Below are 57671 nucleotides of genomic sequence, written 5' to 3' on the forward strand. Positions count from 1 at the left end.
CATCCGGGGGTAGGCGCGCAGCGCCGTGCGGCGAAGCCGCATGCATCGAGAGGAGGTGCAGCGAAGCAAACCGTAGGCGATGCCCCCGGATGGGCACCGTAGCGAGGGAACACTGAGCCTCAGCGAAGTGCCGTACGCCGGGGCAAAGCCTTTTGGGTTACCTTTTCGGCGTCTGGAAAAGGTGACTCGCTGTAAGAGCGAAACCGCCAGCGGCAGCACCCGCAGAAACGGATATACACCCAAAACCCCAAGAGCCTGGTCGGCCCAAAGGCCGCCAAGCCCCAATCAGCCCCCAAAAAAAACGCCAGCAAATGCCGGCGTTTCAGTGAGCGCTAAACGTATTACCAGTTGTAGGTCACGTCAGCAGTCATGGTGCGGCCTTCACCGTAGTAGCAGTCGAGGGTACCGTTGCACGCGGCAACGTATTTCTCGTCGGTGAGGTTTTGCAGGTTGGCTTGCAGTTTCACGCCTTTGACGTGCAGCGGCGATTTTTCCAGGTCGTAGGAGACCATGGCGTCATACACGGTGTAGGACGGAATCTGGAACGAGTCCGACTCGTAATCGGAACCGTAGCTGCTGCGCACGTAGCGGGCGCCCAGGCCCATGCCGAAACCGGCGAGGGCGGTGGAGATGTCGAAGTCGTAGTTGACCCACGCGGAGGCGGTCAGCGGTGGACGCATGGCCAGGGTGCGACCTTCGCGACCGTCGTTGTCTTTCTCCCACTTGGTCTGGTTACGCGACACCGCCGCCAGCACGCGCAGGTTGCGGGTGACGTTGACCTTGCCTTCCAGCTCGATACCGCGCGAACGCACGGAGCCGCTCTGGGTGCTGAAGCCCGGGTTGTTGAGGTCGGTGGTGAGCATGTTGTCCTGGTCGATCTGGTACGCCGACAGCTGAATGAAGCCGTCGATCGACTTCGGCTCGTACTTGACGCCGACTTCGTACTGCTTGCCGGTGGTCGGTTCGAAGGCGCTGCCGCTCATGTCGGTACCGGTTTGCGGCAGGAACGATTCGGCGTAGCTGACGTACGGTGTGATGCCGTTGTCGAACTCGTAGCCGAGGCCGGCACGCCCGGTGAACTTTTCGTCCTTCTGGTTGCTGTGGCCGCCGCTCAGCGGTTGCTTGTTGTCGGTTTCGGCGAAGTCATACCGACCGCCGAGGGTCAGGAACCACTGGTTCCAGCGCAGTTGATCCTGAGCGTACAGGCCGGTCTGGGTGATGGTGTTGTCCCACTTGTACGGCTGGCGGAAATTGATCTGGCTGCCATACACCGGGTTGTACAGGTCCAGACCTGGAGCGGTGCGGTCGTACAGGCCGAGGAATTTCGAATTGTAGTGGTAGTAGTCCACGCCCAGCAGCACGGTGTGCTCGACATCGGCGGTGTTGAACTTGGCCTGGGCGATGTTATCGATGCCGTAGACCTTGTTGTGCTGCGACCAGTCCACCGCATAACGGCTCTGGTAGCTGCCGTCGTTGAGGCCGGTGACCGGGTTGGTCGGGAACGCATAACCGTGCAGCGGCGCCACGTACTGGTCGTTGATGTCGGCGTAACGCGCGTTCTGCTTCAGGGTCCAGACGTCGTTGAGTTCGTGGGCAATCTCGTAACCGACCACGAACTGCTCGCGGTGGTACTTGTTCACGTCCGGCTCGCCGAGGAACAGGCTGCGGCTGATGCGCCCGGCCTGGCTGCGATGCACGGTGCCGTTGGCCGGCAGGCCCTGGGCTTCCGGTACGTCGTGGTCTTTCTGGTACTGACCGAACACGGTGATGGTGGTCTGATCGTTAGGCAGCCAGGTCAGGCTTGGCGCCAGCAGCATGCGGTTCTGGCTGGCGTAGTCGATGGCCGAGCCGCTGTCGTTGACCACGCCGGTCAGGCGATAGAGGAATTCGCCCTGATCATCGATCGGGCCGCCGAGGTCGAAGGCACCGTACTTGCGGTCATAGCTGCCGCCACCGAGCTTCACTTCGTGCAGCGGGGTCGCGGTCGGACGCTTGCTGACCATGTTGACGATACCGCCAGGCTGGTTCTGGCCGTACAGCACCGAGGCCGGGCCCTTGAGCACTTCGACGCGCTCCAGGGTGTACGGGTCGATCTGCAGCGAACCGCCGGTGCTGCCGCCGCCGTAAGGCATGTGCAGGCCGTCGAGGTACAGCGGAGTAGGGGAGAAGCCACGGGATGTCGGTTCGTCGAAGATCTTCACCCGGTCCGAGAAACCGCCGCCGGTCATGCCCGGCGTGTATTGCAGAGCTTCGGTGACGGTCTTCGAGCCGCGCATCTTGATTTCGTCTTGAGTGACGACGTTGATGGTCTGCGGGATTTCCTTGAGCGACGAATCGGTCTTCGAACCGGTGGCGCTGCGTTTGGCGACGATCCCGTCTACCGGGCCCCAGGCCGATTCTGCCGTGGCGGAAATGCTGGTCGGGGCCAGATCGAGGCTGGCGCCACCGCTGCTGCGCGAACGCAAGGCGACGTTGTTGCCCTCGACGCTGTAGGCGATGTTGGTGCCTTGCAGCAGTTGCGCGATGGCGGCGGTCGGTTCCAGGTTGCCACTGACCGTGCTGCTGCGCAGGCCGCTGACCTCATCCGGGCTGTAAAGCACTTGGAGGTTGGTCTGGCGACCGAATTCCTGCAGCGCGCTCCCCAGCGACTGTGCAGGAATATTGATCGCCACGGCAGCGGCCTGGGCCTGGCCGGCCATCGGTACGGTCAGGGCCATGGCGCAGAACGCTGGCAGGGTGCAACGGAAGGAGCGGCGGATCAGCAGAGCCTTGGCGAGCGGGTGGAGTCCGTGCGGTGCGGGCATTGTTCTTCTACTCTTCAAAGTGTTGACTGAGAACTATTTCTATTAACTGTTAGTAAGACGTTGAGCCTTCCGAAAACCGGAAAGCTCACTGCCATTTTTTTTACAAATTTTTCACAGTCAGGCGGGTTGCAGCTCAGTGACCACTTTGCCGGCGCTCATGCGCACCAGTTGGTCGGCGACATCGAAGTAACGATCGTCGTGGGAAATGACGATGATGGTCTTGCCCAGACGCTTCAGGTCCGGCAGCAGCTCGGTGTAGAAAATCCGCCGGAAGGTCGGGTCCTGATCGGCGGCCCACTCGTCAAACACCAGTACCGGACGTTCCTCCAGCCAGGCGTTGATCAGGGCCAGACGCTTGCGCTGGCCGGTGGACAGATCGGTGGTGGTGAACGAGCCGTCACGCACACTGACCTTGTGCGCAATTTCCAGACGCTCCAGGTATTGGTTGGCGTCTTCCGGGATATGGGTATCGCCCTGAACCACGTCGTCGAACAGGTAGTAGTCGGCGAAAATCGTGGTGAACAACTGGCGGTAATCGTCGCGGTTGCTGGCGTCGACGAGCTGCTGGTTGAGGCGGATTTCGCCTTGCTGTGGCGCGTACAGACCCAGCAGCAATTTGATCAGCGTGGTCTTGCCGCAGCCGTTTTCGCCGACGATGAAAATGATGTCGCCCTGTTCGATTTTCAGGTTCACCGGCCCCAGCCGGAACGGCTTGGCGCCTTCTACCGTCGGGAAGCTGTACGAGACATCGGTCAGTTCCAGGCTGTGCACCGGGGTCTTTTGATGGCCCTGATCGCTGAGCAACAGGTGCGGTTCGGGCGAGGAAAACTGCTCGGACAGATCGGCAATGCGGCGGAACGCAATCTGCGCGCGACTGACGATCGGCAAGGTGCCGATGATGTGTTCCAGCGGCCCTTTCATGTACAGCAGCACCAGCACGAAGCCGCTCATCACCGCTTTGTCGGCGCTCGGCCACAGCGATTGCAGGCCCAGCGCCAGGCCGATCACCACGAAGAACAGCATCGAACCCAAAGTCTTGGCGACCACGAAAATGTTTACCGAACGCACCTGCGTCGCGCAGATCTTGTCGGCCGTGCCTTCGATGCCCGAGACAAACATGCGATGCCGGCGCGGGCGGTGGATGCGCAGTTCCTTGGCGCCCTCGGCGACCGCGTGGTAGTGCTTCTGCAGCTCGTCTTCGTAGTCGCGGGCCTTGAGGAAACCCTGCATGCCGCGCCCGCGCGCGATGTACTGAATGACCGTGCCGATCAGGATCGCCACCGCCATCATCAGGAACATCGGCCACGACAGCATCGCCAGGTAGCCCATGCAACCGAGGGTCACGGTCAGGGAAATCGCCAGCGGCGCAAAGGCGAAAGCGAAGTCGCTGATGGTGTCGACGTCGTGGGTCAGCACCGGAATCAGCCGATGGCTGCGATAGCGCTCGATCTGCTCGATCGGCGCCGAGAGGACTTTCTCGCCGAGCTCTTTGCGCAATGTGGCGATGATGTGCTGGCCGACGAAATTGGTGCCGATGTCGGAAAAGATCGAGCTGGTCAGCGCCAGCAGGCACAGGCCGGCGAACACCGCGACCATGGTGCTGGTCAGTGCGCCCTCGGCGTGCAGCACATTGTTGATGGTCGCCAGCAACGCGGTGACGCTCAGGCCACCGACCATGCCGAGCAGGATCGACACGCTGACGATCAGTCGAAAGGGTTTGAGCAGGGCGAACAATTCATTGATCACCCCGCGTGTTGGTTTGCTCATGGAGGTTCCCTGCTTGAAGGAGCGGCGAACACCGGCACTGCGCGTGGGGTTCGCCTGGATGACGTAGAGGGCGGCGGGCGCGCCATGGAGGATCGCGCCCACCTGTAGAACGACTGGCGGGATGGCTAATTTAGCCGGGCGATGGCGTTACAGATCGCGGGCGACCCGGAAGCCGATCCAGTCGCCACGGGTGTCGGTGTAGGTGGCGTTGCGGTTGCCCGAGCGCGAAAACACCGGGGCCTCGCCCCAGTCGTTGCCCCGGATGCGCCGCACTTCGCACTTGCCGCTGAGCCAGGCACTGCCATCGCTTGGCGCGCCGACGTAGTTGTCGTTGTAGCAATCGGCGGTCCACTCATAAATATTGCCGTGCATGTCGTAGACGCCAAAGGCGTTGGCCGGAAAGCTGCCGGCCGGCGCGGTGAAGTTGTAGCCATCGGCGGCGCCGTAAGTGTTGGCGTGTTTGGCGATGCTGTATTCCTTGCCTTCGTCGAACGGGAAGGGGAACGGGCCCGTGCTGCCGGCGCGGGCGGCGTATTCGCGCAGCGATTCGCTGACCAGTCGATAGGGCTGGCCGGTCTTCTTCGACAGCCAGGCCACGTAAGCTTCGGCCTCCGGGAAATCCATGCACACCGCCGGGTGCTTGTCGGTGTACTGCTTGCGCGGGTCGCTGCCCTGATAATCCGGGATCCCCGCCTTGCACGCGCGACCGGGGCGCGTGTCGCCGTCGGGCATCTTGTAGCCGCTGTCCTTGAGGTAGGCGTCCCACTCGCCGCGCAGAATCTGGAAACGGCTGATCGCCAGCGGTTTGGCAAACGTCACCGGGTGCATCGGCCCTTCATCCGGTTCGCGGCCAACCTCATCCTCCGGCGTGCCCATGGTAAACGTGCCGGTGGGCAGCACGACCATTTCCGGGCAGTCCTTGCAGTCCTTGAACACCTTGCCCGGCGCAGGCGGGGTGGCGGCCTGCGCGGCACCCGGCAGCAGGCCGGCGGCGAGGGCGGTGAGCATCAGCGCCGGCAGCGCCTTCAAGGAAAATCGACGCAGTTCACTGTTCATTGCGAGTCTCGCTAAAAGGGAAAAAGGGAGCGTCCGGGTCAAAGGGCCTGATCGAGCACGGCCAGCAAACGGTCGATTTGCTCTTCGTCGTTGAGCAGACCTGGCGCGGTGCGGATCACCGGGCCGACGTCGCGGTGCACGGCATCGGCCACCACCCGCTTGGCCATCAGGTGCGCGGCGATCTTGTCGCTGTCCTTGCCCTTGACCCGGAAGAAGGTGAAACCGGCGGACAGCTCAGGGCTCAGCGGCGTGACCAGTTCGATCTGCGGACGTTGCTGCAGGCGTTGTTTCAGGTAGCTGTTGAGCGCGTGAATGCGCGCCTCGACCTCGGCCTTGCCCAGCTCAAGATGCAATTTGAACGCTTCGTCCAGCGCCCAGCGGTGTTCGAACGAGTGGTAGCCGCCAGGCGTCATGGTGGTGGAAAACGCCGTGGCTTCGGAGAACGTCGGAATGATCGGGGTCACGTACCTGACTTCGGCGAAGCGGCTGCAGACGATGCCGGTGCCGCGCGGGCCGAACATCCACTTGTGGGTGCCGGCGATGAAGAAGTCGCAGTTCATTTGCGCGAAGTTCAGGTTGTCTACGCCGAAGCCATGCACCCCGTCGACCACGTAAACGATGCGCTCGGCGTCGCTGCGCCCACGGTTGTGCCGGTCGACGATGGCGCCGATTTCACCGATGGGCAGTTTCATGCCGCTGCCCGAATGCACCCAGCACATGCCCAACACCCGGGTTTCGGGACGGATGGCGCTGTCGATGGCAGCAAGGATTTCTGCTTTGCTCGCGTTGTACGGATCCTTGAACAGGCGAATCTTGCGCACCCGGGTGCCGTCGCGTTCGGTGCGCAGGGCGAGGATGGTGTGGGTCGCGTAGTGCTCGTGTTCGGTGGTGAGGATTTCCTGATCGGGGCGCACGTGCACGCCGCCGTAGATCGTCGCCAGACCTTCGGTGGTGCTGCCGGTCAGGGCGATCTGTCTGGCGTCGGCTTGCAGATAGCGACCGGCCCAGACCCGCACGTTCTCTTCGCGCTGTTCGATCACGCCGTGGTCCCAATCCATGACCAGGCCGGGATTGTTGTCGAGGGCGGCGCGGTGCCGCTCAATCGCCTCGCGCACCGGTTTCGGGTGTGAGGTGATCAGAAAGTTGGAGAAGTGCAGATACGCCGGATCCTGATCGAACAGCTGCTGCAACTGCGCCCACTTGTTGCCAGTCACGGGCGCAGCGCTCGCGGCACCGGCGACATTCGGCAGGCTCGCGCCCAGTGGCAGCGCCGCCGCGAGAATCCCCGCCTGCTTCAAGAACTGACGACGATTGCTCATGGCTTGGCAGTTCCCGGCGCAGCGGCCAGTGCCGGTTTCGCGGCTTTCTCGACCTGATCCCAGACCCGCAGGAAGTTGCCGCCCCAGAGCTTGGCGATGTCCGCTTCGGAGTAACCGCGCGAGATCAGCTCGGCGGTGACGTTGCGAATTTCGCCGACGTTCTCGAAGCCTTTGACGCCGCCACCTTCGTTGAAGTCGGAGCTGATGCCGACATGGTCGATGCCGATCTTGCGCACCGCGTAATCGATGGCATCACCCAGATCCTTGAGACTGGCTTTCGGTTCCTCTTCGAGGATCGCGTACAGGCGACTGGCGTACTGGCCGAACTTCTGCTCCGACCACGCGGCAATGATCGGGTCGCCCGGCATCAACGCCATCGCCAGGTTCGGCAGCGGCGGCAGGTCGAAGTCCTTGCGCATCGCGTTGAGCTTGTCCTGGGTTTGCTGGGTGAGCGGACGCAGGTACTGCGAAAACGCAACGATCTGCACCACGCCGCCGCTGTTTTTGATCAGCTGCATTTCCTTGTCGCTGAGGTTGCGCGGAATATCGACCATCGCACGCGGCGCCGAATGCGAGGCCACCAAAGGCGTGCGGCTCAGTTGCGCGACTTGTTCGAGGGCCTTGGTCGACATTTGCGAGACGTCGATGATCACGCCCAGATCGTTGAGACGCTTGACCGCTTGCTTGCCCAGATCCGAGAGACCGTCGAGGGCGTCCGGCGAATCATTGAGAAATGGCAACGGTCGCGACGAATCCGCCCAGTCGTTGTTACCGATGTAGCTGAAGCCGAACATGCGCATGCCGCGCGCCGTCCACAGGTCCAGCAGGTTGAGGTCGTGGCCCAGCGGATAGGCGTTGAGCATGCTGATGAAAATCGCGAATTTGCCTTCGCCGTGCAAGCGCCGGAAGTCGTCGGGGGTGTAGGCGATGGCGACCTGATTGGGGTAATCGCGAACCATGCCGGAGATGATCTTGAAGCGGATCTCCTGCTGGTTGCGTGCCTCGTCGACGAAGCCGGGGGTCGGCTTGTGCGGGGCGTTCGGGCCGTTCCACATTTCCGGCCAGCCGAAGATGGTCAGCGCGGCGCCGGTCAGGCGTCCACGGCTGGCCTTGGCCAGGTCGAACTGGCCGTCGCCGTCCTTGTCGGCCTCGTGGCCGTCGGTGCCGAAATTTTGCGTCAGGCTGACATGGCTGTCGAAAGACAGCATGCGTTCGTGCAGCTCATCGGCCTGCTTCATGACTTTGGCCGGGTAGCCGAGGTCGTCCTTGAACCAGTGGTGCCACACGGCAAAGCCTGCGCCGGCACTGATCGCCAGGGCCAACGGCAGGCCGATGAATAGAGCCTTTTTCGAACGTGGTTTTGTCATTGCCATCTCAGTCAGGTTCGCCATCGAGGTGCAGGCGCGGGGGCCTTCGCTATCTGGGAAGAACGAGTGGTTGGCCGTGGAATTTAGGTTGCCAGGTTAAAAGATCGCAGCCTTCGGCAGCTCCTACATTGGAACGCGATCACTGTAGGAGCTGCCGAAGGCTGCGATCTTTTCAAACCCACATAAATTTACCCGCGCAACAAACGTTCTAGCTTGGATAAAGCCTGCTTCATGGCTGACACAGGTAGGGCAATGAAGATTTCTCGAAGATGGTTCATGGCGGGCCTGGCGCTGACCGGCGCTGCCGTGCCTGCGGCGTATTTCGGGCATCGTGAATGGACGAAGCCGGACCCGACGATCACCCCGGGCGAAGCGTCTTTCGACGTCGCGGACAGGGCCGGGCAGCGCTTGGCAAATGCGTTGCGTGGGGTGTGGGATATCCGTTTCGAAGGTGCCGATGCCGGTCTCGAAGGCTTGCCACCCAAGGGTCTGCAAGTGTTTCTCGACATCGGCCAGAAGGGGCGCGGGGTGTGCGGTTTTCTCGACACGCCCGAGCGCCTGCGTTCCGCTGAAACCCCGCGTTACCGGATTCTTGGCGACCTCGCGAAAGCCGATGCGGCGAAGTTGAGTTGGCGCCTGATCGGTGCCGACGGCCAGATCAGCTATGAGCTGGAGATGATCCTCGATGAGGTCTGGGCCGACTTCGGCAATGCCGGCAGTGGCACCCTCAGCGGCAAGGCCTTGCGCCTGGACCGGTCGCTGGCCTTGCCGGCGCAGGACAACCGCTTTGTCGCCGTCAAGCGGCTGTTTCCCGAAGCGCGCGAGCGCACGCCGCTCAACCCGACGTTGCTGGCGTGGTTGATCTCGCCCGAGCATCGCCTGTTTCACCAGTTGTGGCATGCGACCCGGGACAAGTGGCACAAGCTGCCCGAGGACAAACGCGAAGCCTTGCGCGGCATCGGCTGGCAGCCTGGCCCGCGCGACAAGGAGCGCGATGCCCGTGGCCCGCGCAAGGATCGCAATGGCTCGGGTGTGGACTTTTTCTTCATGCACCGGCACATGCTCGGGACGGCGCGGTCGATGCAGGATCTGCCGTCGTGGGAATTCTTCCCGCTGCCGCAGCCGGAGCTGATCCGCGACCGCGTCGGCTTCGCCCGCTATTTCGACAACCACGACGGCTCAGCCTTGCCACCCACCTGGACGGCGGCGGGCGATGACGAATTCAGCCAATGGGTCAGCGACATCAAGACCGCCGAAACCTACGAAAGCAACTTCCAGGTCTGGGAGTCGCAGTACCGCGACCCGGCGTATCTGGCCCGGCTCACCCTCGGCCAGTTTGGCTCCGAAGTCGAACTGGGCCTGCACGACTGGCTGCACATGCGCTGGGCCTCCGTGCCGCGCGATCCGTCCAACGGTCAGCCGGTGCCGTTTGCCCGCGATCCGGCGGACTTCGCGGCCCGCTGGTACAACGCCGAAAACGACTTCCTTGGCGATCCGTTTTCTTCCCACGTCAACCCGACGTTCTGGCATTTCCATGGCTGGATCGATGATCGCATCGAGGACTGGTTCCGCGCCCACGAGCGTTTCCACCCGGGCGAAGTCACGCGGCTGCAAGTCAATGGCGTGCCATGGTTTGCCCCGGGGCGCTGGGTGGAAGTCGATGACCCGTGGCTCGGGCCGATCACCCATGGTTGCAGTACCACGCCGGGATTGCAGGTGGGCAAGTCGGTGGAGATGGATCCGGAAACCATGAAGCTGGCGCTGCGCATCACCTTCATCACCGACGAGGAAAAACTCGCCGGCCTGTTCCGTCGCGTGCCGCAACGGCCATGGTATGCGCGCAATCTGAAGGCTAAAACCAGCCCGGCTTGAGGGCTGCGTCATCGATCATTCGCGAGCAGGCTCGCTCCCACAGGTTCAGGTGTCAGCCCGAGAGAGCGGCAACACCGTCAATCAATGTGGGAGCTGGCTTGCCAGCGATAGCATCGGGTCAGGCAACGTTGATGCCGGGAGTGCTGGCCTCATCGCTGGCAAGCCAGCTCCCACAGGGTTGTTGTGTTGATTCGATTACAGCGTCTGCCACCCCCCGCCAAGTGCCTTGTACAGCGCAATGCTCGCCTGCACTCGTGACAGCCGTAGTTGTGCATGCTGATCCTGGGCCGCGTACAGCGTGCGCTGGGTTTCCAACACGGTCAGCAAGTCTTCGGCGCCGGCCTGGTAGCGGCTCTGGGCGATGTCGAACGCGGTCTGCGCCTGATTCAGTTCATCGTTCTGCCACAGCCGCTGCTCATCCAGGCGACGAATGCTATTGAGCGCTTTTTCCACATCGGCGAACCCGTTGATGATCGCCCCGCGGTAGGTTTCCAGCAGCTCTTGCTGGCGCGCCGTGGCCTTGTCGCGCTCAGCGCCGAGGCGACCGTTATTGAAAATCGGTGCGACCAGTCCGGCGGTCAGGTTGTAGAAAGGGCTGCGAATCAAATCGTCGAACTGATTGGCGCCTGAGCCGAGTTGGGCGGTCAGGGTCAGTGCCGGCAACATGGCCGCGCGAGCGACTTTGACGTCAGCTTCGGCGGCGGCCAGTTGGGCTTCGGCGCGTGCGATGTCCGGACGCTGGGTGAGCAACTCGCTGGGGACGCCGGCGGCGATATCTGGCCATTGCAGGTGATCGAAGGACTCTGTCGCCGACAGTTGCTGCACCGGTCGGCCAAGCAGGGCGGCGAGGCTGATCAACGCGTCCTGGGCTTGCTGTTGCACGCGCGGCAATTGCCATTGCTGGGCGGCGACCAGGCTTTTCTGCTGGGCCAGTTCCAGTGCGGTGGCGGAGCCTGAATCAAACCGCGTCTGCACCAGTTTCAGTACGCTTTGTGCGTTGGCCAGATTGAGTTCGGCGATGCGACTCTGCTCGCGCAGCGACAAGGTTTGCGCATACGTACTGGCAACGCTGCTGAACACTGTCAGCTCGACCGTCGCCCGGTCGAATTCGCTGGCCTGCAGGGCGAACTGGGCACTGTCGCGCGACGCGCGTTTGCCGCCCCAGAAATCGATTTCGTAGGTGGCGCTCAGGTTGGTATCGAAATAGTCCACCGCCTTGTTGCTGCTGTTGGCATCGAGTTGGCTGTAGCCATTGCCGCGCAGCAGTTTCTGCCGATTGGCATTCAGGCCGGCCTTGACCTCCGGCAGCTGTGAGCCGCCAGCGATGACGGTACCCGCCTGCGCCTGACGCACGCGAGCAACGGCGGCCGCGAGGTCGAAACTGCCGACGCGCGCCTGTTCGATCAGGCGATCCAGTTCCGGGCTGCCAAATTGCGTCCACCATTGCGGGTTGTTGCGCGCAAGGCTGGCCGCCGGCGCCGATTGCCAGGCGGCGGGCGGCTGCACGCCGCTGTCGGGACGCTGGACGGGACTGCCGCAGGCACTGAGCAACAGGCACACGGTCAACAGGCTGAGGCGCGGTTTCATAGGTCGATCATTCACTGGTAAGGGCCGTGACCGGGTCGAGCCGGGCAGCTTTGCGGGCAGGCATGAAGCCGAAGACAACACCGGTGACCAGGGCGCAACCGAAGGCGCCGAGCACCGCCATCAACGAAAAAGCCACGGCCACTTCGCTGAGGATCAGCACGCCGCCGACGAGCAGCGCCAGGGCGATCCCGGCAAGGCCGCCGACCACCGAGAGCATCACCGCTTCGGTGAGGAACTGCCGGAGGATGTCGCGCTGGCGGGCGCCGGTGGCCATGCGAATGCCGATCTCGCGAGTCCGCTCACGCACGGTCATCAGCATGATGTTCATCACCCCGATCCCGCCGACCAGCAGCGAGATCGCGGCAATCGAGCCGAGCATCAGTGACAGGGTGTTCTGGGTGCGCGCCTCGGCCTGAATCATCGCGGCGTTGTTGGTCAGTTCGAAGTCCTTCTTGCCGTTGTGCAGGCGCAGCATCAGTTGCTCGATGGCCTGCTCGGTGTCCTTGACCTTGCGCGCGTCGGCGGCGGCGATGGCCACGTATTCCGGATTGCGCGTGCCGAACAGCCGGACGCTGGCCGCCGAATAGGGGATGGCGATGCGATTGTCGCTGTCGGAGTCGCCGGAACTGGCGCCTTTTTCCGCGAGCACGCCGACCACCTGGAACGGCACATTCTCGATCAGGATGAATTGGCCGATCGGGTTCGGCACATCCTTGAGCAGTTTGCTGCGGACCTTGTGGCCGATCACCGCGACGGCTGCAGCGTTCTGCTCATCGGCTTCGGTGAAGTAACTGCCTTGCACCACCGGCCAGTTGAAGATCGCCGGGAAGTGGGTGTCGTTGCCGCCGACGTAACTCAAGTGGTCGGCGTTGCCATAACGCACGCCGGCCTCGGCACCGTTGACCGGCATGATCCGCTGCACTTGCGGCAGGCTGGCCAGGGCGTGCACCTCGTCGAGGGTGATGATCCCCGGCGGCGTGCGCGGGTTGGGCGCCGAGCCGCTCAGGTAAATGATGTTCGAACCGAACGCGCCCATCTGCGCCATCACCTGGCGTTTGCTGCCTTCGCCGACCGCCAGCATGACCACCACCGACGCCACGCCGATGATGATCCCGAGCAGGGTCAGCGCTGTGCGAAAGCGGTTGATCCACATCACTCGCCACGCGGCGTGCAGGGCATCGACCAGTTCGCCTTTCCAGGCGCCGGTGGCTTCCGCGCCGTCGGCCAGACGCTGGCGCAGATCCACCGCTTGCAGGGCGCCGGGGTTGGCGCTGGTCTGGGCTTCTGGGTTGTCGCGGGCGCTGTCGCTGATGATCAGGCCGTCGCGGATTTCGATGATGCGTTTGGCCCGGGCCGCGACTTCGCGGTCGTGGGTGATGAGGATCACCACGTGGCCCTGGCTCGCCAGTTCATCGAGCAGCGCCATCACCTCTTTGCCGCTGTGGCTGTCGAGGGCGCCGGTGGGTTCGTCGGCGAGGATGATGTGGCCACCGTTCATCAACGCCCGGGCAATCGACACCCGTTGCTGTTGGCCGCCGGACAACTGATGCGGGCGATTGCCGGTGCGCGAGGCCAGACCGAGGCGGTCGAGCAGGGCGGCGGCGCGGGCGTGACGCTCGGCAGCCGGGGTGCCGGCATAGATCGCCGGCATCTCGACGTTTTCCTGGGCCGAGCCGGACGGAATCAGGTGATAGCCCTGGAATACAAATCCAAAGGCTTCGCGGCGCAGCCAGGCCAGCTCGTCGCTGTCGAGGCTGGCAACGTTCTCCCCGGCGAAGCGGTACTCGCCGGAGGTCGGGCGGTCGAGGCAGCCGAGGATATTCATCAGGGTCGATTTGCCGGAGCCGGATGTGCCGACAATCGCCACGAATTCACCGGCATGGATCGACAGGTCGATGCCGCGCAGCACGTGAACCTCCGGAGCGTCACCGCCACCGTAGGATTTGCGAATGTCCTGCAGGTCGATCAGAGGCGTTTGCATTCAGCCTCCGTTGCCATCGACCGGGCCAATCAACAAGTGATCGCCTTCGTTGAGGCCGTCGACAATCTGCACCTTGAGCCGGTCGCTGATGCCGGTGCGCACCTCGCGTTGCTGGATGTCGCCGTTGGCCGCGACCACCTGCGCGGTCTGCAGGTTGGCGCTGGTGCTGCCCTGCAACGCGGCGACCGGTGCGGTAAGCACGCCTTTGGCCTGATTGGCGACGAAAAACACTTGGGTGGTCATCTCGGCCATCAAGGCGTTGTCGGCGTTATCGACGTCGAGCAAAACCGTGTACAGCACAACGCGGGCGCTGCCGCTTTTACTGTTGCTGGCCGGGCTGCCACCGCCCTGGCTGGTCTGGTCCAGCGGCTTGGGCGGCACCGGCAGGATCTGCCGCACGGTGCTGCTCCAGCGCCGCTGACCACCGCTGAGGGTGGTGAAGTAGGCGGTCATGCCCGGTTTGACGTGACCAATGTCGGCCTCGGAAACCTCGGCCCACACGGTCATCGGTGACAGTTTGGCGATGCGCAGGATCAGCGGCGTCTGCTGTTGCGCGTTGAGGGTCTGGCCTTCGCGGGCGTCGAGGGCGACCACGGTGCCGGCCATCGGCGCATAGATCCGCGTGTAGCCGAGTTCAGCCTGATCGCTGCGCAGGCTCGCTTCAGCCTGGCGGATCTGTGCCTGGAACATGTCGACGCGGGCCTGAGTGGCTTTCAGTTCGGCGCGGGCGGTCTGCACGTCTTCTTCACGGGTGGCGCCGCCGGCGGCGAGATGCTGCTGCCGCTGATACTTCTGCTGCGCCAGCTCATGCTGGGCGCGCTGCTCCTGCAATTGCGCCTTGAGGTTTTCGATGGAGAAGCGCCCGGCGTCGAGCCTGGCCTTCTGCGTGGACGGATCGATTTCCACCAGCAGTTGACCTTCCTTGACCACGTCACCGACTTCGACGTGGATTTTCTGGATCTGCCCGGAGGCCTGCGCACCGACATCGACATAGCGGCGCGGTTGCAGGGTGCCCAGCGCGGTGACGCTGCTTTCAATGTCGCCACGGCTGACTTGAACGGTGGCGAAGCGCTCGCGGCCCGGCGGCATGATTTGCCACGCGGCGTAGGCAACAACGGGAATCAGACACAGGGCTGCGAGCAGGGCGCGTCGGGCGGGGCGGGGACGTTTCATGCAGGGTTCCGGCCAGTGGAATTCGGCCCGTCGTTCGGCTGCACGCCACAGCGCGCAGCCGCTGAACGCTGTCGCAGGGCACGACAGACACGGGGAGCTGTCCTGTAAACGATGAATGCGCAGGGGAATTTAAGCGAAGACACAGGATGTTACAGGTATAGAGCGGCACTATTTGGCGGGCAATGACAAACGCCACTTTAAATCTATATGAGAATTACTATAAATTACGCACCTCAAGTTGCCACTATCTTGCTACCCGTGTTTGCGGGGCCGTCGATCAGTGTGCTCAAGGATCGAATCCGCATCGAAGCGGCCGGGAGTCATGTTGGAAAACTACTATCGCGAGCTGGTGTGTTTCCTGAACGCCAAGCTCGGCAACCGTCAGGTCGCCGAAGATGTGGTGCATGACGCTTATGTGCGCGTACTGGAACGCTCCAGCGACACGCCCATCGAGCAGCCCCGGGCGTTTCTCTATCGCACTGCGCTGAATCTGGTGATCGACGATCATCGGCGCAACGCCTTGCGTCAGGTCGAGCCGCTGGAAGTGCTCGACAGCGAAGAGCGTTATTTCACCCCGTCGCCCCACGGCACCCTCGATCACGGCCAGCGTCTGGAGATGCTCCAGCGCGCCCTGGCAGAATTGCCGCCGCTGTGCCGCGACAGTTTTCTGCTGCGCAAGATCGAAGGCCTGTCGCACCCGCAGATCGCCGAACAGCTGGGGATTTCCAAGGCACTGGTGGAAAAACACATTGTCAATGCGATGAAGCATTGCCGCCTGCGCATCAAGCAATGGGATGCCCATTGAGCCGCCGTCGCTAAATTTTATTTCCCTGTCCTCGTTCCTACTCAACAGACGACCTGCTGTCCTGCTCAAGGCCAGTCGGGTCACTTAGGCTCTCCTTTCCCCTTGTTGAGGGGTTCATCCAGAGGACACTGGAAATGACTCAGGCAATTGCATCGCCCATCGTTCACGACCTGATCGGCGTCGGTTTCGGCCCTTCGAACCTGGCGCTGGCCATCGCTCTGCAAGAGCGCGGCTCGACCCACGGCGAGCTGGATGTGCTGTTCCTCGACAAGCAGGCCGACTACAGCTGGCACGGCAACACCCTGTCGACCCAAAGCGAATTGCAGATTTCCTTCCTCAAGGATCTGGTGACCCTGCGCAACCCGACCAGTCCGTACTCGTTCGTCAATTACCTGAAGGCTCACGGCCGCCTGGTGGACTTCATCAACCTCGGCACCTTCTATCCGTGCCGCATGGAGTACAACGATTACCTGCGCTGGGTCGCCGGGCAGTTCACTGAGCAGAGCCGCTATGGCGAAGAAGTGCTGACCATCGAACCGGTGCTGCACAACCATCAGGTTGAAGCGTTGCGCGTGATCTCCCGCGACAGCGAAGGCCAGCAGTTCGTGCGCACCGCGCGTTCGGTGGTGGTCAGTGCCGGCGGCACGCCGCGTATTCCGGAGGCGTTCAAGGCGCTGAAGGGTGACAGCCGCGTATTCCACCACTCGCAGTATCTGTCGCAGATGGCCAAGCAGCCTTGCATCAACAATCAACCGATGAGCATTGCGATCATCGGCGGCGGGCAGAGCGCGGCGGAAGCCTTCATCGATCTGAACGATTCGTTTCCGTCGGTGCAAGTGGACATGATCCTGCGCGGCTCGGCGCTCAAGCCTGCGGACGACAGCCCGTTCGTCAACGAAGTGTTCTCGCCGGAGTTCACCGATCTGGTGTTCCAGCAAAACAGCGCCGAGCGTGAGCGCCTGGTCAACGAGTACCACAACACCAACTACTCGGTGGTGGACATCGACCTGATCGAACGCATCTACGGCATCTTCTATCGGCAGAAAGTCTCGGGCATCGCCCGCCATGCGTTCCGCACCCTGACCACTGTGGAAAGCGCCAGCGCCACCGAGCGCGGCATCGAACTGGCGGTGCGCAACAACGCTACCGGCGAAGTCAGCGTGCGTATCTATGATGCCGTGGTCCTGGCCACCGGTTACGAGCGGCAGATGCACCGCAAACTGTTGGCACCGCTGGAAGAATACCTCGGTGACTTCGAGGTCGATCGCAACTACAAACTGATCACCGACGAACGCTGCAAGGCCGGCATCTACATGCAGGGCTTCTGCCAGGCCAGCCATGGTCTGAGCGACACCTTGCTGTCGGTGTTGCCGGTGCGTGCCGACGAGATTGCCGGTTCGCTGTATGAGCATGGCAAGAACCGTGGGCATCGTTCGATGGCGGATCTGTTGTTGGCGACGGCCAGCTGAATCTGCTTTGCCTGATACACCGCAATCGCTGGCAAGCCAGCTCCCACAGGATCTGTGTCGGATGCAAAACTTGTATTCACTGGAGATTCTTGTGGGAGCGGGCTTGCCCGCGACAGGGCCCTGGAGGCCAGCGAAAAATCTGAATCCTGAACCCTTCCTGAACACCCGCCACATTCCCCGACACACTTCCTTTTGCGGGTTTACTCTCCAATCATCGAGGCGTAAGCTTCGCGCGTTTTCATCAATAGCGGAGACCCACAGTGGGTACTTGTTCGAGTGACAGTTGTCGGCCGGTCTCGGTAACCGGCAGATTCTCGGCAAGATAACGCGCAGCCTTTCTCTGCCGTTGTCTCGCCGTAAAGCGAGCAGCGGCATCCCGATCATGGTCAGTTGAGACCATGTCCCGACGTCCTTCTCATCGACACTGAAAGTATGTGATTTCGACCGTGTGGTCGCGATCGCAAACCTATCGACACGCCTGTCTTTTCTGACCGGCGCGCCAAGCCTTGCCGTGCCGGATTTTCCGGTGAACGAGGCATGGTCGTACCTGCTCGACGGTTTCCCGGCTGACCATAGGGGCAACAGCCATGAAACTTACGCTCAAGGAATTTTTCGCAGGCTTCCTGCGCACACGCCACATCGCCCGGCACTTCCGCCGTCTGGCGCTGCTGGAATCGATCAACGACACCACGGTCAGCCGTGAAGTCCCGCCCACGCTGGCCAACACCCTGGTCGATGCGGCCCATCGCGACAGCGGCGAACTGCTCTCGTCGCTGGGCACTCACACCGACGGCCTGACCGATTTTGAAGTCGACGCACTGCGCGCGCAGTACGGCCTCAACGAAGTCGAACACGAGCAGCCGCTGCCATGGTGGACTCACCTGTGGCACTGCTACAAAAACCCGTTCAACCTGCTGCTGACCCTGTTGGCGGTGATCTCCTGGCTGACCGAAGACCTGAAAGCCGCCACGGTGATTTTCTCCATGGTGGTGCTGTCGACGCTGCTGCGCTTCTGGCAGGAAAGCAAATCCAACCAGGCCGCCGACGCGCTCAAGGCGATGGTCAGCAACACCGCCACGGTGATGCGCCGCGACGAGCCGCGCATCGAACTGCCGATCAAGCAGCTGGTGCCGGGCGACCTGATTGTGCTGTCGGCCGGCGACATGATTCCCGCTGACTGTCGGGTGCTCAGCGCCAAGGATCTGTTCGTCAGCCAGGCGGCGATGACCGGCGAATCGATGCCGGTGGAAAAGTTTGCCCGTCAGGCCGACCGCGACACGCGCAATCCGCTGGAGCTGGAGAACATTCTGTTCATGGGCACCAACGTGGTGTCCGGCACGGCGGTGGCGGTGATTCTCACCACGGGCAACAGCACCTATTTCGGCGCGTTGGCACAGCGTGTGGGCGCAACTGACCGCGCGGTGACCTCGTTCCAGCTGGGCGTGAACAAAGTCAGCTGGCTGCTGATCCGCTTCATGTTCGTCATGGCGCCGCTGGTGCTGTTCATCAACGGTTTCACCAAGGGCGACTGGACCGAAGCGCTGCTGTTCGCGCTGTCGATTGCCGTGGGCCTGACCCCGGAAATGCTGCCGATGATCGTCACCTCGACGCTGGCCAAAGGTGCGGTGTTCCTGTCGCGCAAAAAGGTCATCGTCAAACGTCTGGACGCGATCCAGAACTTCGGCGCCATGGATGTGCTGTGCACCGACAAGACCGGCACCCTGACCCAGGACAAGATCTTCCTCGCGCGCAATGTCGACGTCTGGGGTGAAGACTCCGACGATGTGCTGGAAAAGGCCTACCTCAACAGCTACTACCAGACCGGGCTGAAAAACCTGCTCGACGTGGCGGTGCTGGAACACGTGGAAATCCATCGCGAACTGAAGGTTGGCACGGCGTTTCGCAAGGTTGATGAGATCCCGTTCGACTTCAATCGCCGGCGCATGTCGGTGGTGGTCGAAGGGCGTGGTGAACGGCATCTGCTGATCTGCAAAGGCGCGGTGGAAGAAGTGTTGGCGGTGTGCACCCGTGTGCAGCACGGCGAAGTCGAAGAAGCCTTGAGCGATGAATTGCTGACCCGGATTCGTCAGGTCACCGCAGCATTCAACGCTGAAGGCTTGCGCGTGGTGGCGGTGGCTGCCCGTTCGATGCCGGAAGGTCGCGACACTTACAGCCTGGCGGATGAACAGGAACTGACGCTGATCGGTTACGTGGCGTTCCTTGATCCACCGAAGGAAAGCACTGCGCCAGCGCTCAAGGCGCTGGCCGAGCACGGCGTCGCGGTCAAAGTGCTGACCGGCGACAACGAACTGGTGACCGCGAAGATTTGCCGCGAAGTCGGCCTCGCGCAACAGGGTTTGCTGATGGGCAACGACATCGAGCGCATGAACGATGCCGAACTGGCCGTGGCGGTAGAGAAAACCAACGTCTTCGCCAAGCTCACGCCGTCGCACAAGGAGCGCATCGTGCGCATCCTCAAAGGCAACGGCCATGTGGTCGGTTTCATGGGCGACGGCATCAACGACGCCCCGGCGCTGCGTACCGCCGACATCGGTATTTCGGTGGACAGCGCGGTGGACATCGCCAAGGAAGCCGCTGACATCATCCTCCTGGAAAAGAGCCTGATGGTGTTGGAGGAGGGCGTGCTCGAAGGGCGCCGCACCTTCGCCAACATGCTCAAGTACATCAAGATGACGGCCAGCTCCAACTTCGGCAACGTGTTCTCGGTGCTGGTGGCCAGTGCGTTCATTCCGTTCCTGCCGATGTTGCCGATGCACCTGCTGGTACAGAACCTGCTCTACGACATTTCGCAGATCGCCATTCCGTTCGACAACGTCGATGACGAGATGCTGAAAAAGCCACAGCGCTGGCAGCCGGCGGATGTCGGGCGCTTCATGCTGTTCTTCGGGCCGATCAGTTCGATCTTTGACATCACCACGTTCGCCTTGATGTGGTACGTGTTCGATGCCAACACCCCGGATCACCAGACGCTGTTCCAGTCCGGCTGGTTCGTGGTGGGGCTGCTGACCCAGACGCTGATCGTGCACATGATCCGCACGCCGAAGATTCCGTTCCTGCAAAGCCGTGCAGCCATGCCGCTGCTGGTGATGACCGGGATCATCATGACGGTCGGGATCTTCCTGCCGATGGGGCCTCTGGCGAACTACTTCAAACTGCAGGCACTGCCGTCGCTGTACTTCGTGTTCCTGCCGATGATCCTGCTGGCGTACATGGCGTTGACCCAGGCGGTGAAAGGCTTCTACATCCGCCGGTTCGGCTGGCAGTAATGCTGCCCCTGTAGGAGCTGCCGCAGGCTGCGATCTGTTGATCTTGTCTTTTAAAAACAAAATCAACAGATCGCAGCCTGCGGCAGCTCCTACAGGGAACGGGTATGTCAAGTGAATTGGCAGCAAGCCCGACAAAGGGACTGTGGACTATTCAAGGAGCTTCATCATGCAAGCCATCAACAACCTCAACCTCACCTCGCTGCTCGACACCCTCGTCAGCCTCAGCGCGGCGTTCATCCTCGGTGGCCTGATCGGTTTCGAGCGCCAGTACCGGCAACGCACCGCCGGCCTGCGCACCAACGTGCTGGTGGCGGTCGGTGCGGCGATTTTCGTCGACATGGCCAACCGTCTCGGCGGCGCAGAAGGCGCGGTGCGGGTGGTCGCGTACGTGGTTTCCGGCATTGGCTTTCTCGGCGCAGGCGTGATCATGCGCGAGGAAGGTAACGTCCGTGGCCTCAACACCGCCGCAACCTTGTGGACTTCCGCCGCCGTCGGCGCCTGCGCCGGGGCTGATCTGTTGGCCGAAGCGGTGCTCGGCACGCTGTTCATCCTCGCCGCCAACACCTTGCTGCGGCCGATTGTCAACAACATCAACCGCCAGCCACTGGACGTGGTCTCGGCCGAAGTCACCAACATCGTTTACGTGATCGCCCGGCGCTCGCAGCAGAAAGCCGTGTTCGCCCTGCTCGAAGCCGAGCTGGAACGCAGCAATTACCCGGCCAGCGACGTCGATGTACATGCCTTCGGTGCCGACGAAATCGAGATCGAAGCGACGCTGGCGACCACCTCGGTGGACGGTGACGAGCTGGACGCACTGGTGGCGCGAATCTCGACTTCAGCGCTGGTGGTGCAGGCGTTCTGGAGTCCGAGTACCACCGAATAAGGCAACCATATCGGGCTGCCATTCGGCGTGGCTCTCGGCGATTACAATCGCCGCCGCTGTCATGAACTCGGTGGACACCGCCCTGTGCGACTTGCAGATGCAGCGCAGCGCCCGGGCGCACGGTTGTGTCCTGAACGTGGCGTTCAACCTGCAAACCGTGCAACTGGCCAATGCGCAACTGACGTCGACGTTGAACAGCCTGCTGGCCGAACAGGCAAGCAGCGGTTCGGGCCTGACCTTCGAGCTGACCGAAAGCGGCCTGCCCGAAGCACCGGCCACCAGCCTGGAGACGCTGGTGCGGTTGCGGATGATGGGCTGTCGCTTGTCGATCGATGACTTCGGCGCCGGATTCTCTTCGTTGCAGCGCCTGTGTCAGTTGCCCTTCAACGAGATCAAGCTCGACGCCGATTTCATTCACAACCTTGCGCATGAACCCCGTTTTCGCGCGGCCATCAGCAGCACCCTGGCGTTGGGCGAAGCCCTGGGCATGAGCGTGGTCATCGAAGGCATCGGAACCGCCGCGCAACGTCGCGAACTGCTGGCGCCGGGCTGCACGCAAGGGCAGGGCTACTGGTACGCACGGCCGATGGCCGGGGTCGATCTGTTGAACTGGCTGCAACGGCGCAACCACGGCAAAGGAACAGACGAATGAGCGGATTTTTAGGAAAGGTCCTACAGAGCTGTTCCGGCGAGATGCGTAGTCTTGGCGCGCCACCTCCGAGCTTCGGGACATCGAGCATGATCAATAAAACCCTGCGCATCCTGATTGCCGATCCGCAGCATTTTCACCGAATGAAAATCGAGCGGCTGTTCAACCATCTCGAATACTTCCGCGTCGCTCCGGTGCAGAGTCTGCTGGAGTTGCTGACGCTGGTGGAGTACGGCTGCGACCCCTTCGATGCCGTAGTCATCAATGCCGAACTGGCGGCCGGGTCGCTGAATCTGTCGGGCTTTTTCCTGAACAACCCGCATGTCCGTCATGTGCTGATCTACAACGAACCTTCGGCTCCGGTGCAGACGCCGGCAGGTTTTGCTCAGGAGAACATGCAGATCAGCCCTGTCGCACTGCCCGACCTGGCGGCGATCAAGCACCTGATGGGTCGGGCCGATGGTCCGCCGGTGTGCGCAGCGAATGCCTGGAACCCGGCATCGGCCCCGCAGCGCCGGGCTTGAGCACGGTTTGGCGTTTGCTGCAACTGTCAGATCTGACAGGTAGATCCCGCGTGATTCCCGTGTAACAGTCTTTGCACAGCAACGGCGTCCGCAGCATCCGACGCTGTGGCGCCTTTGTCAGGTAGTTGCACGGGGAGCCGTCATGAAGTCAGCGCTGATCGTCGACGATCATCCGGTGGTGCGCGCAGCCGTGAGACTCGTACTCCAGACCGAGCGATTCAAGGAGATTCACGAGGCCGCGAGCGCCAGCGAAGCCCTGGCCCTGAATCGTGAGCACAAACCCAACCTGGTGGTGCTCGACCTCAAGTTGCCGGGGATCGGTGGCCTGGAGCTGCTGGAACGGCTGAAGGCCATCGACCCCAAATGCAAGGTGCTGATCTTCACCTCTCAGGACCCGCAGTATTATCAGGACCGCTGCTTGCGTGCCGGTGCCTTGGGCTTCGTGGCCAAAACCAACCAGTTGCTGCAATTGCACAAGGCAATTCAGGCGTTGATGTCAGGCTATGCCTATTTTGCGGCGTCGTCTGACAAGGACTATACGTCGACCCCTTTGCACCGCAGCGAAAAACAGATGATCGACGGCCTGTCCAATCGTGAGTTGAATATCCTTGTGCAATTGGCGCATGGCAAAGCCAACAAAATGATCGCCGCAGACACGCACCTGAGCCATAAAACCGTTAGCACCTACAAAACCCGTTTGATGAAAAAACTCGGGATCACCTCGACGGTGCACTTGCGTGAACTCGCCAAACGCAATCATCTGCTCTGAGTGACCTGATGAATCTGCAAGGCTGGTGCTGTGTCCTGTGGTTGAGCATCACGGCCACCTCTTGGGCCAGTGAGTCGGCGCAGCACCTGGAACTGTTGGCCCAGGCCGAACTGGACAATATCCCTGTCGCGCTCGATGAGCGTGACCGTCAGTGGTTACGCCAGCATCCGGTCTTGCGCATGGGCATTTCCGGTGCGGACTATCCGCCGTTCGAAATCACCCGCAATCAACACGAGCTGGAAGGGCTCACCGCCGATTACGCCGACCTGCTGGCGCAACTGCTCGGGGTGCGCATCGATGTGCAACGTTTCGCCAATCGCGAGCAAGTCATGGCTGCGCTCAAACAGGGCGAACTCGACCTGCTGGGCACCTCCAACAGCTTTGAACTCGCCGACCCCGACTTTGTGCTGTCGCGAACTTACGCCGACGATCAGCCGATGCTGGTGACCCGGTTAGACGAAACGTTGCCGGCGGATCTGGCCGGCAAACGCATCGCCATGGTCGAGGATTATCTGCCGCTGGCCAGTGTGCAGGCGTTCTATCCCAAGGCGCAGGTGCTGCGCTATCCCTCGGCGATGGACGCACTGGGGGCAGTGGCTTTCGGTGTCGATGATGGCTACCTGGGCGATCTGATCAGCACCAATTACCTGATCAACACCAATTATCGCAATGACCTGCAATTGGCCGGGCCGTCGGGGCTGGATGCCAACGCCTTCGGTTTCGCCCTGCGGCGCAGTGAAGTACGCCTCAAACGCATCATCGACAAGGTACTGGCGGCGATTCCCATGGAACGTCGTCAGCTTATCGAGCAACGCTGGAGCGCAGGGCGCGCGCAGATGGCCGCGCAGTCGCGGGTACGTCTGAGTGCCAGTGAGCAGGATTGGTTGGCGCAGCACCCGGTGGTGCGCGTGGGGGTGATCGAGGACTTTGCGCCGCTGAGTTTTTTTGATGCCGAGGGCCGTTTCAGTGGTCTGTCGGCACAGCTGCTCAACCTGATCAGCCAGCGCACCGGTTTGCAATTCGACGTGGTTCGGGGGCGTTCGCTGGACCGCCAGATCGAACAGCTCCAGGCCGGTGAGCTCGACGTGTTGCCGGTGGTGACGCCGAGCAGCGAGCGTGAAGCCGAGCTGCAGTTCACCCGCGCGTATCTGAACAACCCGTTTGTGCTGATCAGTGCGACAACGGCCGGCAGCCCGCGCAGCCGCGACGATTTACAGGGTAAACGACTGGCCATTTATCGCGGGCATCCGTTGCGCGAATACCTGGTGCGGCGCGTGCCACGATTAACTCTGGTGGAGGTGCGCAGTCCCGCTGAGGGCATGGAACTGATCGTCAAGGGCCAGGCCGATGCAACGGTCAGTTCCCTGCTGGTGGCGCGCTTTCTGCTTGCCCGCCAGTACCGCGAGCGTTTGCGCATCACCAACACCGTTGGCGATCAACCGGCACGCATCGCGTTGGCGACCGCACCGCAGGCCACGGCGCTGCACACATTGCTGAACAAGGCACTGCTGAGCATCGCACCTCAGCAGATGGACGAGTTGGTCGAGCGCTGGAGTCATGATGTGGTGGTGGAGGAGAGCTATTGGGTACGCCACCGCCGCGAGATTGTTCTGGGGTTTGCCGCTGCAGCGGGGTTGCTGGTGCTGGCGCTGGCCTGGATCGGTTTTCAGCGCCGGCAGTTACGTCAGCGTCAGCAATGGTTGCATCAGTTGCAGCAAGCCAAGGAGGCGGCTGACGATGCCAACCGCGCCAAGACGACTTTTCTGGCGACCATGAGCCATGAAATCCGCACGCCGATGAACGCGTTGATCGGTATGCTCGAACTGGCGCTCAAACGTGCCGAGGAGGGTGTCACTGACCGGTTGGCGATTCAGGTTGCGTCGGGCGCCGGTCAGCAACTGCTCGCGCTGATCGGCGACATTCTCGATATCGCGCGCATCGAATCCGGGCAGTTGTCCCTCGCGCCGCAGCGGGCCAACCTGCGCGAACTGGTGGCTTCGGTGTGCCGGGTATTCGAAGGGCTGGCGCGACAAAAGTGCCTGTTATGGCACATCGAACTGGGGGCGGGCAGCGACGTTGACGTGTTGATTGATCCGGTGCGCTTCAAGCAAGTGCTGTCGAACCTGTTGAGCAATGCGATCAAGTTCACCGAGCAAGGCGAGGTCAGCGTGCGGCTGTCAGTGCACGCGATGCCGCTCGCAAGCGTGGGCGTGACGGTAGTGATCGAAGACAGTGGCATCGGCATCAGTGAGCATGACCGCCAGCGCCTGTTCAGCCCGTTTGTACAGGCTGGCAACGCCGGGCAGTCCGCGCGCAGTGGCTCGGGGCTGGGCTTGGTGATCAGCCGTGAGCTCTGCGAAATGATGGGCGGAACGTTGCACCTCGACAGCCAGCCGGGGCATGGAACGCGGGTCGAGGTCAAACTGCAATTGCAAGCCCTGACCGCGCGTGCCGCCGAGGTTGCAAGCACTGCGGTGGCGGACACCCCGGCGCGCTCGCTGAGCGTGCTGGTGGTGGATGACCATCCGGTCAACCGGCTGCTGCTCTGTTGGCAGTTGAGTGAGCTCGGCCACCGCACCGTCGATATCGAAGACGGTGAACAGGGGCTGCAACGCTGGCGGGCACATGCGTTTGACGTGCTGATCACCGACTGCAACATGCCCCGGCGCAACGGCTACGAACTCGCGCGGGCCATCCGTGGCGAAGAGGCGGCGAGCGGCCGGGCACGGTGTCTGATTCTCGGCTTTACCGCCAATGCGCAGATCGAGGAAAAGGCGCGGTGTCTTGAGGCCGGTATGGATGACTGCCTGTTCAAACCGATCCGCCTGGCTGATCTGGCGCTGGCATTGCAGGGCGCCGGACACAGCGAAAATGCAGGCGAGCCAAAGCCGCCACTGCCCTTGACCGAGCTCGACCTGAGCGCGCTGGAGCAAATGGCCGGTAACGATCATGCGCTGATGCAACGATTGCGAGAGCAAGTCTTGTGCAGTCTGCTGGACGACCTGCAACGGCTGGACGTCGCATGCCGGCCCCTCAATCTGAGCGAATTGCGTACGCTGGCTCATCACATCAAGGGCGGTGCGCAGATGGTCGGTGCCGCGCGAGTGGCGGCAGCCTGTGCGGACCTTGAGCAGGTTTGCCGAGACGCCGAAGCCCAAGTGGTCGAGCGCTCGGTCGAGATGCTGCGCGAGGCCATGCTCAGTCTCGCGCAGCACCTTCAGACTTGAACGATCAGTCCCACTGCGGGGCAATGCCTTTCGGGTTGGTCAGGCGCTGGCCACGCTCCAGTGTGGCGATCAACGCCATGTCGGCGTCGCTCAGGGTCAGCGCCGTAGCACCGAGGTTACTTTGCAGATTGGCGCGACGGGTCGACGATGGAATCACCGCGTAGCCCTGTTGCATCGCCCAGGCCAGAGTGACTTGCGCCGGGGTCGCTTGCAGGCGTGTGGCGATCTGCTGGATCAGCGGGTCCTTGAGCACTTCGCCATAGGCCAGGGTCATGTACGAGGTGATCTGGATGCCTTGGCTTTGCGCGAACTCGACCACTTTGCGGTTTTGCAGGTACGGGTGCAGTTCGATCTGGTTGGTGGCGATGTTGTCTGCGCCGACCGCTGCAATCGCCTGTTGCATCAGCTCGATGGTGAAGTTGGAAACGCCGATCTGCCGGGTCAGGCCCAGACGTTTGGCTTCGAGCAGCGCGCCCATGAACTCGGCGACCGGCACTTGATCTTCCGGCGATGGCCAGTGGATCAGCGTCAGGTCGAGGTAGTCGGTCTGCAGCTTGCGCAGGCTTTCCTTGAGGCTGTCGATCAAGCGATCCCTGGCGAAGTTGGCGATCCAGATCTTGCTGGTGATGAACAGATCCTGGCGAGCAATGCCGCTGGCGGCGATGGCTTGACCGACCTCGGCTTCGTTCTCGTAGATCTGCGCGGTGTCGATGACGCGGTAACCGAGATCCAGCGCATTGCGCACCGAATCGATGACCACCTGGCCTTGCAGGCGAAACGTACCCAGACCAAAAGCGGGAACAGACATTGATGACTCCAGGGTTGCAGTGAGAATGGGCGGGAGTATCCGCGTCTGCGTCCTTGAGAAAAACCGCTGGTGGGGCAAAGCACTGTTGAGCAGAAGTCACGAATCTTGCAGGCGCTGCGGCACGCTGCGATCTTTTGATTTTAAACAACAAGATCAAAAGATCGCAGCGTGCCGCAGCACCTACAGGGGGTTGTGAATGGCTCGCGCAAGGTGCACTACTGTCCTGCAGATGGAACACTTAAGCTGATTTTTGCCGTCTAGTCCTCCGACCGTCATGGATTTAAGCTTAATCCATTGCGTCACCCACTTTTCTGGAGGCAACCATGAAAAACATCATCGGTATCTACACCAGCCCTCGCGGCCATTGGGTCGGCGATGGTTTCCCGGTGCGCACCCTGTTTTCCTACGACAACCTGGGCAAGCACATCAGCCCGTTCCTGCTGCTCGATCACGCAGGACCCGCGCAATTCACCCCGACCACCGAGCGCCGCGGTGTTGGCCAGCACCCGCACCGTGGTTTTGAAACCGTGACCATCGTCTATGACGGCGAGGTGCAGCACCGTGACTCCACCGGCAGCGGCGGCACCATCGGCCCGGGCGACGTGCAGTGGATGACGGCTGCGTCCGGGATCCTGCATGAAGAGTTTCACTCGGATGATTTCGCCAGAACCGGCGGCAATCTGGAAATGGTGCAGCTGTGGGTCAACCTGCCGGCCAAGGACAAAATGGCCGCGCCCGGCTACCAGACCATACTCGACGGCGATATTCCGAATATCGCGCTGAAGGACGACGCCGGCAGCCTGCGGCTGATCGCTGGTGAGTTCGAGGGGCATAAAGGCCCATCGCGCACGTTCACGCCGATCGACGTCTGGGACCTGCGGCTCAATGCCGGCAAGTTGCTGAGCCTGGATCTGCACGAAGGGCGCAACACTGCGCTGGTGCTGTTGAAAGGGTCGGTGCAGATCAACGGTGCGCAAACGGCGGGTGTCGGGCAATTGGTGCTGTTTGAACGTGAGGGGCGTCAGTTGACCCTTGAGGCCGGTGAAGACGCCGTGGTGCTGCTGCTCAGCGGCGAGCCGATCGACGAACCGATTGTCGGCCATGGCCCGTTCGTGATGAACACCGAGCAGGAAATTCATCAGGCATTCGCCGACTTCCAGTCCGGGCGTTTTGGCCAAATGCACGGGTAAATTTCATCCCTGTGGGAGCGGGCTTGCTCGCGAAAGCGGACTTACAGTCGATGCGTGTCTGACTGATCCACCGCCTTCGCGAGCAAGCCCGCTCCCCATTGGTTTTTGGTGTTTTTGCGCGGGTGTTCTGTCTCTGAAATCAATTACTCCTACACTTGCCCAATCTGTGCGATCTTCTCGCGACTGGGCCCTGTCGGAGTGCTTTGATGTTGTCTTTTTTGACCGAACATCCGTTGTTTTGCGCGTTGATTCTGATCCTGCTCGATCTGGGCCTGTGGCGCCTGATCAGTGCCCGTGGCAGCGAGTGGAAGCTGCTGGTGCGGGTGCTGATTTTCAGCCTGTTCAGCGCGGTGCTGTTCAACGAAGGCCTCAACCCGATGGAGCCGGCGCCGTGGGCGGACAATGTGCCGTTGCATCTGGCGGCGACCGGGTTGCAGATCGGCTGGTGGCTGTTCGGCGCGCGCACCCTGACCGTGTTGATCGGCGCGGTGATGATGCAGCGGGTCGGGCACACCGGGCGGCTGTTGCAGGATCTGCTCGGGGCGGTGATTTTCCTGATCGCCATTATCGCCGCTCTGGCCTACGTGCTCGATCTGCCGGTCAAAGGCGTGCTGGCGACGTCCGGGGCCTTGGCGATCATTGTCGGTCTGGCGTTGCAGAGCACCCTCAGTGATGTGTTTTCCGGGATCGTGCTCAACACTACCAAGCCGTATCAGATCGATGACTGGATCTCCATCGACGGCACCGAAGGCCGGGTCATCGACATCGATTGGCGCGCTACGCGTCTGCAGACCAGCCAGGGCAGCATGGCGGTGATTCCCAACTCGCTGGCGGCCAAGGCCAAGATCATCAACTTTAGCCGGCCGAGCAACATGTTCGGCCTGGCCGTCAGTGTCCAGGTCAGCCCGCATGCCCGGCCCAATACGGTGATCGATGCGCTGGAGCGGGCGATGCAGGGCTGCCGTCCGCTGCTGGACAATCCCGCGCCGAGCGTCGCACTGAAAAGCGCCAGCAGCACCGGTGTCGAATATGAAATCAGCGGCTTTGTGTCGTCGATGGACCAGAAACGTCCGGTGCGCAATCAGCTGTTCGATCTGGCTTACCGGCATCTGCAGGCGTCCGGGGTCAATCTGTTGTCGAGTGTCGAGCCAATCGTTGCCGGTAACCTTTCGCGGCCACGGGCGCTGCTCGACAGCTCACCGATTTTCTCCACCCTGCGCCAGGAAGAGAAAGACACCTTCAGCCAGAACATGACCCTGCAAACCTTCCGCGCCGGGGAAACGATCCTCGAGGCCGGGGAGGTCAGCGATCATTTGTTCATCATCGAATCCGGCGTGGTCAGCGTGACCCTGACCCGCCATGGCAGCCCGTTCGAATCCGGGCGCATGGGGCCGGGCGAAGTGATCGGCGAGGCCGGGATTCTGTCCGATTCTTCAGTACCGGCGACCTTCGCGGCGAAAACCTTCTGCGCGCTGTATCGCATCGAGAAGACCTACCTGAAGCCGTGCCTGGATGCCCGCCACGACATCAACGAGGCGATGAAAGCCTTGCTCGATTATCGCCTGCACAAGGCTCAGACTCTGACCCAGGACGTGCCGACCGTGGTGGCGAAAACCGGGTTCCTGCACTGGTTGCGCCAGCGCGTGTGACGCGGTGGTCTACTCGTCTTCCGGGAGATTGGCTATTTGTCCGGGGTTGGTGCGGGGCTACCTTAGTCACACATTCACTGGCCCCCGGAAACTCACCATGAAAGCTCGTACCGATTTCTACACTGCTTCCCCAGACGCCCTGAAAGCGATGATGGCTCTGGAAACTGCGGTCTCGAAACTGCCGCTGGAAAAGACCCTGATCGAGCTGGTCAAGCTGCGTGCATCGCAGATCAACGGCTGCGCATTCTGCATCGACATGCACACCGCTGATGCAATCAAGGGCGGTGAGACCCCGCGCCGGTTGTTCGCGGTGACCGCCTGGCGTGAAGCACCATTCTTCACTGAGCGAGAACGCGCCGCGCTGCTGTGGACCGAGTCGCTGACCCAACTGAGCCTGACTCATGCGCCGGACGAAGACTATGACATCGTCGCCGCGCAATTCACGCCCAAGGAAATGGTCGACCTGAGCGTGGCGATCAGCACCATCAACAGCTGGAACCGTCTGGCCGTGGGCTTCCGCAAAACCCCGCAGCTCTAAGCCGCAACCCATAACCCTGTAGGAGCTGTCGAGTGAAACGAGGCTGCGATCTTTTAAAGACAAGATCAAAAGATCGCAGCCTGCGGCAGCTCCTACACGGGCGAGGCATCAATGCGCATCTGCACTCGGCGCAGCCGGTGGTTGCACCTTGCGCATCAAGGGCACCATCGCCGTGGCGATGATGAAGCACAGCATGATCATCAAAAAGGTATCGCCGTAGGTCTGGGTCTGCGCCTCGCGGTAAGTCAGCAGCCACAGCTGACGCAGACCGGCGGTGATCCCGACGTCACCACTCTGACCCAGTGTTTCCAGGTTGCCACCGACCTGCGCCAGCCACTGATTCAGCGCCTCGTTGCTGCTGTTCAAATGCTCGGCCAGGCGGGTGAAGTGCAGGTTGGTGCGGTCATTGAGAATGGTCGCGCACGCGGCAATGCCGATGGCTCCGCCCAGATTGCGCATCAGGTTGAACAGCCCCGAAGCGTGCTTCAAGCGTGCCGGTGCCAAGCCTCCCAAAGTCAATGTCACTGCCGGCGGCACCGCCAGTTGCTGGGCGATCCCGCGCAGCGCTTGCGGCAACATCAACTCAGCGGAACCCCAGTCGTGGGTGATCGGACTGAACTCCCACATCGATACGGCAAACAAGCCCAGCCCAAGCATCATGATCCAGCGCAAATCCATGCGATTGGCGAGAAAGGCGTACAACGGAATCGCCATGATCTGGAACACCCCGGTGAAAAAAACCGCCAGACCAATGTCCAGCGCGCTGTAGCCACGCACCCGGCCGAGAAACAGCGGCGTCAGGTAAATCGTCGCGAACAGACCAATTCCGGTGACGAAGGAAAAGAAGCAGCCGAGGGCGAAATTGCGATCCTTGAGTGCGCGCAAATCAACGATCGGATTGGCCACGTGCAAGGTGCGCCCGATAAAGGCCAGACCCGCCAGACCGCTGATCCACGCCGTGGTCAGAATCGTTTGATCGCTGAACCAGTTCCAGCGCGGGCCTTCTTCGAGGGTGTATTCCAGGCAGCCGAGAAACAGCGCGAGAAATACCATGCTCAAGTAGTCCGCGCCCTTGAGCAGCGCCAGTTCCGGCTGGTCGATCTTTACCAGCATCGGCACGGCCACGGCGACGAAAATCCCCGGCACCAGGTTGATGTAGAACAGCCAGTGCCATGAGGAAATGTCGGTAATCCAGCCACCGATTACCGGACCCAGGGTCGGCGCCAGTGACGCCACGGCGCCGATGGTCGCGGCGGCGATCACCCGTTGTTTGCCGGTGAAGAAAAAGAACGCGGTGGTGAACACCAGCGGGATCATCGAGCCGCCGAGAAAGCCCTGCAGCGCCCGAAAGGCGATCATGCTCTGGATGTTCCACGCCACACCGCAAAGCAAACTGGCCAGGGTGAAGCCGACCGCCGAAGCACAGAACAGCCAGCGGGTGGAGAACACCCGCGACAGCCAGCCCGACAGCGGGATCACGATGATTTCGGCGATCAGGTAACTGGTCTGCACCCACGCGGTTTCGTCGGTGCCGGCCGAGAGTCCGCCGCCGATGTCGCGCAGCGAGGCCGAGACGATCTGGATGTCCAGCAGCGCAATGAACATGCCGATGCACATCGTGGCGAAGGCGAATACTTTGGTCGCGGTAGCCATGTCGGCGGCGTTGAACGGTTGCGCCGGGGCGGTGAGGGTGGTGCTCATGGTGCGACGGCCACGGCGCTGGATTCAGCGGGCGCGCGGGTGTCGACTTCAGCGGTGACCGACAAGCCCGGCCGCAGATGCCCGAGCACGCCATCGGCCGGATCGAGCAGAATTCGCACCGGTACCCGCTGGACGATTTTGGTGAAGTTGCCGGTGGCGTTCTCTGGCGGCAGCACGCTGAATTGCGAGCCGGTGGCGGGGGCGAGGCTGTCGAGGCGGCCGTGGAACTCCTGGCCGGAAAGCACGTCGGCGCGGATGCTCACCCGTTGCCCGGGTTTCATCCGCGCCAGTTGGTCCTCCTTGAAATTGGCATCCACCCACAGACCGCTGGCCGGCACCACCGACAACTGTTGCGACCCGGCCTGGGCATAGGCGCCGACCCGTGCGCGGCGATTGCCGATCACGCCATCAACCGGCGCGCGCAGTTCGGTGTAGCCGAGGTTCAACTGCGCCAGATCACGCTCGGCCCGGGCTTGTTGCAGGGCGGCACGGGCCTGTTGTTTCTGGGTGTCGATCACCGCCAGTTGGCGCTGGGCGGCGAGCAGTTCGGCCTGGGCGCGGGCACTCAGGGCCTGAGCGGTCTTGAAGCTGGCGTCGGCGCGTTGGGCGCTTTCCACCGACACGGCATTGCTGCTGACCAGGCGTTTGTAGCGCGCGTTGTCATCCCGTGAGCGCGCGGTTTCGGCACCAGCGGCATCAATGCCGGCGCGGGCCTGGCCGATTACCGCTTGCTGCAGTTGCTCAGTGGCGTCGAGGTTAGCCAGCAGCGCCTCTTCGGCAGCGACTGCGCCTTCGGCTTTGGCGAGGTTGGCGCGATAGTCGCGCGCATCAAGTCGGATCAGCACATCGCCGGCCTTGACCGACTGGTTGTCGCTGACCAGCACTTCTTCGATGTAGCCGGCAACCTTCGGCCCGATCACCGTGACGTCGCCACCGATGTAGGCATCGTCAGTCTCCTCGAGAAAACGCCCGGTGCTCCACCAATGACTGGCGTACACGCCGACCATGACCAGCGCGATCAGGCCAGAGCCGGTCAGCAGCAAGCGCTTGCGCAAAGGCGGTTTGGCGGGGGTGACCGGGGATGACAGGTCGGGCTCGAGGGTGGACATGGCGGTCATAGCGTAATACCTGCGGGAACGATTGGTTATTACAGTCGTAATATGACGCAAGTAATATTTTGTGGCAATTATGTTTTTGTGCCGATCGTCAGTTGCTTACCCGGCCTCGGGGTTTGGAGCGGTTTCGAGAAATGACAGTCCCGGTAATGCGGGGCAGGTCTTTGAGAACTCGATGAGAGCCCTCGGGGAAACCCTGATGGCCTAGCGTTGAACGCAGCAAAATCAAATGTTTAAGAAATGTAAGCGCTGTAGGAAGCGTCTTGCATTTGTGTAGGAAGGCTCTGACTATCACTCGCATTGATGAAGTGGCATTACGCCATTTCATGCTTGCAAGGATGTTGCGTGCCGTATTTGCTTTGCGCTGTTTCTCGTCGTCGCTTCACGCTTTGCCCGCTGTTGTCGGCCTTTGTGTTGAGTGTGTGTGCCTCCTCGATTCAAGCGGCTGACTCTGTTGCGCCGGGCCAGGAAGTGCTGCGCCAGCAGCAACAGCAACAGCGCGATCTGCAACAACTGCAGATGGAACAACGCAAGCGCCAACTGGAGCGCGGTGCGTTCGGTCCGGCACCGGCCACACCGGCCATCCCGCAAACCGTCACCCCCGATGAACGCTGCTGGCCACTGAGCGGCACGCGTATCGGCGGCGTTACGCTGCTCGACAGCGACAAGCTCAACACGCGGATCAAACCGCTGCTGGCGCCGTGCATGGGCGTCGGCCAGATCAATCATTTGCTGGCGACCATCACCGCGATCTATGTCGAGCAGGGCTACATCGCCAGCCGCCCGTACCTGTTGAGTGCGCCGGCGGCGGGGCAGTCGCTGGACATCATGGTGGACGAAGGCTACATCGAGTCGATCGAACTGGCCGATCAGAGCCTGCCCGTTTCGCTGGGCGGCGCGTTCCCGCACATGCTCGGTCAGCCGCTGAACCTGCGCGATCTGGAGCAGGGCCTGGATCAGTTGAACCGCTTGCGTTCGCTTGACCTGACCGCCGACATTGCCCCCGGCAGCCAGCCCGGCGCGTCGCGAATCATCCTGCGCTCGCGCACTTCCGGACAGTCGCGCTGGGCGTTGGGGCTGGGCATGGACAACCTCGGCAGCGCCAGCACCGGGCGGGATCGCAACAGCGTCAGCCTGAGCTTCGACAGTCCGTTGCAACTCAACGACCTGCTGAGCCTCAGCGCCAGCGACACGTTGAATCAGGGCGACCGCTACAGTCGCAACGCCAGCCTGTATTACGCGATTCCCTACGGCTACTGGACCTACAGCGCGTTCGCCAGCCACGCCGAGTATCGTGCGCCGTTCAAACTGCCCAGCGCGACCTTGTACAGCACCGGCATCACCGATCAACTGAGCCTGCGCGCCGACCGCGTGTTGTGGCGCGACCAGAGCCGCCAGCTCGGCGCCAACCTGCAACTGGCGCACAAGGACGTCGACAGCTACCTGGAGAATGTCCGTCTGGGCATTCAAAGCCCGACTCTGACCGTGGCCGAAGCCGGACTCAATCTGTTCTGGCTCGACCGTGCGGTGTGGAACCTCGACTTCACCTACTCGCAAGGCCTGCGCTGGCTGGGCGCCGATGACGACGCCCATCACGCGGTCAACAACCTGCCCAAAGCGCAATTTCGCAAGTACCGCGCTGGCCTCAGCCAATGGCGCAACGGCCAGTTCGGCGCGCAAGCGTGGCAGTGGCAGAGTCAGCTCAATCTGCAATACAGCCCCGACCCGTTGCCGGCCATCGAACAGTTGCTCAGCACCGACGATTCGGCAGTGCGCGGCTATCGGGTCAACAGCGCATCCGCTGCCAGCGGCGCGATCTGGCGCAACACCTTGCGTCTGCCCCTGCGCAACGACTGGCCGCTGCAGATCACCCCGCGCGTGGCGCTGGACAACGGCTGGCTCAAGGCCGACCACGGTGCCCAGAGCCAACGCCTGAGCGGCGCCAGCGTCGGGCTGAATCTTGGCTGGAAGAATCTGCAAGTGGACGTCGATTACCAGCGCGCCCTCAACACCCCCAACGGATTGCAGCACGAGCCAGAGACCTGGCTGATGCGCGTGGGGTTGCAGATATGAGCACCACCGAGACTCATCAAGCAGTGAACAAACAGCCGTCGGATCTGAGCGCGACAGCCACGGCCAACACTCAATCGCGCGCCGTGATGCCGTACTTACATGGAGACGTTTTTATGCCAGCACACACCTTTGCATTTCATCTTTCTCCTCGGGGCAAACTGCGCTGGGCGATCGCCAGCCTGTTCTTCGCCGTGCACCTGCCGACCGCTATCGCCGGCGGTGTGGTGGTCGCACCCGGCCCCGGCGGTACCGCGCAATTGCAGACCCAGGGCGGCGTGCCCATCGTCAATATCGTCGCACCCAACGGCTCGGGCCTGTCGCACAACCAGTTCCTCGACTACAACGTCGACCGTCAGGGTCTGGTGCTGAATAACGCCTTGCAGGCCGGGCAATCGCAGCTCGCCGGGCAACTGGCGGCCAACCCGCAACTGCAGGGGCAGGCGGCGAGCGTGATCCTCAACGAGGTGATCAGCCGTAACCCTTCGGCGATCAATGGCGCCCAGGAAATCTTCGGCCGCGCTGCCGATTACGTGCTGGCCAACCCCAACGGCATCTCGGTGAACGGCGGCAGTTTCATCAACACGCCGAACGCCAGTCTGCTGGTCGGTCGTCCTGAATTGAACGACGGCAAACTGCAAGCGCTGAACACCCGCGACGCCAGTGGTCAGTTGCAGATCCACAGCGGTGGCCTGCGCAACGCTGAAGGCTCGATCAACCTGATCGCCCCGCGTATCGACAGCCAGGGCCGCATTGATGCCCGCGATCAACTCAACCTCACGGCGGGGCGCAATCAGGTGGATTACGCCAGCGGTCAGGTAAAAACCGTGGACCCGGCGGGCAACACCACCGATCAACGCATCGACGCCAGCCTGTTCGGTGCGATGCAGGCCGGGCGCATCAATATCGTCAGCACCGCCGAAGGCGCGGGCGTGCGTGTGGGTGCGGTACAAGTGGCCGGGCGTGACGGCGTGCAGATCCGTTCGGCTGGCGACCTGAGTGTCAGCGGTGAAGCGATCCCCAACAGCCTCGACGTGACCCGTGCCGGCATTCGCAGCAGTCAGGGCGATGTCGGCCTGCACAGCGGCAACGATCTGACATTGGCCGCCACCGACGTCAGTGGTCGCGATGTCAGCGTCAATGCCAAGCGCAACCTGACCTTGAGTACCGTCGAAAGCCACAAGCTTCAGGAAAAGCGCGAAAACTGGAGCAACAGCACCATCGGCATCACCTGGGAAACCTACGACCGCACCCAGACCGACAGTGAAACTCGCCAGCACGGCAGCCAGATCGTCGCCAGCCGCGATGCGAAATTGTCTTCCGGCAAAGACACCGAACTCAAAGCCGCCAAGGTTGAAGCGGCGAAAAATCTCGATGTGCACAGCGTCGGTGATCTGCGCCTGACTGCGGCCACCGAACGCCATACTCAGACCGATCAGGGCAACCATCGCAAGCATTTGTGGAAGGCTGACTGGAACAGCAGCAGCGAAGAACAGCGCAGCCTTGGCAGCCAGTTGCAGGGTGACAATATCGCGCTGCAAACCGCCGCGTTGTTGCGTTCCGAAGGCGCCGAACTGAACAGCGCCGGCGATGTGAAACTGGCGGGCAAGCAAGTGGACGTCACCACCGCCACGCGCACCAGTCGCAGTAATAACAACAGCTACTCAGGCGACCTGGTTGGTGGCGGATTCTTCGGCAAGACCGGAGACGCCGACAAGGGCCAGACCCGACATCAGGGCAGCAAAATCAATGCGGCCGGCAAACTGATCGTCAAGGCTGATGATGTGCGCATCAGCGGCAGCCAGGTCCGTGGCGGCACCGAGGCCAGCGTTATCAGTGATCAGGGTTCGCTGGTGATCGACGGCGTGCAGGACACCTCGCACAGCAACAACCACGACAAGGACAGCAAGTTCTTCGGCATCACCAAGGACGAATCGCGGCAGAACGCCAGGGACAGCACCACGGTGCGCAGCGAGCTGGTTTCCGACAGCAACCTCAAGCTCAAAAGCGCCAAGGACATCGAAGTGGCCGGCTCCACGGTCAAGGCTGGCGGCGCGCTGACGGCGGACGCAGCGGGTGATGTGAACGTGCATTCCACGCAGAACAGCCACGACAGCAGCTCTACCACCGAGACCCGTGGCTTCGATGCCTACGCCAAAGAGCAAACGCCGGAGCAATACCGCGCCGGGGTGCACTACGAAGACAAGCAGCAGACCGTCACCCGCAACGACGTCAACCAGCAAGGCTCCAGCCTCAGCGGCGCCAGCGTGCAGGTAAAGGCCGGCGGCGATCTGACCATCAAGGGCGGTGAAGTCAAATCCACGGCCGGCGACACCACACTGAGCGGCAATAATGTGTCGTTGCTGGCCGAACAGGACAGCCACAAAACTTCGACCGATACCTCCAGCACCGGCGGTGGTTTCTACTACACCGGTGGCCTCGACCGCGCCGGCAGTGGTGTCGATTTTGCCCACAGCACCACGCAAGACAGCAGCAGCAAAACCACCGCGCAAACCACCAGCGTGCAGAGCAGCGGCGGCTTGACCCTCAACGCCGACAAGCTGGTGACCGAAGGCGCGCAGGTCAAGGCTGGCAACGGTCTGAACGTCACGGCCAACGAAATCGACAACCGCGCCGCCAGCAACACCGAAAGCAGCAGCCATAACCAGAGCAACTGGTCGGCGGACATCGGCGCCAATGTCGAGTACAAGGACATCGCCCGCCCGATTGCCGGTGCGGTCAAGGATGTGCTCAACGGCAAGGTGCCGGACAAGGAAGCCCTGAGCAATCTCGGCCAGCCAAACGTTGGTCTCGACGTGGCGATCGGTCACGGCAGCGCTGACAAGACCGAGCACAACAGCAACGCCGTGGTCAGCCGTTTCGACGGCGGCAGTGTCGAGGTGAAAACCGCCGGCACCCTGCACGACCAGGGCACTCAGTACAGTGCGAGCAACGGCAAGGTCAACATCAACGCCGACACACTGGTTGCCGATGCCGCGAGCAACACTCACGGCAGCACCGATAACTCAGTCGATGCCAAGGTCGACGTGCGCGTTTACACCAAGACCGGCGAAGACGTGAACGTCGCCGGCAGCGGTGCGGGCGGCAACAGCTACAGCAGCAAGGACAGCAGTACGGCGGTGGTCGGCGGGTATGCCGGCAATCAGGGCGTGAACATCAACGTTGGCGCAGATGCGCAGTTCGCTGGCAGCCGTGTTGACGGCGGGCAGGGCGGGGTGAGCATCAAGACCGGCGGCGATCTGGCGCTGAATCAGGCCAGTGACCGCCAGAGCAGCAGCGACTCCAGCCTGCGCGGCAACGGCTCGCTGACGGTCGGCACCTTGCCGGGCACCGACGGCACCAACGTCGATCTCGGCGCTGGCTTCCAGCTAGACCATACCGGCAAGCAGACCACTGACACTCAGGCTCACGTCGCGAGCATCAGCGGCATTGGCCCGGTGCAACTGAGCAGTGGCGGCAATCAGGTTCAGCAAGGCACGAAGATCGACAGTGCCGGCGGCATCGATCTGCACGCTGACGGCAAGCTTGATCTGCAAGCGGCCGTTGATACCCACACCGCGACCGGCAGCAATCTCGGCGGCGGCTTGAAAGGCGGCGGCAGCAAATCCAGCAGCGAGAAGAGTCGCGATCAGGGCGCTAATCTGAGCGGCAACTTCAACATCGGTCGGGTCAATGAACACTCGCAAACCCTGACCGGTGGTCAGCTCAACAGCCAGAGTAACGTCGTGTTGAGCGGTGATGCGGTGCACCTGCAAGGCACGCAAGTCAGCGCGCCGAACGTCAGCATCAATGCGCAGAAGGGCGGTTTGGTTCAGGAGTCGGCGCAATCTACCGAGACGCGCAACAACTGGAGCGTTGCGCTGAATGCCGGCGGCAACCTGAGCAGCAAGACCCCGACCGCTGCCGATGAAAAGGCCAGCAGCGACCACGGCTTCAACGCCGGGGCCAAGGTCGGCGTCGATTACCTGCAAGGCACCACCCAGCAGAACAGCCAGATCAAGGCTGACAGCGTGGTCCTCAACAGCGCAGGCGATGCACAACTGTCGGGGGCGCGGATCGACGCGAACACTGTCAGTGGCAAGGTCGCCGGTGATCTGACCGTCGACAGCCGTCAGGACTCGAAGACGCAAGCCAGGGTCGATGTCGATCTGGGCCTGACCGCGAAGAAGAACCCGCCGAGTGACAAGGAAAAACTCGCCGGCACCGACTACAAACCAACGCTGAAGGCGCAGGGCGAATACGCGCACAAGGACAGCGTGGCGCAGGCGTCCGGCATCAGTGGCAATCAGGGGGTGAACCTTGCGGTGGACGGCGCGACACAGCTGACCGGCGCGCAGATTTCATCGGCTGAAGGCAAGGTCGATCTGGGCGGTTCAAAGGTCGGTAGCCGTGACTTGGTCAACCGTGAATACGGCGTGAAAGCCGGACTGGACCTGCCGCAGAAAGCCGAGGAGAACGCACCGAAGGTGTCGTTCGATAACGGCCACCTGAAAGTCGGTCCGGTGACCCTGAGTGGCAACCTGGATAGCCAGACCCTGCAGGCCGGAATCGACGAAAAAGGCTGAGCATTACCGCTGTAAAAAACTGTGGGAGTGAGCCTGCTCGCGATAGCGTCAGTTCAGTCAGCGAAACTGTTGACTGAACCAGCGCCTTCGCGAGCAGGCTCGCTCCCACATTGTTATTTATTTCGATGAGATCTTGAGGTCAGTTCGACGCCTTCGCCTTACCCGCATTCATCAGCACGACCACCGCCAGCAGCGCCGACAGGATCGAACCCAGCAACACACCGACCTTCACCGAATCGACCAGATGCGGCGCGCCCGGAAAGGCCAGTGCGCCAATGAACAGGCTCATGGTGAAGCCGATCCCGCAGAGCAGGGCGACGCCGTACAGTTGCAGCCAGCTCGCGCCTTGCGGCAGTTGCGCCAGACCACTGCGAATCGCCAGGGCGCCGAGGCCGAGGATGCCGATCTGCTTGCCGAACAACAGGCCCAACGCGACGCCCAGCGGCACCGGCTCAAGCAGGTTGCTCGGGGAAATGCCGCTCAATGACACGCCCGCGTTGGCGAAGCCGAAGATCGGCACCACGGCGAACGCCACCCACGGATGCATTTTTTCTTCGAGGTAGAGCAGCGGCGAGTTGTGCTCGTCTTCCGGGTTACCCAGCGGAATGCACAGGGCCAGAATCACCCCGGCGAGAGTCGCGTGGATCCCCGATTGCAGCATGAAGAACCACAGCAGGGCGCCAGCGATCAGGTACGGCCACAGCTTTCTGACGCCGCAGCGGTTGAGGATCACCAGCAATGCGATCACCGCCAACGAGGCCAACAGCATGCTTATCGACAGGCCGCTGGTGTAGAAAATCGCGATGATCACCACTGCACCCAGATCATCAAGAATGGCCAGCGCGGAGAGGAAAATTTTCAGCGACACTGGCACCCGTTTGCCCAGCAGCGACAGTACGCCCAAAGCGAAAGCAATGTCGGTGGCCGCGGGGATCGCCCAACCGCTGAGGGTCTGCGGATTGCCCCAGTTGATCGCGACGTAGATCAGGGCGGGCACCAGCATCCCGCCCAGCGCGGCAAAGCCCGGCAGCGCGCGCTGCCCCCAGGTCGACAACTGACCGGCGAGCATTTCGCGCTTGATCTCCAGGCCCACCAGCATGAAGAAGATCGCCATCAGGCCATCATTCACCCAATGCTCGATCGACAGACCAGCGACTTTGATGTGCAGGGTCGAGAAGTAGCTGGCCGCCCAAGGCGAATTGGCGACCAGCAGCGCGGCGAGGGCGGCGGCCATCAGGATCAGGCCACCGGCGGACTCGGCGGCGAAAAATCGGGAAAGAAAGGCCAAAGCAGACGGCGACTGCTGACGGGCAGGGGCAGCCTGCGGGCGTGACGGATCGTGGCTCATAGGCACGGGAACTCCGCGCGGCGGCCCGACCTGCGCTGAATTAAACCTGCCCTGCCGCGTTGTTGCGGTGGCACCCGGGCGGCATTTTACACAATAGGTGGGGGAAGGCGCGTTTTTACTGACGATTACCCTTGAATCGAGCGTTTCCAAGGAATGAATTGCCGGGCTTAATAGGAAGCATTACTATTCACGCCTCTTTCCCCCAGCACGCTGTCATGAACCCCATGCTGCCCCGCAGACCCGGCTTTTTCGAGCATTACGAAGAGTTGATCGGCACCTGGACCCGGCGCCTGCGCAATCGCGCGCAGGCCGAGGATCTGGCGCACGACACCTTTGTGCGGGTGCTCGAATCCGATTCGGCAGCGGTGCAGCAGCCACGGGCGTATTTGCACCAGACCGCACGCAATATCGCGGTCGACGGTTATCGGCGTGAGGATCGGCGGGAAGCCATGGAGTCGCAGGCGATCGATCACAGTGTGTCGTCAACCGGCGACCCGGAGCATTACATGCAGGCGATCCAGTTGGCCGACTCCATCGAACGGGCGCTGCAGGAACTGCCGCTCAATTGCCGGAGGATTTTCGTCTGGCAGAAGATCGAAGGGCTGACTCAGGCCGAAATCGCCGAACGCCTGGGACTGTCCAGGAACATGGTCGAAAAATATATGATTCGCACCCTGCGGCACCTGCGCGACCGTCTCGATGGCATGCAGTCATGAGCGGCCGCCGCTTTTCATCCCCAGCCCGACAGGACATTCCATGATGGATACCCGTGATTGCGCGTGCGGGCAAACAACGGTGCGCGATGAGGCGGCACGCTGGTTTGTGCGTTTGCAGGAACCGCTGATCAGTGCCGACGAGCAGCAGCGCTTCGACGCCTGGCTGAACCAGCATCCGCAGCACCGTGATGAATTCCAGTTGCTGCAAGGTCTGTGGACCGCAGCCGATCTGTTACCGGCGCCACGCCTCAAGGCGCTTGTTGAAACACCGTCAACCCGCCGCGAGCGACGTCCTTTACGGCGTTATGCCGTGGCCGCCAGCGTGTTGGTGGTGGCGCTCGGGCTCGGTCTGTTCAGTGGTTTGAATCATCCGGGCGGCTATCACGCCGAGTTCGCCACGGCGCTGGGCGAACGCAAGCATGTGGCGTTGCCGGACGGTTCAGTGATTGATCTGAACAGCCGCAGCCGTCTGCAGGTGCGTTTTGAGCAGGATCGGCGCCTCATCGAATTGAGTGAAGGTGAAGCGATGTTCAGCGTTCAGCACGACACCGCGCGACCGTTCGTGGTCGAGACCGGTAGTGGCAAGGTCACGGTCACCGGGACCCGTTTCGATGTGCGCCGCGATGCCACGCAAACCCGGGTTGCGGTGGAGCAGGGCACGGTCAAGGTGCAGGGGCGCAATGCACCGGACAATGCTTTCATCAACCTGACCGCAGGCTTCGGCACCCATGTCGACGCCGAGGGCAAAGTCGCTGCGGCCTATGCGGTCAACCCCGTCGAACTGACGGCCTGGCGCAGCGGCAAACTGGTGTTCAACAACGCCAGCCTCAGCGAAGTGGTGGCGGAGGTTTCGCGTTATCGCGACAAACCGCTGAAGGTCGCCAACACGACGGTGGCCAACCTGCGCCTGACCAGCGTGTTCAAATCCGACAATACCGACGCCTTGCTCAAGGCCTTGCCAAACATCCTGCCGGTGGCCGTACGCACCTTGGCCGATGGCAGTCAGGAAATAATTTCCAAATAACATTCAGGTTTTTTTCGAGTTCATCGTCTTCCTGTTCAACTGCAACTGGTTTGCATTAACAGACGCACACTCTTGCGATCCACAGGACTACGTTCGACGTGAAAAACACCTCAGCCCACAACAAAAAATCCCCTTGGCTGCCGCTGGCTCTCGCGCTGGCGGTCAATGCCGCCGTACCGCTGGCCTTCGCCGCTGAAGCCATTCACATCCGCGCCCAGCCGCTGGGCCAGGCCCTGAGCGAACTCGGCCAGCAAACTTCGCTGCAGGTTTTCTTCAGCCCGGAGCTGGTCGCTGGCAAACAGGCACCAGCGGTCGACGGCAACCTTTCTCCCGAGCAAGCGCTGCGCCAATTGCTCCAGGGCAGCGGCCTGGACTATCAGATCAACGATGGCTCGGTGACTTTGGCTCCGGCCGCAACTGCCGCCAGCAATGGCCCGCTGGAACTGGGCGTGACCGACATCAAAGTGGTCGGCGACTGGCTCGGTGACGCTGATGCCGCAGTGGTGCAGAACCACCCGGGTGCGCGTACGGTGATCCGCCGCGAAGCCATGGTCGAGCAGGGCGCGATGAACGTCAGTGATGTGCTCAAGCGCGTGCCCGGCGTGCAGGTGCAGGACTCCAACGGCACCGGCGGCAGCGACATCGCGCTGAACGTTGGCGTGCGTGGTCTGACTTCACGACTGTCGCCACGCTCCACGGTGTTGATCGACGGCGTGCCGGCCGCGTTCGCACCGTATGGCCAGCCGCAACTGTCGATGGCACCGATCTCTTCCGGCAATCTCGACAGCATCGATGTGGTGCGTGGCGCCGGTTCCGTGCGTTATGGGCCGCAGAACGTCGGCGGCGTGATCAACTTCGTCACCCGCGCCATCCCGGAAAAAGCCACCGGGGAAATCGGCACCACCCTGGAAACCTCCCGTTACGGCGGCTGGAAACACATCGACACGGCGTTCCTCGGCGGCACCGCCGACAATGGCATGGGTGTGGCGTTGTTGTATTCCGGGGTCAACGGCAACGGTTACCGCGAGCGCAACAACGGTAACGACATCGACGATGTGCTGCTCAAGACGCACTGGGCGCCGACCGATCAGGACGATTTCAGCCTCAACTTCCATTACTACGACGCCAGCGCCGACATGCCCGGCGGTCTGACGCAGAAACAGTACGACGACAAGCCGTACGACTCGGTGCGCGATTACGACAACTTCAGCGGTCGGCGCAAGGACGTATCGTTCAAGTGGATTCGCCAGATCGACGAGCGTACCCAGGCAGAAATCCTGACCTATTACACCGACAGTTTTCGCGGCAGCACCATCGCCGCCCGCGACCAGAGAACCCTCAGCTCGTACCCGCGTTCCTACTACACCCTCGGTGTCGAGCCGCGTGTGTCGCGGGTGTTTGATGTCGGCCCGACCACTCAGGAAGTCAGCGTCGGTTATCGCTACCTGAAAGAGGCGATGCACGAGCAGTCGAGCCGTCTGGCGCTGGTCAACAATCAGCCGGTGGTCACCCCGACCTCCGATGGCCATGTGTTCCAGGACCGCACCGGTGGCACCGAAGCCAACTCGGTGTACGTCGACAACAAGATCGACGTTGGCAACTGGACCATCACCCCGGGCATTCGCTTCGAACACATCAGCACCGACTGGCATGACCGCGCCGTGCTCGACACCGCAGGCAAGCGCGTGCCGGAGAAAAACCGCAGCATCGAAAGCAACGAACCGCTGCCGGCACTGAGCGTGATGTATCACCTGTCGGATGCATGGAAACTGTTCGCCAACTACGAAACCTCGTTTGGCAGCCTGCAGTATTTCCAGCTCGGCCAGGGCGGCTCGGGTGACCAGACCGCCAACGGCCTGGAGCCGGAAAAGGCCAAGACCTACGAGATCGGCACACGCTACAACGATGATGTGTGGGGCGGGGAAGTGACGCTGTTCTACATCGACTTCGATGACGAACTGCAATACATCAGCAACGATGTCGGCTGGACCAACCTCGGCGCGACCAAGCATCAGGGCATCGAAGCGTCGGTGCATTACGACATGGCCGCGCTCGATCCACGCCTTGACGGGCTGACCGCCAACGCCGGTTTCACTTACACCCGCGCGACCTACGAGGGTGAGATTCCGGGCTTCAAGGGCCGTGATCTGCCGTTCTATTCGCGGCAGGTGGCGACCGTGGGGCTGCGTTACGACATCAACCGCTGGACCTACAACATCGACGGTTTCGCCCAGTCCAAACAGCGCGCCCCTGGCACCGGCATGAACGCCGACGGCAGCTTCAACGGCAATTACATCACCGAAGGCTCGGCAGACGGGCAGTACGGCGATATTCCCGGCTACATGACGTGGAACGTGCGCGGCGGGTATGACTTCGGGCCGCAGGTGTCGAACCTGAAGCTCGGCGCCGGGGTGAAAAACGTCTTCGACAAGCAGTATTTCACCCGCTCCAGCGACAACAACTCGGGGATGTATGTCGGTGCGCCACGGACATTCTTTGTACAGGCCAGCGTCGGTTTCTGATAACGCCTGACCCTGTGGCGAGGGAGCTTGCTGCCGCTGGACTGCGCAGCAGGCCCGATTTTTTGGGGGCGCTCCGCAACCCGGCGGGAGCAAGCTCCCTCGCCACAATGATGGGGTTCAGACCTTGAGAACCTTGCCGCCGATGGCGACGGCCACCAACAGCAGCGCCATCAACCCGAAGGCAAAACTCAGACTGCTGGCATGCGCGACAAAGCCGATCACCGCCGGTCCCGCCAGAATCCCTGCGTAGCCCAGGGTGGTAATGGCTGGCACCGCGATGCTCTCCGGCATCACCGTCTGCTTGCCCACCGCCGTGTACAGCACGGGCACGATGTTCGAACAACCCGCACCCACCAGTGCGTAACCGACCAATGCCGCTTCCCAGCTCGGCGCGAATGTCGCGAGAAACAGACCTGCAGCTGCCAACAGACCACCAAACAGAATGATCCGCGTTGCACCGACAGTCCGCACGATCCGGTCACCCATCAAACGTCCGGCCGTCATGGTCAATGCAAACGCCGCATAACCCAATCCCGCGTACGCCGTGTCGATCCCGCGCTCCTGCGCAAGAAACACCGCACTCCAGTCCAGCGCCGCGCCTTCGGTGAGGAACACGATGAAGCACATGCCGCCGATGAACAGCACAATGCCGTGGGGAATGGCGAAGGCGGGTCCCGAGCTTTCACTGCCGTACGGCAACATGTGCGGTACACACTTGAACAGCGCGCCGGCCAACACCGCTACCACTACCAGCATCGCTGCCAGCGGCGTCAGACCGAGGCCGAGCAGGGCACTGACCCCCGCTGCGCCGACAATCCCGCCAAGGCTGAACAGGCCATGAAAGCCCGACATCATGTGCTTGCCGCTGGCCCTTTCGACGATCACCGCTTGCAGGTTGACGGTCGAATCCACCGTGCCCAGACCGGCACCGAACATGAACAGCGTGGCGATCAGCGCCGGAACCGACGATACCGTTGCCAGCAACGGCAGCGCCGCGCAGATCAGCAGAGTGCCGCCGGTGGCGACTTTGCGGCAGCCGAAGCGCGTGGCGAGAATCCCCGCCAGTGGCATTGCGAGAATCGAGCCGACGCCGAGGCACAACAGCAGCAGGCCCAACGTACCTTCGTCGAGCCCGGCGCGGGCCTTGGCGTACGGCACCAATGGCGCCCACGCGGCAATGCCCACGCCGGCGATGAAGAAAGCGATGCGCGTCGACATCTGCTGCAGGCGTCCGGGGACGAAAGTGTCTTGGGGGTTGAGGCTGGTCATATCGATCCTTGGCAAAAAACGTCGCGTCCCCCGAATGACAGTCATCGCGCGGCGAGGTTCGATCGCAGGTCTCGGGGCGGGGCAGCCGACATCCTAACCTGTAGGCATGAGACTGTTCGCGATAGCGGTGGATCAGGCAATGAACAGGGCGCCTGACAGCCCGTTATCGCGAGCAGGCTCACGCCGACAGGGGATCGCGGTTTAAAGTGAGTGCTTCCACAAGACGAACAGGGGCGGTGATGACGCAGTTCTACGATGCGCGGGGCAATATATACGGGGTGATTTCGCCGCAGGCACTTCGTGAGTCGGGGATCGATTTGCCGATGGGAGCCGCGCAATGTGCGGTGTCGAGACCGTCCTGGAGTCAGGCGGCCATTGCCCTGTGTTGCGACTGGCCCGAGGGCCAGCGTCGGGTGGGGAGCAAGTCGCACCGCAGCGACGGTCTGTTGATTGGCCCGTTCCAGTCAGCGCCGCCGTTCGACGTGCTGATCGTCAACACTGACGGCACCTTGGCCGAGCGCAGTGGCAATGGCCTGACAATTTTTTCCCAGTCGTTGCTGGAGCAAGGGCTGATGCCGCCGGAAGGGTCGTCGCTGCGAGTGCATCACGATAAGGGTGTTGCCGTGGAAACCTCGGTGAAACCGGCCGTAGTCGAAGGCGTGAACGGTTTCTGGCTGGACCTTGGTCAACCGGGCTTCGGGCCTTCAGCGGTGGGTGCGCAGCAGGTTGAAAAGTGCGTGTTCAATGGTCATGAGGTGAGCCACGTAGCACCATTGGCACAACTCGATTCCGCGTGGCAGCGCAGTCAGTTCGTGCGCATCGGCAATCCGCATTGCGTAACGTTGTTGACCGACATCGCCGAATTGCCGAGCAACTCACAAATGCGCCAATCGCCATGGGCCGAAGGCCTGACCCGAATCGCCTACGCGATGCCGACGGGCGCCGGCCAGCCATGCCCGGCGGGCGTCAATCTGCAATGGGCCGCGCTTGAGTCAGCGCAGCGCATCGTCGCCCGAGTGTTCGAGCGTGGTGAAGGACCGACGGCGTCTTCCGGTACCAGCGCCAGTGCAGTGGCCTGTGCCGCATGGGCAGTGGGTTGGGTGGCGAGTGGGGAGGTGCACGTCGTCATGCCGGGCGGGACGGCGCCGGTGTTGCTTGAAGAAGAGCGGGGCGAATTGATGCGGGTCAGGTTGTTTGGCACGGCTCGCTTGATCGGTTGAAGCGGTGATTGCCTTCGTTGGCAAGCCAGCTCCCACAGGGCAATGCATAGCCATGCAGGCTCGTGAGCATTCTGTAGGAACTGCCGCAGGCTGCGATCTTTTGATCTTGTTTTTAGAATCAAAAACAAAGATCGCAGCCTGCGGCAGCTCCTACAGGAAATGGCGGTCAGTTAAGAGGGTTGTTGAACTCCACCACCGGCATCTGCCGCTTCATCAGCACCTTGCCGCCGCGAATCGAATACAGCGGCAGACCCTGGCTGCGGATCACTTCGTAATCGCTGTCCGCCGACAGAATCAACAGGTTGGCCGGACGCCCCTGTTCCAGGCCGTAACGCTCGCCCAGGTGCATGGCCTTGGCGCTGTTGTCGGTGACCAGATCCAGCGCGTTCTGCAGGTTGCGATAGCCGAGCATATGGCAAATGTGCAACCCGGCCTCAAGCACGCGCAGGATGTTGCCGTTGCCCAGCGGGTACCACGGATCAACGATTGAATCCTGGCCAAAACACACGTTCATCCCGGCCTCCAGCAGCTCGTTGACCCGGGTCACGCCCCGGCGTTTCGGGAAGTTGTCGAAACGCCCCTGCAAGTGAATGCTTTCGGTCGGGCACGAGACGAAACTGATCCCGGAATGACCGAGCAAACGGAACAATTTCGCGCAGTAAGCGTTGTCGTAAGAGCCCATCGCCGTGGTGTGGCTGGCCGTGACCCGCGCCCCCATGTCGCGGCTGCGGGCCTCTTCGGCGAGTACCTCAAGAAAGCGCGAATGGGGGTCATCGGTTTCGTCGCAATGCACATCGACCAGGCAACCGGTGCGTTCGGCCAGGTCCATCAGAAACTTCACCGAACTGACGCCCTGATCGCGGGTGTACTCGAAATGCGGAATGCCGCCAACCACATCGGCGCCCATGCGAATCGCTTCTTCCATCAGCTCGCGACCGTTGCGGTACGACTCGATGCCTTCCTGTGGGAACGCGACGATTTGCAGGTCGATCAGATGCCGGGTTTCTTCGCGCACTTCGAGCATCGCCTTGAGCGCGGTGAGCTGCGGGTCGGTGACGTCGACGTGGGTGCGCACGTGCTGAATGCCGTGAGCGGCCAAGGCTTGAATGGTCTTCCTGGCGCGGGTTTTGGTGTCTTCTTCGGTGATGGTGACCTTGCGTTCGCCCCAGCACTCGATGCCTTCAAACAGTGTGCCACTCATGTTCCAGCGCGGCTCACCGGCCGTCAGCGTGGCGTCGAGGTGGATGTGTGGCTCGACAAAGGGCGGCACCACCAGATTGCCGCCGGCGTCGAGGTCGCCGGGGTTGAGGCTCGGGGCTTCGGTCTGGCGGCCGATGCTGCGGATCAGGCCGTCTTCCAGGTGCAATTCGTGCAAACCTTCCTGGTTGCGCAGCCGGGCGTTGATGATATGCATCAGGCGAATCCTTCTTATAGGTCTGGTAGTGGCGCACTGGCGCGACGGGCGCCGAGCAGGCCGGTAACGATGACATACGTTAGCGCGGCGGCGGCAATCCCTACCAGCGGTGCGACCCACGGCGAGTGGAACGCGGCGAGCGTACCGACCGCGTAAGCCCCCAGCCCCGGCCAGTTGAACGCCGGCAGCCGTGTGTCGGCCAGACGCGGATAGCGCCCGCGCCAGCGGAAGAAAAAGTCGGCCATGATCACCCCGCCAATCGGTGGAATCACCGTGCCCAGCAGGATCAGGTACGGCACCAGCATGTCGTACATGCCCAGCAGCGCGAGCAGGGTGCCGATCACCGCGCCGGCCAGGGTCACGGTCTTGCGCCGCCCGGTGCGCAGCAGGTTGCAACCGGCGACGGCGAAGTTATAGATGGTGTTGTCCTGGGTGCTCCAGATATTCAGCAACAGCATGGCCATTGCGGCCATGGCGAAGCCTTGCAGCAGCAACACTTCAACCACGTCGGGCTGCTGATAGACGATTGCGCCGTAGGCACCGATCAGCACCATCAGGCCATTGCCGATGAAAAATCCGATCAGGCTCGCCAGCACGGCAACCCGTGCCGAGCGCGAGAAACGTGTCCAGTTGGTGGCCTGCGTCGCGCCGCTGACGAAGGTGCCGAACACCAGCGTGATCGCGGTCGACCAGTCCAGTGAACCGCTCGGCACCACCGCCAGCAAACCATCGAGGCCACCGACTTTCACGGTCGCCACCCACATCGACAGCATCAGCAGCAACATCATTGCCGGCACCGCGATGTACGACAGGATCTCCAGGCCGCGATAACCAACATACGCCGTGGCGCAGAACACCAGGCCGAACAGCACCATCAGGCCCAGCACCGTGCCTTGCTCCAGCGCGAAGTATTTGCCAATCACCACCGCGGCGGTTGCAGTGCCCCAGGCGTACCAGCCGATCTGGGTAAATCCCAGGATCAGGTCACTGAGTTTGCTGCCGACCTCACCAAAACAGAAACGCCCCATCAGCACCGAATTAAGGCCGCTTCTGAAGGCGATGTAACCCAGACCTGCCGCGTACAGCCCGAGCAGCAGGTTACCGACGATGATCACCGCCATCATCTCGCCAAAATTGAAGGCCACGCCGAGCTTGCCGCCGGCAAACATGGTTGCGGTGAAAAATGTGAATCCCAGTAACACCATGGCGGTCGAGGCCAGGCCTTTTCGCGCATGCATCGGGACTTCGCTGAGGGGGTAGTCGTTGCCGGGATCGTTCTGCGTCATGGGGCGTTCCTTGCTGAAGAGGGGGGGACGCGAAGCACGTTGCAGTGGTCGTGCCAAATCCGGTTGGCGCGGGTTATGTAGAGACGAGACACGTGGATTGGCGCGAAAGCGGTGCAACCGAATGTACCCGGGCCCAATGTGGGAGCGAGCCTGCTCGCGAAGGCGGCGCGTCAGGCGACATCTGCAATGGCTGATATTCCGTTTTCGCGAGCAGGCTCGCTCCCACAAGGGCTGGGTGTTGGGTCAGAGGAATCTGAGCAGGGCGGCGATGACCGCTTCCGGGGCGTTTTCCTGGACAAGGTGTCCTCTTGGCGGGTTTGAGCCAAAAAGCATAGGCATAAAAAAACAGCCGCGAAGGCTGTTTTCTATTTCCCTGACAAAACACCATTCCCTGTGTAGGAGCTGCCGCAGGCTGCGATCTTTTGATTTTGAATTTAAAAAACAAGATCAAAAGATCGCAGCCTGCGGCAGCTCCTACAAGGGGATTTGTGTTCAATCATTCACCGCGATAGATGCAACCGCTGGTGCAGGTCTCGTGAATGCGGATCGCGCTGAGTTCCGGCAGCAGTGGCTTCATTTCATTCCAGATGAATTTGGCCAGCACTTCGCTGGTCGGGTTCTCCAGGCCAGGAATGTCGTTCAGGTAGTTGTGATCCAGACGCTCGTACAGCGGCTTGAAGATCGCCTTGATCTCGGAGAAATCGCGGATCCAGCCCGTGTGCGGATCGAGGTCGCCGCTCAGGTGAATCGCCACCTTGAACGAGTGGCCGTGCAGGCGTCCGCACTTGTGGCCGTCCGGGACGTGCGGCAGGCGGTGGGCGGATTCGAAAGTAAATTCCTTGAAGATTTCCACAGTATTTTCGGCTCTGTTCAGGTGGCGTTCGCCGCAGCGATTCGGGCAGGCGGCGAGTTTACCAGCTTGTGTTTGGCGATGCGGGAAAACACTGACTAAAGGGTCAGCAAGCGCTCGGCGAGGCGACCGCTGGCGGTCAATTCGAGAAACTCGTCGCCCAGGCGGCGGCTTTCGTCCATCGCCGCGTGCCAGTATTTCTGCCGGCTCGGCGCATCGCCCATGAAGCGCTTGAAGTCGTTACGATCCGGCAGTTTGCCGTAGGGCAGGCGCGCCAGATAGTCCTTCGAAGGCGCCAGTAACAGCACGTCCTGCAAGCGCTCGACCGAGGCGCGGCGCCAAGGCAGGGTCTTGTCAAACCAACCCGGGATCACCCGGTCGGTGAAGTGCGGATAGAGCACGATGCCATCGCCACTGTAGGGCAGGTCGAGGTGATAATCGAGCAGACCGCCATCGCGGAAGGTGCCGGCACCGGCACCCGGCAGGTCGCGCACGCCTTCCATGACCATCGGGATCGAACCGGACGCCAGCAGCGCCTGGCGCAGGTTGCCCGCATTGAGGGCGACAAAGCGTGACGGAAAGTCATTCAACGCATTCACCGGTGGGGCGAGGCGCGGATCGTGAACGATCAGGCGTTCGAAGTGCCGCGACAGCCGTGCGCGACCGCGCAGGTTATCGGCGATCACCGAGCCCAGCGCCAGGCCGAGGCGACCGCGATGATCGTCGGCCAGGCGTCCGTGGCTTTTCACGACCATGATGTTCAGGCGGTAGTCGGCGTTGTTGAGGATGCTGGCGTCGCGGCCGTCGAGCAGGTCATTGAGCATGCGCTGCGAGCTCGCGCTGATCTCGGCCATGGTCACGCCTTTGTTGAAATTCTGCTCGGCGTACAACTGACCGAGCCGGCGGATGCCTTCAGCGGCGTCCGGCAGGCAGGCGCTGGCGAAGCGCCAGGAACCGACCGAGGCACCGATCAGCGAGCGCTCACGCGGCGCGCTCGGCAGCCATTCGCCGAACAACGCCAGGTCCAGCCCCTGAATCCCCAGCGCCTTCGGCCCTCCGGCCGCACCGGGCAGGGTGCCGACGTCGGCGGCGTTCAGGCCTTCGGCACGAATGCGCGCCATGGCCCGAGGGCCGGCCTTGAGGGTGAGGGCGGGGAACTTGATGTGAATGGCAGTCATACCGGTCTCGATCGTTAGCAAGCGAACAATTATAAGCACATGTTACCGAACTCTGTAGGAGCTGCCGCAGGCTGCGATCTTTTGATTTTTAAAGGCAAGATCAAAAGATCGCAGCCTGCGGCAGCCCCTACAGGGGCAATGATGGCAATTCAGTTTCAGTTAAGTTGATCCCGCTAAGGTGCCCACCGTAGCTGCACATAAAAATACGGAGACATCCATGAAAACCCTGACTGCCCTGTCCATTGCCGCGATCATCGGTCTGACCGCCAGCCTCGCCCATGCCCGCGATCTTGGCCCCGACGAAGCCCTGCGCCTGCGCGACGCTGGTACTATCGTCTCCTTCGAGAAGCTCAACGCCACGGCGCTGACCAGACATCCGGGGTCGACCATCACCGATACCGAGCTGGAAGAGCAGTACGGCAAGTATGTCTACCAGGTCGAAATGCGTGATCCACAAGGGCTTGAGTGGGATCTGGAATTAGACGCGGTGACTGGGCAGGTTCTCAAGGATCATCAGGATACGTAATGAAGGTTAATGTTCGCGCCACCAGCCGCACGGCGTTGGCGCTTGTGATTGTTTGCTCGGCGGCGATGGCCCGCGATCTCGATCAGGACGAGGCGCTGCGGCTGCGGCAGCAGGGGGTGATCCTGCCGCTGGAGCAGGTGCTGCAACAGGCGCTGGATCGCTACCCCGGCGCGAAACTGCTGGAAGTCGAGCTGGAGGAAAAGCACGACGTCTACGTGTATGAAGTCGAGCTGCTGACCGTCGAGGGCGTGGCGCGCGAGCTGCACCTGAAGGCCGATACTGGCGAATTAGTTAAAGACAAGGAAGATTGACCGATGCGTTTGCTTCTGGTGGAAGACCACGTGCCGCTGGCTGACGAATTGATCGCCGGCCTGCAGCGCCAAGGCTACGCGGTGGACTGGCTGGCGGACGGACGCGATGCGGTGTATCAGGGCAGCAGCGAGCCGTATGACCTGATCATTCTCGACCTTGGTCTGCCTGGCGTTCCCGGGCTGGAGGTGCTGGCGCAATGGCGCGCCGGTGGCCTGTCGACCCCGGTGTTGATCCTTACCGCCCGCGATTCCTGGGCCGAGCGCATCGAAGGCCTGAAGGCCGGCGCCGACGATTACCTGACCAAACCGTTTCACCCTGAAGAGCTGCACCTGCGCGTGCAGTCGTTGCTGCGCCGCTCCAAGGGCCAGGCCAACCAGCCGACGCTCAAGGCCGCCGGCCTGCATCTGGACGAAGGTCGCCAGTGCGTGATTCGTGACGGCAGCGAGATTCAGCTGACCGCCGCTGAATTCCGCCTGCTGCGTTATTTCATGCTGCACCCGGAACAGATCCTGTCGAAAACCCACCTCGCCGAGCACCTCTACGACGGCGAGACCGAGCGTGACTCCAACGTCCTCGAAGTCCACGTCAACCACCTGCGGCGCAAGCTCGGCAAATCGGTGATCGAAACCCGGCGGGGCCAGGGTTACCTGTTCGGCGGGCAGGCTTCGTGAGGTCGATCCAGCGCCGTTTGAGCCTGGGTTTGATCAGCGTGATGGTGATCGTCGGCCTGGTACTGGCGCAAACCAGCCTGTGGTTGTTCGAAGTCGGTTTGCAGCGTTATCTCGAAGCCGGCCTGCGCAACGACAGCGAAAGCCTGCTGGTGGCGCTGGTGCGTGGCCCGCAAGGTTTGCAACTGGATGAGCGGCACCTGTCGCCGGCCTATCAGCGACCGTTTTCCGGGCATTACTTCCGCATCGATTTTGCCGACAGCCACTGGCGCTCGCGTTCGCTGTGGGATCAGGATCTGCCACTGCTGGAGCACCCGGGTTTGCACAGCAATTTGCAACTGGGGCCGGACGGTCAGCAGTTGCTGGTGTTGCGTTCGGATTATCGGCGTTTGGGGCAGTCAATCTCCATCAGCGTCGCCCAGGATTACACCCCGGTGCGCGAGAGTTTCCAGCGTATGCGCCAGATCGGCCTCGGGCTGGGCCTGGCCGGCTTGCTGCTGATTCTGCTGCTGCAACGGTTGACGGTGCGTCGCGCGCTCAAGCCGCTGGACCGCGCGCGCGAGCAGATCGCCCAGTTGCAACAGGGCCAGCGCTCGCAACTGGACGATCAGGTGCCGGTCGAGCTCGAGCCGTTGGTGGCGCAGATCAACCATTTGCTGGCGCACACCGAAGACAGTCTCAAGCGCTCGCGCAATGCATTGGGCAACCTGGGACATGCGCTGAAGACCCCGCTGGCGGTGCTGCTGAGTCTGGCCTCGAACGAAAAACTCGACGCCCATCCAGAGCTGCGCAAGATCCTCAAGGAGCAACTGGAGCAGGTGCAACAGCGGCTCAATCGCGAACTCAATCGCGCACGTTTATCCGGTGATGCACTGCCCGGTGCGCTGTTTGATTGTGATGCGGAACTGCCGGGGCTGCTGGCGACGTTGAACATGATTCACGGCGAGCATCTGACGTTGAGCTACGTCGCGCCGCCGGGGCTGCAATTGCCCTGGGATCGCGAGGACTTGCTGGAGCTGCTCGGCAACCTGTTGGACAACGCCTGCAAATGGGCGGATGCCGAGGTGCGGCTGAGCGTGATCGAACGAACGGACGGCTTCGCCCTGAGCGTGGAAGACGATGGCCCGGGGATTCCCGAAGAACAGCGCACTCAGGTGTTCAGCCGTGGCACGCGGCTCGACGAGCAGACTGACGGGCATGGTCTGGGGCTGGGGATTGTCCGGGATATTGTCGAGACGTGGGGCGGGTTGCTGGTGCTGGGCGAGAGCGAGTGGGGCGGGTTGAAGGTGGTGATCGAGTTGCCCAAACGCTAACCCCGGTTCCCCACAAACCCCCTGTAGGAGCTGCCGAAGGCTGCGATCTTTTGATCTTGGTTTTTAAAAAATCAAAGTCAAAAGATCGCAGCCTGCGGCAGCTCCTACAGGCGAGGGTGATGCAGTCAGACCCGGAACTGATCCATCAGACTCTGCTGCTGATTCGCCAGGCTGTTCAGCGACTGGCTGACCCGCGCCGACTCATTGGCCTGTCCGGACAGCGACTCGGTGACGTCGCGAATGGTCGCCACGTTGTTGTTGATCTCCTCGGCCACCGCGCTCTGTTCTTCCGCCGCGCTGGCGATCTGCAGGTTCATGTCGCTGATCACCGTCACCGCATCGCCGATCTGGCGCAGTGCGGTCACCGCTTGACCGACCTGCTCGACACTGCCCTGCGCCTGACGATGGCTGTTGCCCATCGAACCGACCACATCCTGGGTGCCGGTCTGCAGTTGCTCGATGACCTGACGGGTTTCTTCCACCGACTCTTGCGTGCGGCGGGCGAGGTTGCGCACTTCGTCGGCGACCACGGCAAAACCGCGCCCGGCTTCACCGGCACGCGCCGCTTCGATTGCCGCGTTGAGCGCCAGCAGGTTGGTCTGTTCGGCGATGGCGCGGATGGTCTCCAACACGGTGCCGATCTTCTCGCTGTTGGCGGCCAGGCCTTCGACCTGCACCATTGCTGCGCTCATGTCGGCGGCGAGGGTGTCGATGCTCGCGGTGGTGCGGTCGATCACGGTCAGGCCCTGACGGGTGGCGTGGTCGGCGTCTTTGGCCGCTTCGGCGGCTTGCGCAGCACTGCGCGCAACATCCTGCGCGGTGGCGCTCATTTCGTGGGATGCGGTGGCGACCTGATCGACCTGACGGTATTGCTGCTCCATGCCGGCGCTGGTCTGAGTCGCGATGGCCGAGGACTGGTCGGCGGTGTTGCGCGCGTCCTGCACCGAGCGTTTCACTTCGGCGATGATCGGTTGCAACTTGTCGAGGAATTTGTTGAACCAGCCGGCCAATTGGCCGAGTTCATCTTTTTTGTCGTAGGCCAGGCGGCGGGTCAGATCGCCTTCGCCACTGGCAATGTCTTCAAGCATGTTGGCCACGCCGAGGATCGGTCTGGTCACACTGCGTGCCATCAGCCACACCAGCAACAGGCCGATCAGCGCCGCAAGCACGCCGAGGCTCAGTTCGATCAGGGTGCCGGAGTGGTTGCTCGCATCCAGTTGCTGTTTGAGTGCTTCGGCGCGGCTGACCAGCACCTTTTCCGGCACGTCGAGCAACACGCCCCACGACGGGCCGCCGGGGATCGGCTGGAACGGCGACAGCACTTTCAACTGGCCGTTGCTGTGCAGGCTGCTGACGCTGCTGCTGGCGCCGAGTTGACGCAGCAGTTCGGCGCCACTGACGGTGTCCACGGCATCCAGACGTTTGCTCAGCTTGCTGGCGTCCGGGCTGTAACCGGCGAGCAGGCCGGTGGGGCTGATGATGCTCACGGCGGTCTGGCCGTCGTAGAGTTTTTTGCTCGCGCCCTGGCTGATTGCCTGCAGGCTGTTGAGGTTGATGTCCACCGACAGCGAGGCGATGACTTTGCCGTTGACCATCAGCGGGAAGACGATGCTGGTCATCAGCACATTCTGGCCGTCGATCACATAGAAGTACGGTTCGATCACACACGGTTTGAGCGTGGTGCGCGGGCAGGTGAACCAGGCGTTGGCCGCCTGACCGCTGGGCCCGGTGCTGGTGTCGGTCATGTCGCTTTCCGGCAGGGCCATCGAGGTGACTTTGCCGGGAGTCGGTTGCGACCAGTAGAGGGCGAAGCGGCCCTTGTCGTTGCT

40 protein-coding genes (1 of these 40 cut by a window edge) are annotated in these 57671 nt (G+C 62.0%); 22 read left to right on the forward strand and 18 right to left on the reverse strand.

Going from position 1 to position 57671, the window contains the following annotated elements; all coding sequences use genetic code 11:
- Window positions 1-341: 341 nt before the first annotated feature.
- The 5 genes from HXW87_RS13380 to pvdM form a co-directional block, all read right to left on the reverse strand.
- Window positions 342-2804 (reverse strand): TonB-dependent siderophore receptor, encoded by a 2463-nt coding sequence (locus tag HXW87_RS13380; protein ID WP_095667048.1) that lies wholly within the window; start codon window positions 2802-2804, stop codon window positions 342-344.
- 117 nt (window positions 2805-2921) lie between these two features.
- Window positions 2922-4571 carry a cyclic peptide export ABC transporter gene (locus tag HXW87_RS13385; protein WP_047295203.1) on the reverse strand — a complete coding sequence of 550 codons (1650 nt, stop codon included), beginning with the start codon at window positions 4569-4571 and terminating at the stop codon, window positions 2922-2924.
- A 147-nt stretch (window positions 4572-4718) separates the two neighbouring features.
- On the reverse strand, window positions 4719-5627 hold the full coding sequence (locus HXW87_RS13390) for a formylglycine-generating enzyme family protein (protein WP_239779043.1): 909 nt from the start codon (window positions 5625-5627) through the stop codon (window positions 4719-4721).
- Between the two features lie 38 nt (window positions 5628-5665).
- Window positions 5666-6946, reverse strand: coding sequence for an aminotransferase class V-fold PLP-dependent enzyme (locus HXW87_RS13395; protein WP_239779044.1), 1281 nt, complete (start codon window positions 6944-6946; stop codon window positions 5666-5668).
- Entirely contained in the window at window positions 6943-8313 is a 1371-nt protein-coding gene (gene pvdM / locus HXW87_RS13400; RefSeq protein ID WP_239779045.1) for a pyoverdine-tailoring dipeptidase-like protein PvdM, read from the reverse strand. The genes HXW87_RS13395 and pvdM overlap by 4 nt, the downstream gene beginning before the upstream one ends.
- A gap of 252 nt (window positions 8314-8565) precedes the next feature.
- Here pvdM and HXW87_RS13405 point away from each other — a divergent pair, with 252 nt between their 5' ends.
- On the forward strand, window positions 8566-10185 hold the full coding sequence (locus HXW87_RS13405; protein ID WP_131670070.1) for a PvdJ/PvdD/PvdP-like protein: 1620 nt from the start codon (window positions 8566-8568) through the stop codon (window positions 10183-10185).
- A gap of 195 nt (window positions 10186-10380) precedes the next feature.
- Here HXW87_RS13405 and HXW87_RS13410 read toward each other — a convergent pair whose 3' ends face one another.
- The 3 genes from HXW87_RS13410 to HXW87_RS13420 are packed head-to-tail and all read right to left on the reverse strand — an operon-like array spanning window position 10381 to window position 14926.
- Window positions 10381-11772 carry an efflux transporter outer membrane subunit gene (locus tag HXW87_RS13410; protein ID WP_239779046.1) on the reverse strand — a complete coding sequence of 464 codons (1392 nt, stop codon included), beginning with the start codon at window positions 11770-11772 and terminating at the stop codon, window positions 10381-10383.
- A 7-nt stretch (window positions 11773-11779) separates the two neighbouring features.
- Complete coding sequence (locus HXW87_RS13415; RefSeq protein WP_239779047.1) at window positions 11780-13753, reverse strand: MacB family efflux pump subunit; 1974 nt, start codon at window positions 13751-13753, stop codon at window positions 11780-11782.
- The gene (locus HXW87_RS13420) at window positions 13754-14926 is read right to left on the reverse strand and encodes an efflux RND transporter periplasmic adaptor subunit (RefSeq protein ID WP_239779048.1); all 1173 of its coding nucleotides are present in this window, start codon (window positions 14924-14926) and stop codon (window positions 13754-13756) included.
- A 322-nt stretch (window positions 14927-15248) separates the two neighbouring features.
- Here HXW87_RS13420 and HXW87_RS13425 point away from each other — a divergent pair, with 322 nt between their 5' ends.
- From HXW87_RS13425 to HXW87_RS13460, 8 genes are all read left to right on the forward strand, one after another.
- A complete protein-coding gene (locus tag HXW87_RS13425; protein ID WP_047295188.1) occupies window positions 15249-15731 on the forward strand; it encodes a sigma-70 family RNA polymerase sigma factor in 483 nt (160 codons plus the stop codon).
- A gap of 134 nt (window positions 15732-15865) precedes the next feature.
- Entirely contained in the window at window positions 15866-17200 is a 1335-nt protein-coding gene (locus HXW87_RS13430) for a SidA/IucD/PvdA family monooxygenase (protein WP_239779049.1), read from the forward strand.
- 587 nt (window positions 17201-17787) lie between these two features.
- The gene (gene mgtA, locus HXW87_RS13435; protein ID WP_239779050.1) at window positions 17788-20487 is read left to right on the forward strand and encodes a magnesium-translocating P-type ATPase; all 2700 of its coding nucleotides are present in this window, start codon (window positions 17788-17790) and stop codon (window positions 20485-20487) included.
- 166 nt (window positions 20488-20653) lie between these two features.
- A complete protein-coding gene (locus HXW87_RS13440) occupies window positions 20654-21370 on the forward strand; it encodes an MgtC/SapB family protein (RefSeq protein ID WP_007968289.1) in 717 nt (238 codons plus the stop codon).
- Window positions 21371-21431: 61 nt separating this feature from the next.
- Window positions 21432-22022, forward strand: coding sequence for an EAL domain-containing protein (locus HXW87_RS13445; RefSeq protein WP_239779051.1), 591 nt, complete (start codon window positions 21432-21434; stop codon window positions 22020-22022).
- Between the two features lie 86 nt (window positions 22023-22108).
- Complete coding sequence (locus tag HXW87_RS13450; RefSeq protein WP_239779052.1) at window positions 22109-22543, forward strand: chemotaxis protein CheY; 435 nt, start codon at window positions 22109-22111, stop codon at window positions 22541-22543.
- A gap of 142 nt (window positions 22544-22685) precedes the next feature.
- Window positions 22686-23312, forward strand: a complete 627-nt coding sequence (locus HXW87_RS13455) for a response regulator transcription factor (RefSeq protein ID WP_121184597.1) — start codon at window positions 22686-22688, stop codon at window positions 23310-23312.
- An 8-nt stretch (window positions 23313-23320) separates the two neighbouring features.
- Window positions 23321-26539 carry a transporter substrate-binding domain-containing protein gene (locus tag HXW87_RS13460; RefSeq protein WP_239779053.1) on the forward strand — a complete coding sequence of 1073 codons (3219 nt, stop codon included), beginning with the start codon at window positions 23321-23323 and terminating at the stop codon, window positions 26537-26539.
- A 4-nt stretch (window positions 26540-26543) separates the two neighbouring features.
- On the opposite strand, the gene dkgB is transcribed toward HXW87_RS13460, so the two are convergent.
- Entirely contained in the window at window positions 26544-27347 is an 804-nt protein-coding gene (gene dkgB / locus HXW87_RS13465; protein ID WP_047295174.1) for a 2,5-didehydrogluconate reductase DkgB, read from the reverse strand.
- Window positions 27348-27670: 323 nt separating this feature from the next.
- Between dkgB and HXW87_RS13470 the strand changes: the two genes are divergently transcribed.
- The 3 genes from HXW87_RS13470 to HXW87_RS13480 all read left to right on the forward strand — a co-directional run bounded on the left by HXW87_RS13470 (window position 27671) and on the right by HXW87_RS13480 (window position 30724).
- Window positions 27671-28537, forward strand: a complete 867-nt coding sequence (locus tag HXW87_RS13470; RefSeq protein WP_239779054.1) for a pirin family protein — start codon at window positions 27671-27673, stop codon at window positions 28535-28537.
- Window positions 28538-28743: 206 nt separating this feature from the next.
- The gene (locus HXW87_RS13475) at window positions 28744-30186 is read left to right on the forward strand and encodes a mechanosensitive ion channel domain-containing protein (RefSeq protein ID WP_121184605.1); all 1443 of its coding nucleotides are present in this window, start codon (window positions 28744-28746) and stop codon (window positions 30184-30186) included.
- 97 nt (window positions 30187-30283) lie between these two features.
- A complete protein-coding gene (locus HXW87_RS13480) occupies window positions 30284-30724 on the forward strand; it encodes a carboxymuconolactone decarboxylase family protein (protein WP_086794853.1) in 441 nt (146 codons plus the stop codon).
- A gap of 108 nt (window positions 30725-30832) precedes the next feature.
- On the opposite strand, the gene HXW87_RS13485 is transcribed toward HXW87_RS13480, so the two are convergent.
- Together HXW87_RS13485 and HXW87_RS13490 are read right to left on the reverse strand one after the other, a co-directional pair.
- Window positions 30833-32425 carry a DHA2 family efflux MFS transporter permease subunit gene (locus tag HXW87_RS13485; protein WP_239779055.1) on the reverse strand — a complete coding sequence of 531 codons (1593 nt, stop codon included), beginning with the start codon at window positions 32423-32425 and terminating at the stop codon, window positions 30833-30835.
- Window positions 32422-33543 carry an HlyD family secretion protein gene (locus tag HXW87_RS13490; protein WP_131670077.1) on the reverse strand — a complete coding sequence of 374 codons (1122 nt, stop codon included), beginning with the start codon at window positions 33541-33543 and terminating at the stop codon, window positions 32422-32424. The genes HXW87_RS13485 and HXW87_RS13490 overlap by 4 nt, the downstream gene beginning before the upstream one ends.
- A 342-nt stretch (window positions 33544-33885) precedes the next feature.
- Between HXW87_RS13490 and HXW87_RS13495 the strand changes: the two genes are divergently transcribed.
- Entirely contained in the window at window positions 33886-35613 is a 1728-nt protein-coding gene (locus tag HXW87_RS13495; protein WP_239779056.1) for a ShlB/FhaC/HecB family hemolysin secretion/activation protein, read from the forward strand.
- 113 nt (window positions 35614-35726) lie between these two features.
- Complete coding sequence (locus HXW87_RS13500) at window positions 35727-40196, forward strand: hemagglutinin repeat-containing protein (RefSeq protein WP_239779057.1); 4470 nt, start codon at window positions 35727-35729, stop codon at window positions 40194-40196.
- Between the two features lie 139 nt (window positions 40197-40335).
- Here the strand turns inward: HXW87_RS13500 and nhaA are convergent, their stop codons facing one another.
- Window positions 40336-41544, reverse strand: a complete 1209-nt coding sequence (nhaA, locus tag HXW87_RS13505; RefSeq protein WP_239779154.1) for a Na+/H+ antiporter NhaA — start codon at window positions 41542-41544, stop codon at window positions 40336-40338.
- A gap of 215 nt (window positions 41545-41759) precedes the next feature.
- Between nhaA and HXW87_RS13510 the strand changes: the two genes are divergently transcribed.
- The 3 genes from HXW87_RS13510 to HXW87_RS13520 all read left to right on the forward strand — a co-directional run bounded on the left by HXW87_RS13510 (window position 41760) and on the right by HXW87_RS13520 (window position 45806).
- Window positions 41760-42260: a sigma-70 family RNA polymerase sigma factor gene (locus HXW87_RS13510; RefSeq protein ID WP_047295156.1), complete on the forward strand. Its 501-nt coding sequence runs from the start codon at window positions 41760-41762 to the stop codon at window positions 42258-42260.
- A gap of 40 nt (window positions 42261-42300) precedes the next feature.
- Window positions 42301-43284 carry a FecR family protein gene (locus HXW87_RS13515; RefSeq protein ID WP_239779058.1) on the forward strand — a complete coding sequence of 328 codons (984 nt, stop codon included), beginning with the start codon at window positions 42301-42303 and terminating at the stop codon, window positions 43282-43284.
- A gap of 98 nt (window positions 43285-43382) precedes the next feature.
- Window positions 43383-45806: a TonB-dependent receptor gene (locus tag HXW87_RS13520; RefSeq protein ID WP_239779059.1), complete on the forward strand. Its 2424-nt coding sequence runs from the start codon at window positions 43383-43385 to the stop codon at window positions 45804-45806.
- A gap of 117 nt (window positions 45807-45923) precedes the next feature.
- On the opposite strand, the gene HXW87_RS13525 is transcribed toward HXW87_RS13520, so the two are convergent.
- Window positions 45924-47075 carry an MFS transporter gene (locus HXW87_RS13525; protein ID WP_239779060.1) on the reverse strand — a complete coding sequence of 384 codons (1152 nt, stop codon included), beginning with the start codon at window positions 47073-47075 and terminating at the stop codon, window positions 45924-45926.
- A 239-nt stretch (window positions 47076-47314) separates the two neighbouring features.
- On the opposite strand from HXW87_RS13525, the gene HXW87_RS13530 reads away from it, so the two are divergent.
- The gene (locus tag HXW87_RS13530; protein WP_239779061.1) at window positions 47315-48295 is read left to right on the forward strand and encodes a diaminopimelate epimerase; all 981 of its coding nucleotides are present in this window, start codon (window positions 47315-47317) and stop codon (window positions 48293-48295) included.
- A gap of 166 nt (window positions 48296-48461) precedes the next feature.
- On the opposite strand, the gene codA is transcribed toward HXW87_RS13530, so the two are convergent.
- From codA to HXW87_RS13550, 4 genes are all read right to left on the reverse strand, one after another.
- Window positions 48462-49709 (reverse strand): cytosine deaminase, encoded by a 1248-nt coding sequence (gene codA, locus HXW87_RS13535; protein ID WP_239779062.1) that lies wholly within the window; start codon window positions 49707-49709, stop codon window positions 48462-48464.
- Window positions 49710-49723: 14 nt separating this feature from the next.
- Window positions 49724-50995: a cytosine permease gene (gene codB, locus HXW87_RS13540; protein ID WP_182404215.1), complete on the reverse strand. Its 1272-nt coding sequence runs from the start codon at window positions 50993-50995 to the stop codon at window positions 49724-49726.
- Window positions 50996-51491: 496 nt separating this feature from the next.
- Window positions 51492-51848: a 6-carboxytetrahydropterin synthase QueD gene (gene queD / locus HXW87_RS13545; protein ID WP_003223505.1), complete on the reverse strand. Its 357-nt coding sequence runs from the start codon at window positions 51846-51848 to the stop codon at window positions 51492-51494.
- Between the two features lie 95 nt (window positions 51849-51943).
- Window positions 51944-53023 carry a patatin-like phospholipase family protein gene (locus HXW87_RS13550; RefSeq protein WP_047295142.1) on the reverse strand — a complete coding sequence of 360 codons (1080 nt, stop codon included), beginning with the start codon at window positions 53021-53023 and terminating at the stop codon, window positions 51944-51946.
- 217 nt (window positions 53024-53240) lie between these two features.
- Here HXW87_RS13550 and HXW87_RS13555 point away from each other — a divergent pair, with 217 nt between their 5' ends.
- The 4 genes from HXW87_RS13555 to HXW87_RS13570 are packed head-to-tail and all read left to right on the forward strand — an operon-like array spanning window position 53241 to window position 55842.
- Window positions 53241-53549: a PepSY domain-containing protein gene (locus HXW87_RS13555; protein WP_041070839.1), complete on the forward strand. Its 309-nt coding sequence runs from the start codon at window positions 53241-53243 to the stop codon at window positions 53547-53549.
- Window positions 53549-53860, forward strand: coding sequence for a PepSY domain-containing protein (locus HXW87_RS13560; RefSeq protein ID WP_041070842.1), 312 nt, complete (start codon window positions 53549-53551; stop codon window positions 53858-53860). The genes HXW87_RS13555 and HXW87_RS13560 overlap by 1 nt, the downstream gene beginning before the upstream one ends.
- Before the next feature lie 3 nt (window positions 53861-53863).
- Entirely contained in the window at window positions 53864-54532 is a 669-nt protein-coding gene (locus HXW87_RS13565; protein ID WP_041070845.1) for a response regulator transcription factor, read from the forward strand.
- Window positions 54529-55842: a sensor histidine kinase gene (locus HXW87_RS13570; RefSeq protein WP_239779063.1), complete on the forward strand. Its 1314-nt coding sequence runs from the start codon at window positions 54529-54531 to the stop codon at window positions 55840-55842. The genes HXW87_RS13565 and HXW87_RS13570 overlap by 4 nt, the downstream gene beginning before the upstream one ends.
- Window positions 55843-55967: 125 nt before the next feature.
- Here the strand turns inward: HXW87_RS13570 and HXW87_RS13575 are convergent, their stop codons facing one another.
- Window positions 55968-57671, reverse strand: partial view of a methyl-accepting chemotaxis protein gene (locus tag HXW87_RS13575; protein WP_239779064.1) — the 3' portion only. 444 nt of this gene lie beyond the right edge of the window; only the last 1704 of its 2148 coding nucleotides appear in the window; the start codon falls outside the window, past its right edge — the gene reads right to left on this strand; it ends in the stop codon at window positions 55968-55970.

It is taken from the genome of Pseudomonas sp. Y5-11, from assembly GCF_022368695.1.
GTDB lineage: Bacteria > Pseudomonadota > Gammaproteobacteria > Pseudomonadales > Pseudomonadaceae > Aquipseudomonas > Aquipseudomonas parakoreensis.

Coding starts and splice junctions, on each gene's coding strand:
- HXW87_RS13380 (WP_095667048.1), bottom strand. CDS start 2,804: ATGCCCGCACCGCACGGACTCCACCCGCTCGCCAAGGCTCTGCTGATC.
- HXW87_RS13385 (WP_047295203.1), bottom strand. CDS start 4,571: ATGAGCAAACCAACACGCGGGGTGATCAATGAATTGTTCGCCCTGCTC.
- HXW87_RS13390 (WP_239779043.1), bottom strand. CDS start 5,627: ATGAACAGTGAACTGCGTCGATTTTCCTTGAAGGCGCTGCCGGCGCTG.
- HXW87_RS13395 (WP_239779044.1), bottom strand. CDS start 6,946: ATGAGCAATCGTCGTCAGTTCTTGAAGCAGGCGGGGATTCTCGCGGCG.
- pvdM (WP_239779045.1), bottom strand. CDS start 8,313: ATGACAAAACCACGTTCGAAAAAGGCTCTATTCATCGGCCTGCCGTTG.
- HXW87_RS13405 (WP_131670070.1), top strand. CDS start 8,566: ATGAAGATTTCTCGAAGATGGTTCATGGCGGGCCTGGCGCTGACCGGC.
- HXW87_RS13410 (WP_239779046.1), bottom strand. CDS start 11,772: ATGAAACCGCGCCTCAGCCTGTTGACCGTGTGCCTGTTGCTCAGTGCC.
- HXW87_RS13415 (WP_239779047.1), bottom strand. CDS start 13,753: ATGCAAACGCCTCTGATCGACCTGCAGGACATTCGCAAATCCTACGGT.
- HXW87_RS13420 (WP_239779048.1), bottom strand. CDS start 14,926: ATGAAACGTCCCCGCCCCGCCCGACGCGCCCTGCTCGCAGCCCTGTGT.
- HXW87_RS13425 (WP_047295188.1), top strand. CDS start 15,249: ATGTTGGAAAACTACTATCGCGAGCTGGTGTGTTTCCTGAACGCCAAG.
- HXW87_RS13430 (WP_239779049.1), top strand. CDS start 15,866: ATGACTCAGGCAATTGCATCGCCCATCGTTCACGACCTGATCGGCGTC.
- mgtA (WP_239779050.1), top strand. CDS start 17,788: ATGAAACTTACGCTCAAGGAATTTTTCGCAGGCTTCCTGCGCACACGC.
- HXW87_RS13440 (WP_007968289.1), top strand. CDS start 20,654: ATGCAAGCCATCAACAACCTCAACCTCACCTCGCTGCTCGACACCCTC.
- HXW87_RS13445 (WP_239779051.1), top strand. CDS start 21,432: ATGAACTCGGTGGACACCGCCCTGTGCGACTTGCAGATGCAGCGCAGC.
- HXW87_RS13450 (WP_239779052.1), top strand. CDS start 22,109: ATGATCAATAAAACCCTGCGCATCCTGATTGCCGATCCGCAGCATTTT.
- HXW87_RS13455 (WP_121184597.1), top strand. CDS start 22,686: ATGAAGTCAGCGCTGATCGTCGACGATCATCCGGTGGTGCGCGCAGCC.
- HXW87_RS13460 (WP_239779053.1), top strand. CDS start 23,321: ATGAATCTGCAAGGCTGGTGCTGTGTCCTGTGGTTGAGCATCACGGCC.
- dkgB (WP_047295174.1), bottom strand. CDS start 27,347: ATGTCTGTTCCCGCTTTTGGTCTGGGTACGTTTCGCCTGCAAGGCCAG.
- HXW87_RS13470 (WP_239779054.1), top strand. CDS start 27,671: ATGAAAAACATCATCGGTATCTACACCAGCCCTCGCGGCCATTGGGTC.
- HXW87_RS13475 (WP_121184605.1), top strand. CDS start 28,744: ATGTTGTCTTTTTTGACCGAACATCCGTTGTTTTGCGCGTTGATTCTG.
- HXW87_RS13480 (WP_086794853.1), top strand. CDS start 30,284: ATGAAAGCTCGTACCGATTTCTACACTGCTTCCCCAGACGCCCTGAAA.
- HXW87_RS13485 (WP_239779055.1), bottom strand. CDS start 32,425: ATGAGCACCACCCTCACCGCCCCGGCGCAACCGTTCAACGCCGCCGAC.
- HXW87_RS13490 (WP_131670077.1), bottom strand. CDS start 33,543: ATGACCGCCATGTCCACCCTCGAGCCCGACCTGTCATCCCCGGTCACC.
- HXW87_RS13500 (WP_239779057.1), top strand. CDS start 35,727: ATGCCAGCACACACCTTTGCATTTCATCTTTCTCCTCGGGGCAAACTG.
- nhaA (WP_239779154.1), bottom strand. CDS start 41,544: ATGAGCCACGATCCGTCACGCCCGCAGGCTGCCCCTGCCCGTCAGCAG.
- HXW87_RS13510 (WP_047295156.1), top strand. CDS start 41,760: ATGAACCCCATGCTGCCCCGCAGACCCGGCTTTTTCGAGCATTACGAA.
- HXW87_RS13515 (WP_239779058.1), top strand. CDS start 42,301: ATGATGGATACCCGTGATTGCGCGTGCGGGCAAACAACGGTGCGCGAT.
- HXW87_RS13525 (WP_239779060.1), bottom strand. CDS start 47,075: ATGACCAGCCTCAACCCCCAAGACACTTTCGTCCCCGGACGCCTGCAG.
- HXW87_RS13530 (WP_239779061.1), top strand. CDS start 47,315: ATGACGCAGTTCTACGATGCGCGGGGCAATATATACGGGGTGATTTCG.
- codA (WP_239779062.1), bottom strand. CDS start 49,709: ATGCATATCATCAACGCCCGGCTGCGCAACCAGGAAGGTTTGCACGAA.
- codB (WP_182404215.1), bottom strand. CDS start 50,995: ATGACGCAGAACGATCCCGGCAACGACTACCCCCTCAGCGAAGTCCCG.
- HXW87_RS13550 (WP_047295142.1), bottom strand. CDS start 53,023: ATGACTGCCATTCACATCAAGTTCCCCGCCCTCACCCTCAAGGCCGGC.
- HXW87_RS13555 (WP_041070839.1), top strand. CDS start 53,241: ATGAAAACCCTGACTGCCCTGTCCATTGCCGCGATCATCGGTCTGACC.
- HXW87_RS13560 (WP_041070842.1), top strand. CDS start 53,549: ATGAAGGTTAATGTTCGCGCCACCAGCCGCACGGCGTTGGCGCTTGTG.
- HXW87_RS13565 (WP_041070845.1), top strand. CDS start 53,864: ATGCGTTTGCTTCTGGTGGAAGACCACGTGCCGCTGGCTGACGAATTG.